Origin of the sequence: Streptomyces sp. NPDC101237, from assembly GCF_044767465.1 — a bacterium.
Taxonomy (GTDB): Bacteria; Actinomycetota; Actinomycetes; order Streptomycetales; family Streptomycetaceae; genus Streptomyces; species Streptomyces gramineus.
Map to the genome: position 1 here is coordinate 1 of NZ_JBIWNY010000027.1, position 54,790 is coordinate 54,790.

The window sequence follows — 54,790 nt, forward strand, 5'->3', positions numbered from 1 at the left end:
CAGGAGAACTGCTCGACCTGGGAGACCCCGAAGACGTCGTCGTCACCGGGATCGGTGAAGTCGATGGGCTCACCGCCCGACGTCATCGGCAGCAGACCGCCCAGAGAGGTCCCGCCGGTGGCGTTCCGCTTGAACCAGATGTTCGGGAACGCCAGGAAGCGGTGCCAGGCCACACCCATGTCGGTCTTGAGGGCGACCACGATCATCCAGACGAAGGAAGTCGCGATCTTGATCATCGCGGTGAGGTAGATCAGGTTCCGCAGCGTGTCGCCATCCGCGTCCCGGAAGGCCGCGACCAGCGGGTACGAGGCGAAGTGGGCAGCCTCGTACCCATGCACGCCGGCCAGTGCCCCTTCAAGACCCCGCAACACCAGCACGGCACATCCGATGACAAGGATGGCGATCTCCACGAAGTACGCCTGGCCGAAGTTCGAACCCGCGAACCGCGACTTGCGCGTCGGCCTCCGCGGGTGACTGAGCTGCCTGACCACGCTCAGGGTGATGATGCCCAGCACGGTCGCGGCGCCGAGGAACTCGACGCACACCTCGTAGGGGACCCACTGACCGAGGACGGGCAATGTCCAGTCACTCTCGAAGAGCTGGCCGACCGCGTTCACGAGTGCGAGGACGAGACCGAAGAAGCCCATCGCGACGAACCAGTGCGCCACACCGACGATGCCCCAGCGGTTCATCCGGGTGTGGCCGAGGAACTCCCTCACCACCGTCACGGTCCGCTGGACGGGCTCGTCGGTACGGGTGCCGGCGGGCATGTCCTGACCGAGCCGCATGAAGCTGTAGATCTGCAGGACGGCACGGGCAAAAAGGAACATTCCGACGACGATGAGAACGAGCGACACGACGATCGCGATGGCTTGCAACGTAACTCCCCGGGAGGGTCCCACGGCATTGGCGGGACATTTGACTGTGGACGAATCGCAGCCCGCCAGCACGTGGACGCGAGCACCGGCAGAGCACTGAGCAGGTGCGGGCCTATGAAGAAGACCGGGCCCGTGCTGCCGGGCGGTCCGGGGCGGATCAGTCGCTGCTGAGCGGCAGCGCCGGCCGTAGATCCGTGGCGGGTACGGCGAGCGCTCCCAGGGCCACGTGTCCGGTCGGCGGTCCGGGCAGCCTGACCTGTGCCGCGAACAGCGCGTGGCCGCGACGGTGTCCCGCCAGGCCGCGGAGGGCGGGGATCACCGTGACCTCGGCGGCGACGGCCATCGCAACCGTCAACGAGACGGCCACTCGCGCGAAGGTGACGAAGGGGACAGGTACAACGGCGCGCCCCGACATGGCGACCACCGTCGTCAGACCCGCGAAGACCACGGCGTTTCCCGGGATGCCGGTAGCCCGTCCGCTCACGTGGCGCGCGTCACTGCTTTCGGTCGGCTGACCGCGGTGACGGGAGATGACGAGCAGCGCATGGCCGATACCCACCACCAGTCCCGGCATCAGGGAGAGGGTGAGCGCGGTTGAGGAGACGACGACGAGGCCGGTGGCACTGAGCAACGCCGCCAGTCCGACGCCCGCGGCGACGACGGCAGAGACAAGGCACAGTCCGGCGGCGAGGAGCGCCCCGAAGTGGGCAAAGGCTTCGCCGTCCGCAGGCAATCTGTCGGCGAGCCCATCGAGGGTGCCGTGGGACTTCGGTCCGGGGATAGTGACCCCTTCATCGATCTTGCCGCCTGCAGTCGCCGCGCCTGCTGCGGCGAGCAGGAGGAGCAGGCGCCAGGAGAGAAGTGCGGACCTGTGGCACCGGACACCGAAGCGCCCCAGCCGGTACAGCGTTGTCGCCATGGAATCGATCTTTCGAGCCGCACGGCGAGACCGTACGGGGACGGGAACGTTCCCGTAACTTAAAATGAAGCCTCATTTTATGCAAGTGCCGCAGCTGAGGGGTCGATGGATGGAAACAGGGGTGCCGATCAGCGGGTAGGGCGCGGCAGCCGGGGCGAGGGCCCGCCTGCACGGCGGTCACAGGGCGCCGGCGGATCCGCCCTCGGCCAGGAGTGCGGCAAATCCGCGGCTCTGCTGGGCCGCCGAAGTGTCTCCGAGGATCGCCTGCTGAGCGGCGAACCCCATGAGCAGCGACAGCAGGGCGGCGGCCACGTCGTCGGGGTCGGCGTCCGGGCGCAGGTCGCCGTTGGCCTTCCAGGCGACGGCCGCGTCACACAGCAGGTCACGGAAGGTTCGGTACAGCGGAGCGATGCGGTCCAGCAACGCGGGGCTGCTGAGGGCCGCGCTCCAGCCGTGCATGGCCACGCGCAACAGGGAGTACTTCTCGTGCTGCGCGAACGTCTCCACGACGTCCGTCAACTGGCTCACGACGACCGACGGGGCGGGCAGCGGGTCGGCAGTGAGGAACGGGACGAGCTTCGCGGTCAGGCCGTCGAGGGCACCGGCCATCGCGGCTTCGACACCTTCCTCCTTGCCGCGGATGTACTTGTACACCGTGCCGGTCGACAGGCCGCTCAGCTCGATGATGCCCTCCATCGTGGCGCCCTGAAGGCCGTCCCGGTCCACGCACGCGCGCACGGCGTCGAGGACCTGATTGCGGCGGGCTGCGAGGTAGGCATCGGTCACGCGGGGCATGACGAAAAAGTAGAGAAGATCCTCTTGTTTGGCAAGCAGGACCCGTGAGGAACGCCCCCCGGCAACCAGGAGGCGCCACCGCTCCCGAGGACATCGCAGAGGCGCAGCGGCCCTACTCGCACTTCCGCCGAGGCCTCACTCACGCCTCCGACGCCTCCGACGCCTCCTGAAGGATGAGCAGGGCAGCATCGTCGCGCAGCTCGCCTCCCACATGACGCAGCAGTCGCTGCTGCAGGCAGTCGAGCGTGGCGGCGGGAGTCGGCCGCAGGCTGGCCGCGAACTGAGGGACGAGCGGGAAGAAGTCACCGGAGGCATTCCTGGCCTCGCTGATACCGTCCGTGTAGAGAAACAACAGGTCACCAGGGTGAAAGGGAACCGTCTGCAGGACGGGGGAACTGCCGCTGAAACCGAGCAGTCCCAGCGGCGGCACGGTCACGACGGGCGACAACTGCGTCACCGCGTCGTCCCGCACGAGCAGCGGCGGCTCATGTCCGCAATTGGCGACCTGGAGCCGGCCGGGCTCAGGGAAGCCGATCAGTACGGCCGTAACGAAGTCGTCGTCGGAAAGATCGCGGCTCACACTCCGCTCCAGCCGGCCGGCCACATCCAGAAGGCAGGCCTCCTCGTGCGCGGCCTCCCGGAAGACCGCGAGCGTCAGGGCGGCGGTGCCGACGGCGGCCAGGCCCTTGCCCCGTACGTCGGCCAGCGCGTGCCGAAGCGGGTCGCGACGGCTCCGTAGACGTCTCCCCCGACGCTGGCCTCGGCCGCCGCGGCGTTGTAGTGCGCTGCAGTGCGCAGGGTGCCGACCCTCGCGGGCACCGGGGTCAGGACAGCCCGCTGGGCGACCTCAGCGACGGACCGCACCGCGATGAGGCGCCGTTCGTGGTGCAGGCGCAACCGGCTCAGCACGGCACTTGCCACCGAAACGGCTATGAGTTCAGCAATTATGGCGATCTCATCGTCCCCACCCGGCGCTCCCGGGCGCAGCCCCAACAGAGCGCAGGCGATCGTGGCGACCGCTCCGCAGACCGGGCCGAACCGCGCGGCCGTGAGAGCGGGCGCGACCGCCAGCATGGACATCCAGCGCAGCCCTGGCGTGACCAGCGCCACGACGATGTCCACGAACATGAATATCGCTGGCGCACCGGCAGTGAGGAGCCGCGCGGCGACCAGGTGCCCGCCACGCGACCGCCACCCCGGGAACGAATAGCCAGGTGCGCGTCGCCGAAGGCGGAGCCTCGCGATTCCGACCCGGCCGGCCCTCACGCCCAGCATGAGCCGGCGGGCCAGCAGAGAGGCACCCGCTCCCAGTCGCCCCCTGGGGAAAAGTTGCCGCCACAACACGTGTACCGCTTTCGGAGCTGCCGAAGGCCGTCGCCCTCAGGCGTCGGTTACAAACTATCATGATGGTTCATTTTACTTTAGAGACCGCGATTCGCTGTCAAGAAATGCCCCCACCGACACGTTCCGCAACACGGCGATCACAGATCGCTGGAATCGCGGCGCGCCCTTGCAGCCCTCGTATCTGGGGCCGCCTCCACGAGGCCGTGCTACACCGGCTTGAGGACGCGGGCCTCATCGACGTCACCCGCGTCGTCCTGACCTCCGTGGGGCGGGGGCAGCGGAGGCCGACCGGGGGTCCGGCTGGTGGTGTCGTCGGGGCGGAATGCTGGAGAGCCCCGATGCCATGGTCTGGGGGCATGGCCTGGCCGTGAGCTTGGCCGACCATGGGGTCAGCGATTGCGTGTCAGAAGGCGTATGGGCCGAAGCGTCCCCAGGCCAGGGTCGCGGCGATGAGGAGCAGTCCGGCGCTGGGTACCAGGGCCGGGATCTCACGGCGTCGCAGGTGCATTGCGACGGCGCCTGCCATCACGAGAGCGAGGCCGGTCGCGGCGAGCGGGACCAGGACCGGCGCGATGTCGACCATGGCCGGCAGGACCACGCCGATCGCGCCGAGTACCTCGATGGTGCCGATGGCTCCAGGGGCCCAGCGTGGTGCGCTCGCGGCCCAGTCCTGAGCGGCAACGTACTTCTCGTGCGGCAGGACCAGCTTGAAGAGGCCGGAGAAGAGGAAGGCCGCAGCCAGGAGGGCAGCAATGATCCACAGGCCGGTATTCATGATGATCCAATCAGGTAAAGGGGTTGTGTACGGGGGCCAGCCGGGCGCTGCGTGAAGAACGCGGCGGTCAGGCGAGGAGCGCGGTCACCGTCTGGGTGAACCAGGCAGGGTCTTCCTCGGCGACGAAGTGACCGGTCGGTGCGACTGCGCCCTGGATGTTCTCGGCATGCGGTGTCAGGGCCTGGGCGGTGGCGGTTCCCGAGGCGGTAGAGCCGATGGCCAGGACGGGCATGGACAGTTTCCGCCGGGCGTGCGGGGTGCGGTTTACGCCTCCGTCGTCCAGGAGGGTGCGGGTAGTGCGCGAAGCCTCCGCACAGTCGTTCGCGGCCGGGGTAGGCGTTTCATCACCTCCTCCAGGCCGAGGCCGGGAAGAATCGCGCCGACGAGGATCGGGTGGGAGATTTCCTCGGGGTGGGTGGCGGCCCAGGCGAAGGCGACCATGGAGCCGACGGCGTGTCCGACCACGGCCACCGGACCGGGCAAGGTCAAGGTCAAGGTCAAGGGAGGCGAGGATGCCCCGTATATCTCCCTGGCGGGTCTCGGCGTAGCCGCTTTCGGGGCGGTCGTTGTCGCCGGTGCCCCGCAGGTCGGGCACGACGACGGTGTGGGTCTGCGCGCGGGCGGGCACGACGCGGGCCCAGGCACGTGAGGTCTGGGGCCAGCCCTGCAAGGGGACCAGCAGCGGACCGTGGCCTCCGACGGCTACGGAAAGGCGGGTGCCGTCGGTGTCGATGTGCTGTCGAGTGAAGCCGTCGGGAAGCCAGGGGCTGGCGAAGCTCGCGGCACCGGTCGCCGCCGCCGGGGTGAGCTCGTACAGGCCCGCGTTGCTGACCAGGGTGTCCACCGCTCAGGCCTCGGCGGCCAGGCGCAGCGTGCCGTCGGCATCGGTGAGGTCCGCGGCGACGAAGCGTGCCGAGCCGCCCTCCGCCGCGATCTCCCTGGCCGGGGCTTCACCGCGGGCCTGATCGCGGCCGTGCAGGACAACGTCCGCACCCTGGCGGGCCGGGTTCCGGGCGATGGCCCTGCCCATGCCGAACGTGGCTCCGGTGACCAGTGCGGTGCAGCCCTCTAGGCCGGTGCCGGCACTCATGATGCTCTCCCTGCTTCGGGGTGTCAGCGCCTGATGGGGATCACGTGAGGCGCCCTTCTGCAATCCACTATGCATTGAAGATGTTCTGTTGACAAGAAGATCTGCAAGGAAGCGCATGAGGTGCGGTGCAGGGGTGAGTGGGGTGCGTCCGGGAAGAAGACGTCGCGTGAGGAGCCGGAAGCCCGAGGCCGTTTGGGTGGGCGCGTATCGAGCCTTTACTTCCCGACCGGGCGCCGAAGCCAGGTGGCCGATGGCGGGACCACCGTGAGGTGATCGACGCGATCGCCTTCAAGTTCCAGACCGGAACGCAGTGGGTCCAGTTGCCGGAAAAGTACGGCAACTGGCGGGGCGTCTATAACCGGCCGCAGAGGTGGGCCGCCGACGGCACCTGGGAGCGCGTGTTCATCGCTCTAATGGCCTAGGCCGACGCCGAGGAGGACCTGGCCTGGGCTGTGTCGGTGGACTCGGGCAGCTCAGTCACCTCCCCTACAAGGGACGCTCCGAGGGCCGTTCGCTTGCCTTCGCCCAGTAATTCGGTTCGAGCATCTCGCCAGGCCATGCGGGCTGACGGATCGGGCCCTGAGGCCCCATCTGTTCGAAGTACGGTGCCAGGTCGATCACGGGCGTCCCGTCGACGGCGTCGAGATCGGTGACCAGCAGGTCCCTGCCTTCGACCTTGAGCAACCGTGGGTAACTGAGCGCCAGTTGGTTGGGGCGCCGGTGGTTGCGGTGGACGAACGTACCGGTCGCCGGCCAGTTCTGGTTTCCCCTTGGACTCCGTGCGTGGAGCTGGACGTCCTCGGGTCGGGCCAGATGGAAGCGCCAGGTCACGGTCAGGTGGGAGAACTCCTCGATTCCCTGCAGGGTTTCGAGAGGGTACGCCTCGTCGAGCCGGATGATCGATTCGACCCCGCCTTGGTAGTCGTCCTGTACGCGCGCGTGGCCGCCGAGGACCGTTGCGATCGACTTGACCTCGTAAGTCGGCATCAGCGCTCGTTCCTCTCGCTGGGCGTACCGTGCGCGGCGGCCTCCAGTCGCCGCCGCGACACCGTTCTGTGGTCAGCCTATGGCGCGCAACATGCCTCAGGCGCGACGGTCCAGTTCGCCGACGTGGAAACCACCGCGCTGCCGGACGGGCGAGATGTCGATCTGCATGCGGACGATGACGTCGCGGGCCCGCCCGGACTGGATATTGGCCATGGCGTCGAGTGCTTCGTTCCAGATTGCGCATGCCTCGTCGGGGCGTCCCTGCTGGACGTGGGGCTGGGACCACCCCGCTTCCCGAATGAGTGCGGCGAGGGCGACGCACCTGTCTCCGCCCACGTGGGAAAACCGTCTACCTTCACGGCGAGAACCACCTGCGTCGTAGCAGATGAGGGTGCAGGCGATGCTGGTGCCGCCGGATCGTGCTCGGTCAGTATCTTGGCTTCGCCGCGATCCTCGCCGTGGCCGTGGCCGCCGCTTTCGGCGCCACCTTCCTGCCCGAGTCGGCCGTCCCCTACCTCGGTCTGCTGCCCCTCGCGCTCGGCCTCGAGGCCGCCTGGCAAGCGTGGAGGGACCACCGAAACGGCGGTGAGGACGCCAAGGCGGGCGGCCCCGGTCCGCTGGACGTCGCGGCAGTCACCTTCGCCGACGGCGGCGACAACATCGGCGTCTACGTGCCCGTCTTCGCCACCGCCGGCAGCGGCGGGATGACCGTCTACGCCGTGGTGTTCCTAGTCCTGGTGGCGGTGTGGGGTGGAGCCCGGCTGTCCGGCTCCCTGGGAGGGGAACAGTGCCAGGATCAGAATGTCGTCGATGTCGGTGACGGCGAACCGCCCGGCGGCCCGCCCGATGATGCCCAGGTCCACGAGTGGGTGCCCTCTCCTTTGCCACGTGTGACTCCGGTGACGCTCCCCGGAGGCGGCACCGCCCCCTCCACAGGGTTGGGTTCGAGCGGGCCAGCAGGCTCCGCTTCTGCCCGATCCGGCCGCGGTTCACAGGAGCAGGGCGAACATCACCGCCATGCCGAGTGCCATGGCTCCGTGGCAGGCCGGGGACACGGCATCGGCTCGGACGCCCACCACCGGTTCCGGCCCGCCCGCGGGCATGGCACGGGCTGCGTCGAAGGCGCGGGCGAGCCAGCGCAGCGCGAATGCCAGCAGAACCAGAGCCAGCAGGCCCGCCGCCAATTTCCTTCCGGCACCGGCGAGGCTCATGGTGGACAGGCCCGAGCCTCCCGACATGTCCATTCCCGCCATGGAGGAGTGCCCGGCTCCCCCACCTCCCTGCCCCGCGGTCATGCCGCTGGGGTCCATCACGGCGACCATCCACGCCATGGCCACCATCATCACGGCGTGGAACAGCGTGTCCGGCAGCTTCCGAGGGGGGAATCCGCCCTCGGCACGGAACGGGGCGGAGGACACGAACCACACCGCTCCCGCCGTGAACACGACGACCTGGGGGAGGGCCGGCACGTCCATGCCCCACGGCCAGACCATCGCGATCATGAACAGTCCCATGACGGCGTGCAGCGCGTGGTCCACCCGTTCGGGCAGCCCGAGGCCGGGTCTCGCGCCGCGCAGGATCCCGTGGGCTGCCGTGAGGGCGAAGACCAGGGTGAGGATCCAGCGCAGACCGCTCGCGGCGATCACGAGGCCGCGGTGGTCGTACGGCCGCGGCGGACGGCTCCGATGACAAAGTCAACAACCAGGAAGGCGGCCAGCGGGATGCCGAACAGCGGCAGTGCCCAGCCGACCGCGACCAGGACCACGACACCGGTGGCCAGGGCCCAGGAGGGTATGCCGCGCCAGGCACTGCGGGCCGGGGGCGTGCCGAGCGGGGCGCGGCGGTCGGCGCGGGTGGGACGTCGCTGCCACCACATGCGGTAGCCCCAGACGATCACGCAGATCAGACCGGTGGCGAGCGCGGCCAGGACGAGCTGGTTGGCAAGGCCGAACAGGGTGCCCATGTGCGCGTTGACGCCCCAGCGGGTCAGCTTGGCCAGCAGCGGCCAGTCGGCGAAGTCGACTCGGTCGACCACGGTGTCGGTGGTCGCGTCGACGGCGAGGCTGTCGCGTCCGACCGGCCACAGGTTGCGGGTCTGGGAAACGGTCCAGGCCGTGGCGGCGTCCGCTGGGACGGCGATCTCCACGGGACCGGACAGTCCGTCGGCGCGGGCCGCCTTCAGGACGCCGTCGATCGCGTTCGGGTCGACGGTCTTTCCGGTGCCCGAGCCGGCCGTCTTGGCACCGGAGGCCGTGCTCAGCGAGGTCGAGACCGAGGGCGTGTGGGAGCTGAACGCGTCGAGGGCCTCACCGAAGTGGGCGCCCGCGTAGCGTGACCAGGTCATGCCGGTCGCGGACAGGACGAGCAGGCCGGCCGCGAGCCACAGTCCGGTGACCGCGTGCCAGCTCCGGGTGCGCCGTACCCCCTTCTGGGCCGCCCGGTCGGGCAGTAGGAGGCGGCGGGCGGTCCGCGTCCCGCGCTGCCTGCGCCACCACAGCGCGACCCCGCCCAGGACCAGCACCCACAGCCAGCTGGCCGCGAACTCCGAGTAGTACCGGCCGGGCACTCCCAGGTTCAGGTTGCGGTGCAGCGCGTCCAGCCATGTCGTCAGCGGGGTCTCGGCGTACCAGGTGGTCAGCTGGCCCTTCACCTTGCCGGTGTACGGGTCGACGTACACCGTGTGCGCCTTCTCACCGAGTGAGGGCAACGAGAAGTCGACCTGGGTCGTCGTATCACCGCTGCCCGGGCGTACGGCTATCAGCGTGCCCTTCGGATGTTCGGCACGGGCGGCGGCCACCTGCTGGGCCAGAGGGCGCGTGCTGTCACCGGTGTGCGAGACCGTGAGTTCCTTGCCGTAGACCAACTGGTCCAGCTGCGGCGTGAACGTGTAGAGGAGACCGGTGACCGCGGCGACGAGCAGGAAGGGCGCCACCAGGACACCGGCGTAGAAGTGCAGCCGGACCAGCAGCGCGCCGAAGCCTGCCGGGCGCCGCGCCGGTGCGGCGTCGGCTGGGCGGGAAGCGGGCTGGGGTTTCTCGGCGCTCGAAGTGGTGGTTGCCGCCGTGGTGCCCGAAGAGCCTGGGTCGGGTGCTTCGGGTGCTTCGGGCGCGTCGGGGACGTCGGAACTGACGGACATGGGCGGACCTCACGCTGTCTCGGCGGCGCATCGAGTCGGGCGCCGTCACTGTGCAGGGCGGGCGGCGCCCGGCCGGTGTCCGCCCGTGAAGTCGCCCCGCGCCCGGCCGAGTTCGGCCGCTGCCCTCAATCAGTCGGACCGAGGAGGGGCAGAGTTCCCGGTTTGTTCGAGGTTTCTGCGGCCCCCACCCGGGGCGCCCGCGACCTGCGCTTGCAGTCGCGGGCGCCCCGAACCTGCCTCGGTCACCCGGTCACCCGGTCACGGCGTCACCGCCGCCCACGGCCGTACCGCCTCGCCGCCTCCTGCGTACTACAGCGAGCGCTCCGACTGCCGCTGCCAGTACGGCGGTTACGACTGAGGCGCCTACTAGGACGGCCCCTTGCCGCTCAAGGAAGCCGCTCGCCTGAACCACCGGTGGACTCGGCAGCCGTCGCCCTCGGCACGCGGCGGGCACCGGTGCCGCCCTCGCGCTCTTCGTCACCTGGAACAGGAAGCGGTTGGTCTGAGCGTCGCCGTCGACGGCCAGCACGGTGTACGTGATGGAGTCGACGCCGGCCGGCAGGCCGCTCACGGCCGCGCACACGGTGGAGCCCGGGACCACGACGGGCTCGCCGACGGGCAGTGGCCTGCCGTCCGGCCCGGCTACGGAGACCTTGGGCACGGTGCCCTTCAGCAGCCCGCCGAAGGTCAGCGCGATGACCCGGGTGTCGGTGCCGACATTGGCTCCGGGGGCCGGTGACGCCGTCTGGAGCGCGGCGTGGGCGTAGGCAGGTGCACCGGCGGCGGACAACAGCGCACACACGGCCGCGCAGATCACGGCCGGTGCCCTCAGAAGGCGAAGTCCGCGCATGCGATGCGGTTGTCGAGAGCGTCGCTGGGGTGGACCACGATGGCGACCGCGCCCTTGCCCGTCTTACGGGTGTTGTTCACCGTGGTCATCCCGACACCCTTCGAGTCAGCGTCGAACATGAGGTGCACCTCGTTGGGCGGCTTGGCGGGGCCGCCCTTGACGAACTGGAAGTGCTCGCCGCCGTTGTCGGCCGAGCAGTGCCGGGCGTGCAGATGCGCCATGTAGGAGGCCCCGGGCTGGAGCCCCGTCAGCTTCACGGTGACGGTCGTGCCTTTCGGCCCCTGCGCGAGCCAGGCCGTGCCCTTGACGTGGTCAAGGCCGGGCGGCCGGGTGTCCAGCAGCTTGAACGTACCTTCCACCACTGCGGCGTCGGGCATCTTGTAGGCGGCCGTGGCCGACGGGTCCCCCATCGCCATGCCGGACATGTCGTCCATGTTGTGGGCGGGGGCGGTCGTCTTCGGTTTGGCGGCGGCATGGTCGGACGATTCGCCTCCGCAGCCGACGAGGAGGGCGGCCACGGCGGTCACAAGAGCGGTGCCAAGGACGAGCCGGGGGGTGTGGCGAAGGGGTCCGGGGGCCGACGGAGTGCCGGACGGGGAGGGGGAGGCGGGCGTGCGGTGGTACATGGAACTCCCGATCGATGGGCAGGAGGGCACACGCCGCCGTCCGCGCACAGGCGGACGGGGGCATACCGAGCCGGGTGCAGGGGCCGGGGCGCGCAGGAGCGCACACCCGACCCGGGAAGGCACCGGCCCATCGCCCAACCCCGGTGAATCGCAGGGGACTTCAGAGGGGTACGGCGGACAGCGGGCCGGTCGTCGACGGACGGAGCAGTGCCGAACCGGCCCATGGCGGGCCCCTGCGGACAACGGCGTGCCGCAGTACCACCGAGAGGACGGAAGGCGCCTGCGCAGCGGCCTCAGCCGGGCGGGCGACATGAGCGGGCCGAACCGGTATCCGGCCCGCGAGCATACGGCGAACGCGGCGAAGGGGCGCCAGCAGCGTGACGGCGAGGGCCCGGCCCAGGCGGTGGACCGCTGCCTCGCCGCGCCACAGCCACAGGCCGCACACCACGGCTGCCAGCAGATGCGCGAGGAACATCCCGGCTGAACCCTGCTGCATCAGCACGGACCCCGCCGACAGGGCGGACGCGGTGCCGGTGGGCGCCGTCGCCATGTCCGCGTGCCCCATGTGCATGGCCATTCCGGAACCGGACAACGCCATCGCATGGTTCATGCCGGAGGATGCCGCCCGCCCGGACGCACCGGACGTCATCTGGACGAGCATGTGGGCCACGTCGAACCACAGGTGCAGCAGAGTCTGCAGGGCCGTGGTGACCCCGACCACCGTGAGGGCGCCGCGTTCACGGGCCGTCAGCCGCCAAGCGGCCGTGGCCGTCCCGGTGTACGCCGCCCCCAGGGCCCACCAGGGCAGCAGGTCGCCGGACATCAGAGCATGCCCGAGGGCCGTCGTCAGCACGCAGACGGCGGCGAAGACGCCGGCCCGCAGCGGACGCAGGCCAACGCGCCGCGCTGAGGTCAACGTCGGAGACACGGACAACTCCTGTTAAGAAAGGGCTTGTTGGCTCATACGGACGGGAACGTCCTGGCGTTCAGGGGGCCGGCGATCAGAGGTTTCGCCAGACAGCCCCGCGCCGCTCGTACGCCATGACGGACTCGACGCCGCGCGCGACGGATGCTCCGCACTCGCGGGTGTGCGGCCAGAGCGCCAGATCGATTGCACGGCATGCCCGAACACGGCACGCGGTCCGATGGCGTCCTGCTCCTCGACCCCGTCGGGCATGAGGATCTGACCACGCGGCGACATCAGCTGTTCTCCTTGGCTGAGAGGGCGTCCTGGTCCGCGAGCGGCTGGGCCGCGTAGGTGATCCGGACGACGCCGTCGGCGTGCCGTTCGGTGCGGGCGCGGACGCCGAAAACGGCGGCGAGGATCTGCGGGGTCAGGACATCGAGGACCGGTCCCGCCGCCACCACCGTGCCCTCGTGCAGGACGACCAGGTGGTCGCAGAGGCGGGCGGCGAGGTCGAGGTCGTGCAGGACGGCGAGGGTGGTGACGCCGGTGACGCGGATGAGGTCGAGGAGTTCGAACCGGGCCCGGATGTCGAGGTGGTTGGTGAGTTCGTCCAGGACGAGGAGTTGCGGGTTCTGGGCCAACGCACGGGCCAGCAGGACGCGTTGGCGCTCACCGCCGGACAGGGAGGCGTAGTCGCGGTCCGCGAAGGGCCGTACGCCGCAGCGGTCGACGGCGTCGACCACGGCCTGGTGGTCGTCGGCTCCGTCGCGGCCCAGCAGGCCGTGGTGGGGGGCGCGGCCGAGAGCGACGATCTCGGCGACGGTCAGGCCGGTGGTATTGCCGCCCGCGTCCTGGAGGACGGCGGCGGTACGGCGGGCAGCGGCCCGGGGCGACAGGGCCCAGACGTCGTCCTCGCCGACCCGGACGGCGCCGTCCGCCGGGCGCAGTGAGCGGTAGACGGCGCGCAGCAGGGTGGACTTGCCGCTGCCGTTGGGGCCGACGAGGCCGACGATGTCGCCCTTGCGGGCTTCGAGGCTCACGTCGCGCAGGATCGGGGTGCGGTCCAGGGTGATGTGGAGCTGGTCGACGGTCAGTTTCACGCGGTCAGTCCAGACCCTTGGTGCGGCGCAGCAGCCACAGGAAGAACGGGGCGCCGAGGAGGGCGGTGAGGATGCCGAGAGGCAGTTCGTTGGGGCGGTCGAGGGTGCGGGAGAGCAGGTCGACGACGACCAGGTAGAGGGCGCCCAGCAGGGCGGTCAGGGGCAGCAGGCGGCGGTGGTCGGCGCCGGTGGTGAGGCGCACCAGATGCGGGATCATCAGGCCGACGAAGCCGATACTGCCGGCGACGGCGATGACGGTTCCGGTGAGCAGCGCGCTGAGGACAAGGAGGACGGCCCGCAGCCGGTTGACGTCGACGCCGAGGGCGGTGGCGGACTCGTCGCCGGCCAGCAGGACGTTGAGGCGCCGGCCGAAGAGGGCGAGGAGTGTGGTCGTGACGAGCACCACCGCGGCGACGGTGGGGACCTGGTCCCACTGTGCGCCCGCGACACTGCCCAGCATCCAGAACATCACCGTCCGCAACTCGTCGGGCGTCGCCTGGAGTTGGACGTAGCTGGTGGCGGAGAGGAAGACGTACCCGACGGCGACGCCCGCCAGGACCAGCCGGGTCGGGGCCAGCCGCCCCCGCCGCTGCCCGAGCGCGAAGACCAGTGCCCCGGCGACGACCGCGCCGAGGAAGGCCGCCGCCGACACCCCTAGCCCGGCCGGCGCGACGCCTCCGCTCAGGGTGATGACGAGGACCGCGCCGAGGGTGGCGCCGTAGGAGAAACCCAGCACGACGGGGTCGGCGAGCGGGTTGGACACCACCGTCTGCAGCACCGCGCCGGACACCGCCAGGCCCGCGCCGACCAGGGCCGCCAGCACCACCCGCGGGGTGCGGAAGGTCCAGACGATCTGGTCGAGCGCGAGGTCGGAGGGGGCCGACCCGGCGCCGGTGACGTGGTGCAGGACGATCGCCCACACGTCGCCGACCGGCACGCCGACGGCGCCGATACTGATCGCCACGATCATGGTGGCGGCCAGCGCGACCGGCAGGAGCGTGAACGCCAGCGGGGTCCCGAGGCGGCTCAGAGGGCGTCGGGGTGCAGCATCTTCGCGACCTTTGCCACGGCCAGGTCGTTGCTGGGGCCGAGGTACATCGAGTCGGACAGCGTCACGTACGTGGTGCTCTTGGCGGCCGGCCACTGGGGGAACTCCTTGAGCAGTTTCTTGGCGTAAGCCGCCGGATCGGGGTCGTTGTAGCTGATGACGACGACGGCGTCGACGTCGGTGGCGGCCACCTTCTCCTTGCTCAGGTCGGCAAAGGCGGCCTTGGTGGTGTGCGAGAAGGCGTTGGTGCCGCCGGATTTGGCGAGAATGTCGTTGACGATGCCGTTGGCGAGGACCGAGCTGAAGTCGTTGCTGCCCATGGACATGGTGGAGAACAGCACCATCACCTTGGGCTTCTTCTGTGCGGCGACCTTCTTGGAGACCGCCGCGATGCTCTTCTCGGAGGCGGCGATCAGCTTCTCGGCCCGGTCGCTGACGTGGAAGATCTTTCCCATGTCGCGCAGCAGCCGGTAGCTGTCGGCGACGGTCATCCGGGACGGGTCGTCATCACAGCCCTGCGGGGAGACGTAGCTGTGGGCGCCGACCTGCGCCAGCTGTTCGCGGGTGGCGAAGCCGTTCTTCTGGTCGAAGCCGTACGTGGTGACGGACAGGACGAGATCGGGTCGCAGGCCGAGCATCGCCTCGCGCGGGATGTCGTAGGCGTCGTTGAGCTTGACGTTCCCGGTGGGCAGCTTCTTGACGGCGGCGGCCCGGCCGGGCACCTCGGACATGCCGTAGCCCTGCTGGTTGGCGACGATCCTGTCGCCGAGTCCGAGAGCGAGGAGCGTGGAGACCTCCGCGACCGAGGCGCCGTTCATGACGACGACCCGACTGGGCGCCTTCCTGAAGGTCTCCTTCTGGCCGCAGTTGTCGAGGGTCACCGGGTAGCCGGACTTCGAGGCCGCAGCCCCGGCTGTGTCGGCGCTCGCCTTGTCGTCGGACGAGGAGCCGCATGCCGCCGTGAGCAGGCAGAGGGTGGCGGCCAGGGCGGTGGCGGCCGGCCGGTTGATCGGCATGCGGGCTCCTATGCGTGCGGGGTGCGCTGACGGTCTTCTGCGTGGTTCTGGTGCAGTAGTCGGGGCGCGCTGGCCGTGAGTTCCCGCGCTCTTCCGGCATTTGACCAACCCGGCGGCGGAGTTGATGCCCCCGGGCAGCGGAGTTGGTGCTCCCCGCCGGAGAGCACCAACCGGTCGCGTCAGGCCGCCGGGGCGGGCGGTGCCTCGGCCTCCAGGAGTTGCCGTTCCAGGGCCGCCCGGGCGCGGGACACCCGGGAGCGGACGGTGCCGACGGGGCAGCCGGTGAAGCCGGCCGCCTCCTCGTAGGACAGGCCGACCACCTGGGTGAGGACGAACGCCTCCCGGCGTTCGTCGGGCAGCGCGGCCAGCAGGTCGAGCAGGGCCACGCCTTCGTCGAAGCCCGGCAGGTCGCGCGACTGGGTTCGTTCGACGGCCGCCTGCCAGTCCGGGGTGTCGGCGAGCCTCGGCCGAGCGCCGGCGTACCGGAAACTGTCGGCCACCGCGCGACGGGCGATGGACAGCAGCCAGGTACGGGCAGAGGCCCGGCCCTCGAAGCGGTGCAGGCTGGCGAACGCCCGGGCGAAGGTGTCCTGGGTGAGGTCGTGAGCGGTCTGGGGATCGCCGCTGAGGTGGACGACGTAGCACAGCACGTCATTGTGAAGGGCGCGAACGAAGTGCTCGGCCGCGCGGGGGTCGCCACCGCGGGCGGCCAGGGCCCAGGCGGTCGCCGCCGCGTCCGCCGAGGCGCGGGTCGTCCGAGTCGTCCGGGGGGCCTGGGGAGCGGGCAGGACGGAAACAGTCACGTGAGGTCCCTATCGGGTCGTCCGGGGCCTGCCGCTGGAAGCGGCGGCGCACCGGGACTTGGGGTGCGGCCGTACGCGGTGGGTACGGCGATGCCCGGGGCCCGTCAGGAAGTGTCGACGCACGGCGGCACGCGGACGTGCCGGGGTGAAGCGTCACCACAGGAAGGGACTGCGCGCGATCGCGGCAGGACGGATGGCCAGACGTGAGGCCCCGGTGGTTCCGGCTGTCTCAGGCGACAGCGGCACCCGTGGGCGGGGCCCGAGAGGTGAGGGAGCAGCACAGGAGGAGGCGTGCCGGAACCGGCACGTCGGTGGCGCGGCGCCTGCCGGTGAGCGGGCGGGGCAGCGGCGCGGGCCCGGCCAGCAGTATCCGCAGCGGTGCCACCAGCCGGGTGGCCGCGGCCCGCAGAACGCGGAAGACCGCGCGCTCGCCGTACGCGAGCCACAGGCCGCACAGGATCGCGGCCAGGAGGTGCGCGGCGAACATGCCGTACGAGGCGCTCCCGCTCATGCCGGCCATGCCGTGCGCGTGCTGGACGCCGGACATGGCATGCGTCATGGATCCCATGTCCATCGGGTCCCTGTGCATGGAGCCCATGTCCATGGAGCCCATGTCCACGGAGCCCGGGGCGTGAGCCGAGGCGTCGTGTCCCGGAGTCGCCGCGGAGGTGAGCGTCTGCGCCAGGGAGAACGCCTCGTGGAGCACCGCCTGCGCCACGGTCACGACCGTGACGATCAGGATGCGTCCGCGTTCACGGCCGGCCAGCAGTCAGCCGGCCGTTCCAGTCCCGGCCGCACCGGCGGCCATGGCCCACCAGGGGACGGAGGTACCCGACATGAGCACGTGGCCGAGGGCGGCGAGCAGCACGCAGACGGCGGCGAACACACCGGCCCGCAGCGCACGGCACCACCCTCGGACAGTCATGGCCCGCCCATCCTCGCACCCGGCGTCCGCTCGTCGTCAGGGGGTACGTATGCGACCCCACCCGCCGACTCACCGCGCAGACAGTGACGCGCATCACGCCCATCAGGCGGGAACTCGGCGGGCATCCGGCACGACTACTGGAGCGGGACAGTGCCCGGGCGCACCACCACCGCCAGCACCTTCACCCGCCCACTGTGCCGGAACTCCAGGGTGAAGGGCACCAGATCACCCGAAGTCCAACTCCGCTCCCCGGCCGGAGCGGTCACCGTCAGGTCCACTCCCCGGGGCGACATCGCGAGGCTGTCGCCCGCCAGTATCGCCACGGAGTCGACGGCGGCACGGTAGGCCCCGTTCCCGTCGTTCATGCGGTGCCGGGCGAGCGTGATGCCGTCGGAGACGTCGCGCGAGGTCACTCGTATCAGGCTGTCGGCCGAGCCGCCCCGGTTGGCTATGCGGAAGAACGCCGCCGTCTCCGCCACCCCGGCGGACGGCAGCAGGACGCGTCCCTCGGTGACGCTCATGAGCGCCGGGCTGCCCGCCCCGCCGGTGCCGGTCCAGGCGGTCAGGCCCGCCAGGGCCACGCTGCACGCGGCGACGGGCACGAGAGCGGCGAGCGCGCCGTCCCGCAACCGCCGCCGGTCCCCCAGCGCCGGAATCGTCCACTTCATCGGAAAGCCACCTTCCCGGAGCGCGCCCCGCGCCCCCGCCCGCCACCGGACACAAGCCGCCAGCCGCGCAACCGCAGACTGTTGGCCACCACCAGCACCGAACTCACCGACATCGCGGCGGCGGCCGGCATCGGGTTGAGCAGCCCCACCATGGCGAGCGGCACGGTGACGACGTTGTAGCCGAAGGCCCACAGCAGGTTGGCGCGGATCGTGCCGAGGGTGCGCCGGGCCAGCCGGACGGCGTCGACGAGCGCCTCGATGTCACCGCGCACCAGGGTCAGGTCGGCGGCCCCGATGGCCACGTCCGTGCCGCTGCCCATGGCGATGCCCAGGTCGGCACTCGCGAGCGCCGCGGCGTCGTTCACGCCGTCGCCGACGACGGCGACCCGGCAGCCCTCCTCCTGCAGCCGCCGGACCAGGCCGGCCTTGTCCTCCGGGGAGCAGCGGGCGTGCACTTCGTCGATCCCGAGCGCCGACGCCACCGCCCGCGCGGGAGCCTCGCGGTCACCGGTGGCCAGGACCGGGCGGATACCGAGGCGCCGCAGCCGCTCCACGGCACGGTAGCCGCCGGGCCGTACGAGGTCACCGACGGCGATCAGCGCCACTTCCCTGCCGTCCACCCGGACGACCACGGACGTGTACGCCTCGTCCTCCGCCAAGGCCAGAGCCTCGGCCAGCACCGGCGGCAACTCGCCTTCCGGCACGGCCACCTCGACCGTACGACCGTCCACACGTCCCGTGACGCCCCGCCCCGCCGTGGCGGTGAAGTCGCTCACCTCGGGCAGCGGCTCACGCTCCGCCGAGCGGCGCGCGTACGCCGTGATCGCCCGCCCGATCGGATGCTCGGAGCCCCGCTCCACCGCTCCCGCCAGACGAACCAATTCCTCCTGCCCCGGCCCGCCGGGCACCGCGGTCACCCGGGCGACGGTCATGTGGCCGGAGGTCAGGGTGCCGGTCTTGTCCAGGACCACCGTGTCCACGTGCTGGAGCGCCTCCAGCGTCTGCGGCCCGCTCACCAGCACGCCCAGCTGCGCCCCGCGCCCGGTGGCGGCCATCAGCGCGGTCGGGGTGGCGAGTCCCAGCGCACACGGGCAGGCCACGACGAGAACGGTCACGCAGGCGGTGATCGCCGCCTGCGGATCGGCACCGGCGCCCAGCCAGAACCCGAGGACGGTCACCGCGATCGTCAGCACGACCGGTACGAACACCCCGGCCACCGCGTCGGCCAGCCGTTGCGCCCGCGCCTTGCCCGCCTGGGCCTCGGTGACCAGCCGGGTGATCCGGGCCAGCTGCGTGTCCGCGCCGATCGCCGTCGCCCGTACGAGGAGAAGCCCGCCGGCGTTGACGGCCCCGCCGACCAGCGCCGAGCCGGGGCCCACCTCCACGGGCTCGCTCTCGCCGGTGACCAGGGACAGGTCCACGGCCGAACTGCCCTCCGCCACCCGCCCGTCGGTGGCGACGCGCTCGCCCGGGCGTACGACGAAGACCTGCCCCACCCGCAACCGCTCCATGGGGACGGACCGTTCGCCGTGCGCGTCGCGGACCGACACCTCCTTGGCCGCCAGGCCCGCGAGAGCCCGCAGGCCCGCCCCGGTCCCCCGGCGTGCCCGCGCCTCCAGGTACCGTCCGGTCAGCACGAACAGCGGCACGCTCACCGCGGCTTCGAGGTAGACGTGGGCCACACCGTCGGACGCCGACGGCAGCAGACTGAACGGCATCCGCATCCCGGGGTCGCCCGCTCCCCCGAGGAACAGGGCATAGGCCGACCAGGAGAAGGACGCGACCACGCCCAGCGAGACCAGGGTGTCCATGGTGGCCGTGGAGTGCCGCAGCCCGCGCAGCGCGCGCTCGTGGAAGGGCCACGCGCTCCACACCGCCACCGGCGCGGCCAGCGCGAAGCACAGCCATTGCCAGTTGCGGAACTGAAGGGCGGGCACCATCGACAGCACCAGGACCGGGACGGCGAGCAGCGCGGTGCCGAGGAGCCGCTCGCGCTCCTGCCGGGCGGCGGAGGCGGACCCGTCTTCCGCGCTGTTCTCCGCCGTCTCCTTCTCCTCGGGCACGGGCAGAGCTGCCTGGTAGCCGGCCTGTTCGACCGCGGTGACGAGTTCCTCCGGCGCGATGTCGGCCGGGTGGCTGACCCGGGCCATCCCGGTGGCCAGGTTCACGGTGGCGGTGACGCCGTCCAGCTTGGCGAGCTTCTTCTCCACCCGCCGCACACAGGCCGCGCAGGTCATCCCGTCGACGGTGAGATCCGTGACCACGAGACCGGCCGCCGCTTCACCCGCCGTCACTGACCGCTCCCGTCCGACATCCCCTGCATCCCCGACATTCCACGCATGTCTTCCATGCCGCCCCCGCTGCCCCCGCTGCCACCGTCGCCTCCGCCGCTTCCTCCACTGCCGGTCCCGTGCATGCCGGTCCCGTGCATGCCGGGCGCCACAGGTCCGGCGGCCGAGCCGACGGCGTACGACACCGAGAACACCAGGGCGAGCAGCAGCAGGAAGCCCCAGAGCGCGGGGGACGGCAACAGCCTGCGGGCCGGTACACCGGCGGGGAGGGACGGTTGTCGGAACTCGGCCATGCCCGACCTTCCTGGTCGCATCGAACCGTCATACGAGGAACGGCGGTCGAAGCCGTGCCGTTCCAATGGTCGGCTCGCCGGAGCATCAAGTTCCCGCGGTCAAACGTGACGCGCGCCACTTGGGCCGTGGGAGCCCAAGGGACTTCTCACACCTGCCCGGACACCGGGCGCGGTCACCGTGCCGGGCGTCGTAGGGCCTTTCGGGTACGGCGATGGCGTATTGGTCTGCCCAAGACGGCCGAGTCCACCAGGAGATACAGCAGAGCGCCGGTGACCAGACCCGCCCCGCTCCCGACCAGAGCACCGAGCGCACCGCCCGCGACGGAACCCAGCCAGCCATAGCCGCCGGCGAGAACCACGACGGTGACCACGAGCAGCGGCCAGGCTCCCCCGGCGACACGCGCCGGACGGCCCCGGCCCTCGCCGGGCTCGGACTCCCGGGGCCACTCGGGGTGCACGGTGTCACGGTGGTCGTCGCGCCGACGGTCCGCCACCCGGCTCCCCCCTCCCGCACCAGGCCCAGTGCCGCGGAGGGTTCCTTCCCCCGCGCCCGGCGCGGGAATCGGCGCACGCGCCCCGGAACTTCCGCCTCCGTCCAACGGCGCACTGGCCGAGGTGAGCAGGGGCGCACCCGAAGCGGCGGGCCAGGGAGCGGCACCGCTTCCCGGCCCGCGGGCGATCCTGAGGTGTCAGCCGCTCTCCCCCAGGCGGGCCGCCCACTTCTGCTCCACCTTGGCCAGCTTCCAGTACGCCAGCGCAGCGGCCCACACCACGACGAACAGGGCGACGATCACGTAGCCGACGTGGTCCAGGTCGAGGCCGGCGATCCAGTCGGTCACGGCGTCGCGCAGATCGAGCTTCTCGTGCAGTACGCCGACAAGTTCGATGGTGCCGATCAGAAACGCGACGGCGATGGAGAGTCCGGTGATGGTGAGGTTGTAGAACACCTTGCGGACCGGGTTCGAGAAGGCCCACTGGTAGGCGAAGTTCATGAAGGTGCCGTCGAGCGTGTCGAACAGGCTCATGCCCGCGGCGAAGAGGAGGGGGAGGCAGAGGACCGCGTACCAGGGCAGGCCGGCAGCCGCGCCCGATCCGGCCATCACCATCAACGTGACCTCGGTCGCCGTGTCGAAGCCCAGGCCGAAGAGAAAGCCGATCGGGTACATCTGGCCAGGCCGGGTGATGGACTTGGTGAGACGGCCGAGGATCCGGTTCATGAACCCGCGCGAATCCAGGTGCCGTTCGAGTTCCTTCTCGTCGAACTTCCCGGCCCGCATGGCCCGGAACACCTTCAGGATGCCCATCAGGGCGACGAGATTGAGCGCGGCGATGATGTAGAGGAAGGACCCGGACACGGTCGTACCGATGACGCCCAGCGTCCGGTGGGTGCTTGAGTCGTCGTTCATCAGCGTGCCGGCGATGGCGGCGCCACCGGCCACCAGAGCGGCCATCGCGACCACCACGCTGGAGTGCCCGAGCGCGAACCAGAAGCCCACCGACACCGGCCGCTTGCCGTCGGCCATCAGCTTGCGGGTGGTGTTGTCGATCGCGGCGATGTGGTCGGCGTCGAAGGCGTGCCGCATGCCGAGGGTGTACGCCGTGACGCCGAGCCCGATGCCGAACGCCTTGGAGCCGATCTCGTAGTGCCCAGGTACGACGAGAAGGAACAGCACCCCGAAGGCGACGACGTGCAGGGCGGCGATCACCGCCATCAGCCCGACCGTCTTGACGGTGTCCTCTCGCCGCCAGCGAAAGGAAACAGAATCGGACTCGGTACCGCTCCCGGTCCCGGTTTCGGGCAGGGTCATCAGGTCACGCTCCAGCACCTCGTGGATCACTTCGTGAGATGCCGTGGCCGGTCTCCTGGCTTACGGGTGCCGCGTGCCCGTCCCGGCCTTCCCGTCCGCCGGCGGGCGAACAGTGACCGTACAACCCGTGGGACGGAAACTCCCCGATCACAGTGGCGAGGGCCGCTCCGGCCTGAGCCCCCGAACCACGCGGGGCCGTCACCGGTCTTCCCGAGCACCACGGCTCCCCAACGGTACGAGGACCGAACACGCCCTGCATACCTGCGCAGGTATGCAGGTATGCAAGATCACATCGGGGCACCTGGGAGGATGCCCCTCATGCATCTCGTCCCCGCCGACCGTGCGGACCGCCCCACCATCGACGGCCACCGGGTCTGCGACGCGATCGCCGCCATCGGCGAGCCCGACCACGTCCGCGCCTGGGCCGAGCGGTTCTCCCTGCCGGCCGACCCCGGACGCCTCTCCCTCCTCCTGGCCCTGCACCGCACGGGCCCGCTCGCTGTCTCCGACCTCGCCGTCGCGACCGGCATGAACGACCCCGCCGTCTCCCAGGCCCTGCGCCTGCTGCGCGCCGCCGGCGTCGTGGCGGGCGAGAAAGCGGGACGCGTGGTGCGCTACCGGGTCGTCGATCCCGTCACCAGCGGGTTGCTGGACCAATGCACCACCGCCGAGACCGGCTGAACGACGAACCCCGGCGAATACCGGCGCGGAGTTCCTCCGCAAGGCTTGGACGCCCGTGTTCAGGTCGGCGCCCTGCCGCGGTTTCCGGTGCCGGCAGGGGTGTCCCGTTCCTGTCGACCGCCAGATCGCACCGGGTTGAGCCAGTCCGTGGCGTCCAGGCCCGCGGCGGGTCCCGGTGCCGGACGCGGGGTGATGTCGCCGCCGGAGGCGTGGACGAGGTGCCGGACGAATCATCGCGGGCCCAGAGGACCGCGCAATTCCAGCAGAGGGCCGACACCGGGCGGTGGCTGACCACCACGTCGACGATGTCCGCGGTGATGAGCGGGAGCAGCCGGACGGGGGCGTGCTTCAGCAGGAACCCGGCGTCGCGAGCGCGACCCGGCCCCGCTCGGGCCGGAACAGGTAAAGCAGCGTCCGGACCGGGTGTTCGCCCCGGTAGCGGTGGCTCAGCGGTCCCCGGTGCAGCACCACGGTTACTCCTGTGGACGGACGGTTCAGGAGGGGCACACGGCCGGGACGGCGAGACCAAGGGAGGGCCGCCGCCCCGACGGGAGGCGGACCTCAGTCCGGGAGGGTCCGGGCGTGCGGGTCCCAGCCGACCGGCAGTGGTTCGGGGACGGCGCACCGACTGTGCACCGGGACCGGGAGTTTGGAGTCGGCGGCAGTGTTGATCGCCGTCATCACCTCCAGGACGTGGAAGGCGAGGTCGCCGGTGGCGCGGTGCGCCGTCCCGGAGCGGATGGCCCGAGCCAGGTCGAGCACGCCCGTGCCGCGTCCCGCGCGCGTGCCCTCGACCGGCAGGTGCCGCCGTGGGCCGCCGTCCTCGACGGCCGTCGTGCCGTCGAAGTGGTTCGGGTCGGGCAGCACCAAGGTGGCGTCGAGGCCGGTGACCTCGACGAAACCGAGACGCAGCAGCGGCGAGTCGAAGCTGAACACCGCTGTCGCGGAGCCGCCGCCGGAGAACTCCAGCAGCGCCGAGACATGGGTCGGCACGGTGACGTCGAACTCGGTACCGGCCCGCTCGCCGGAGCCGATCACCCGTCGGTCCCGCGAGCGGCCGCCGACCGCGCTCACCCGCTCGACCGGTCCGAAGACGTTCACCAGCGCGGTCAGGTAGTAGGGGCCCATGTCGAAGAGCGGGCCGCCGCCGGGCCGGTAGAGGAACTCCGGGCCGGGGTGCCAGGACTCCGGGCCGGGGATCTGCATCAGGCTCAGCGCGGTGAGCGGGGTGCCGATCGTGCCCGAGTGGAGGGCCCGCAGCGCGCTCTGCAGGCCGGCGCCGAGGAACGTGTCCGGGGCACCGCCCACCCGCAGCCCGGATTTCTCGGCGAGTTCCAGCAATTCCGCCGCACTGTCGGTGTCGGCGGTGAGCGGCTTCTCGTTCCAGAGGTGCTTGCCCGCACGCAGCGCGGCCGTTCCCACCGCGGCGTGGGCCGACGGTACCGTGAGGTTGACCACGATCTCGACCTCGGGGTGGGCGAGCGCCTGCTCGACGGTCCCGGCCGCGGGGACGGCGTGGGCCTCGGCCTGGGTGCGGGCGCGGTCCTGGTCCAGGTCGGCGCAGAAGAGGACCCTCAGGTCGGGGAAGGATGTCAGGTTGGCCAGGTACTGGTCGCTGATGGTGCCGCAGCCGATGACGGCGACGCCCACCGGTCCGGTGCGGTGCGGGTGCGGCCCGGTCATCGCGCGCCCTCCGTGGTGAGGTAGGTGTGGCTCTGCGCCATGGCGTCGAACACGTCCCCGGCGCACTGGTCGAGTTCGACGATGTGCCACTCGGCGGCGGGTGCGGCGGCGAGCACCGCGGGGACGGGCATCCGGCCGGCGCCGACGGCGGTGTTGGGCTGTCCGCGGTCGATGGTGATCGGACCGTCCTTGACGTGCAGGAGGCGGACCCGGTCGCCGAGCCGGCCCAGCAGGGCGGGGACGTCCTGTCCCCCGGCGGCGGCCCAGTAGGTGTCGACCTCCAGGATCGCGGCCGGGTCCAGAAGGTCGGCGAGTACTTCCAGGGCGGGGATGCCGTCGAGCAGCGTGGACAGTTCGAACTCGTGGTTGTGGTAGCCGACCCGGATGCCGTGCTCGGCCGCGGCGCGGACGGCGGTGTTGAGTTCGGCGGCGAGGGCGGCGACCGCGTCGCGGTCGGCGAACCGGTCGGGGGCGGCGTAGGGCAGGACCACGGTGTCGGCGCCGACCACGGGAAGCGCCTGGAGGATCTCGGTCTGCTGCTCGCCGGTGATCCAGGCGTGCGCGCTGCACGCCCGCAGGCCGAACTCGTCGAGGTCGGCGCGCAGTCGGTGCGGGTCGGTGAGCACGTCGTACGGTTCGACGCCGGAGTAACCCATGGCGGCGAGCCGCCGCAGGGTGTCGCGCCGGTCGGCGGTTAGGGCCCGGTCGAGGCCGTAAAGCTGGACGGCCAGCGGGGTGGTTGCGGTCACGGTGGTCAGTTCCTCCGGTGCGGTGGCAGGGGTGGCCGTCCCGCTCGCCCGGGGAGGTGCCGGCGGGACTGCGGTGCGGGACAGTTCAGCGCGGGGCGTCGCCGTGGTCCGGTACCTCCAGCTGGACGCCGCCGGCCAGCGCCGAGCGGTGGGCGACCAGTCCGGGCAGGGTGTAGCGGGCGGCGGTCCAGGCGTCGACGGGCGGCAGGTCGCCGGTGAGGCAGGCGGTGACGAAGTCGTCGGCGAGGAACTGATGGGAGCCTTCGTGGCCGTTGGGCTGCCCGGCGAATTCGGCAGGCAGCCGGCTCAGGTCGTGCGCGGGGGCAAAGCCGCTGACGAACGCGTCACGCAGCGAGGGGTCGATGTCGGCGAGCGCCTCGTCGTCGAGCCGGGTGGTCGGGACGGTCCGCATCAGCTCCTCGATGTCCTCGGCCTTCTCGCGGTCCTGCCACAGCGTGGTGGTGGCGAGCTGCTCGAAGCTGGCCTCGGTGCCGAAGAACCGGAACCGGGACTCACGCAGCGGCGACGGGTAGCCGACGCGGCGCATCTCGTTGGTGCGCACCACGCCGCCGTCGTGGGTGCGGAACAGCGCGGTGGCGTTGGAGAAGTCGTTGCCCCAGCGGCTGACCTCGCGGTCGAAGACCCCGTCGCCGCGGGTGTCGGTGACACCCAGACAGGAGACGTGGGTGACGTGGGAGCCGGTGACGGCGAGCACCCCGCCGAGGGCATGAGTGGGGTAGTGCATGGGCGGGAAGCTGGCGTCGGCCTTCCACCCGTCGCCGCCGCTGAACTTGTAGGCGTCGTAGAAGCCCAGGTCCATGTCGTGGACGTAGTCGCCCTCGGCGTAGAAGATCTCGCCGAACGCGCCTTCCCGCCGCCGCTTGCGGCAGTACACGGCGGCCGGGTTGTAGTAGCTGGTCTCGCCCATCATGTAGGTGAGCCCGGTACGGCCGACCGCCTCGACGATGGAGGCTGTTTCCTCCTCGGTCACGGCCATCGGGACGGAGGAGTAGACGTGTTTGCCGGCCGCCAGGGCCTGGACGACGAGCGGGCCGTGGGTCCAGCGCTGGGTGAAGATCGCGACGGCGTCGATGTCGGAGGCGAGCATTTCCTCGAAGGACGCGTAGGTGGTGGCGATGCGGTGCCGGGCGGCCTCGCGCTCCAGCCGCTCGGGGACGGCCTCGGTCAGACGCACGTCGTGCACGCCGGGGTGGGCCTGGAAGAGAGGGATGAACGCGCGGGCGAACTGCCCGGCACCGACGATGCCGATGCTGATGGTCACGATGGCTCCAGAATCGGTGTGCGGACGGTCAGTTCTTCTTCGCCAGGGCCTTCTCGTACTCCGCCCGCATCTGGTCGCCGCCCTGGCTCTTCCACGCCCTGCGGGCTTCGGCCAGGGCGCTGATCGGCTTGCGGCCGGTGACAACGGCGACCATCAGATCGTCGATGAGCTGCTTGAGCACCGGCGTCTTGGAGATCGCGGTCTCCGAGTACAGGTTGACGACCGGATTGGGCTCGCTGACGGGCATCGCATCGTGGAGGAAGGTCTGCGCGTCCTTGGCGACCTGGGCGGGCCGGCCGGCGAAGAAGAAGTTCAGCTCGGAGGGCTGGCACATGTACGCCATGCTGAGCTCGGAGAGCCGGGCCGCGTCGGTGGTGGGCACCGGGGCGCCGTCCTTGCCGTAGGTGAAGTGGTGGTCGGCGATGCCGTAGTTGACGAAGGTGTACTCGCTGCTGCCGAACGGCGCTGCGAAGTAGTCGCAGACCCGCAGTACTTCGCGGATCTTGTCCTTGTTGCCGCGCAGCTTGGCGGGAATGCTGTAGTACCCCCAGTAGCCGGTGTCCTGGGCGACGAGCGGCTTGCCGCCGTCGAAGCCGGGCGGCAGCATCGGCTGGAGGTCGGCGCCGGGACTGTTGCGCTGGATGACGCCGAGGTCGCCGCCTACCGAGACCATTCCGTTGAAGCCCTCGGCGTGCATGCCGATCGAGCCGTTCAGGAAGAGCTGTCGCTGCTGGTCCCAGGGCATGGTGGGGGCGTCGGGGTGGAAGGCGCCGCCGACCCACAGCTTGCGCATGTAGACGAGCATTGCCTCCCACTCGTCGGTCTCGTGGTCCTTGGTGAGAGTGCCGTCGTCGTTGAGGCGCCACGTGGACGGGACGCGGTGCATCGCGGCGAAGAAGCCGCTGTTGAGGTCGGACAGGCCCCAGGTCTTGACGCCGCCGCCGGCCGGCGAGGCCTTGGTGAACGCGGTGAGCAGCGCGTACACGTCGTCGGCGTTGCGCGGCATGTCCATACCGAGCTTCTTGCACCAGTCCTGGCGGTAGAAGGCCACGTTGTTGACCAGGGGGGTCGGCCGGGGCACGCCGAAGATGCCGCCGTCGATGGAGCTGTTGCGCCACGCCCAGTCGGGCAGCTGGGCCAGGTTCGGGTAGTCCAGGATCGCCGATCCGCCGACGTGGTCGGAGAGTTCGGTGAAGGCGCCCTGCTTGACGCTGCGGTCGATGGCGGGTGAGAAGTAGTGGTTGACGTTGAACAGGTCGGGCATGTCGCCGCTGGCGATAATGGTCTGGGCGCGGTCGCCGATGTCGGAGCCGCCGACGAGGGTGGGCTTCCAGGTCAGGTTGAGGCGCTTCTCCAGCTCCTGCCACCAGCGGTTGGAGCCGCGGCCGGGGGCCGGGGTGGTGGCCAGCTGCATCAGGGCAGTCATGGTGCCTCCGTTGCCGGGGGCCTTGGCGACGGAGGTGAACTGCTCGGCGACGGACGGGTAGCGGTCGTAGGCCGCGGGGACGCCGTGGATGGGGTCGCGGTGCTCACCGGGTATCGGGGAGGGGACCGGGCCGGCCTTGGGGGTACGGAAAGCGGCGCCGGGGGTGTGACCGCCACTTCCGCTGCCACCGCTTCCGCAGGCGGCGAGGGCGAGTCCGGCGCCGAGGCCGAGCACCCCGCCGAGCAGGGTGCGGCGGGAGGTCAGGGGGGAGGAGGTCGGCTGTCTCATGACGGGGCCTTTCCGGTGCGTCCGGGTGAGGGTGGGGTGTGGCCTGGGACGGGTCTGCCCAGGGCTGACCGCGCCGCGGCGTGCGACGTCGGTGGTGGAGGGGAAGGGGTGGATCGGCGGGTTTCAGCCCTTGATGGCGCCGACCAGGATGCCCTTGGTGAAGAACCGCTGGACGAAGGGGTAGACGATCAGGATCGGCAGGGTGGCGACCACGGTGACGGCCATCTGGAGGGTCTGCGGCTGCGGGAGCGGGCGGTTGGGATTGGGCGCGAGTTGCGTCATCGACTGCCCTTCGAGGACGTACTGCCGCAGGACCAGCTGGATCGGCCACTTCGTGGTGTCGTTGAGGTAGATCATCGCGCTGAAGAAGTCGCTCCACAGGGCGACGGCGTAGAACAGCGAGACCACCGCGAGGACCGCCTTGGAGAGAGGCAGCACGATCCGCCAGAGGATCTGCCATTCACCGGCGCCGTCGATGCGCGCCGAGTCGAGGAGCTCGGCGGGCAGTTCCATGAAGGCGTTTCGGACGACGACAAGGTTGAAGGCGTTGATGGCGCCGGGGATGATCAGCGCCCAGTAGCTGTTGAGCAGCCCGGTCTGTTTGACCATCAGGAAGTTCGGGATGATGCCCGCGCTGAACAGCATGGTGCCGAGGACGAGCCACAGCACGAAGCGCGCGCCCGGTACGTCGCGGGTACGGGTGAGGGAGTAGGCCGTGAGGACGGTCAGCACCATGGACAGCACGGTGCCGACGACGGTGACGAGGATGCTGACCACCAGCGCCCGAGTGACCAGGCCGCCCTCCAGGATGGTCTGGTAGGACTGCAACGACCAGTGCTTGGGCCACAGCAGGAGGCCGTCGCCGGCCAGGTCGTTCTGGTCACTGAGGCTGACGGCAAGGATGTAGACCATCGGGTAGAGGACGACCAGACAGATCACCGTGAGAACGAGTCCCTTGGCCGCGGCGCCGGCCCGGGAGGGACGCTCGGCCCATACGGGCCGTGCGGAAGAGTGGCGGGCCGGACGCGGCCGGTTGCCGGGGGTCGGGGCCGCCGCGCTGCGGGACCGCGGCCGGGTGGTGGTGTCGACCATCAGAAGGCCCCTTCCGATCCGGTCCGCTTGACGAGCTTGTTGGCGGCGACCACGAGTGTGGTGGCGATCACGCCCTTGAGAAGGCCCGCCGCGGTGGCGAGGCCCCAGTCCCCGCCCACCACGCCGCGGGTGTAGACGAAGGTGTCCAGGACCTGCGCGGTCTCCGCGCCGACGGTGTGCTGCTGGAGCAGGATCTGCTCGAACCCGACGGTCAGGACGTTGCCCAGTCGCAGGATCAGCATCAGCACCAGGACGCCGCGCATGCCGGGGAGGGTGACGTGCCAGATCCGGCGCCACGGCCCGGCACCGTCCGCCGCGGCCGACTCGTACAGCTGGGAGTCGATGCGGGTGATGGCGGCGAGGAAGATGATGGTGTTCCAGCCGGTGTCCTTCCAGATCACCTGGGCGGTGATCAGGGACTTGAACCAGTGCGGGTCGCTCATGATGGCCACCGACTGGGTGCCGTGATCGGCGATCAGGTTGGTCAGCAGCCCGTCGCCGCCGAGCAGTTGCTGCCAGATGGCGATGACGATCACCCAGCTGACGAAGTGCGGCAGATAGACGACGGCCTGCACCCAGCGCTTGATCCGTTCGCTCATCACGCTGTTCAGCAGTACGGCGAGCGCGATCGGTGCCGGGAAGACGAACACGATCTGGAGGAAGCTCAGCACCACCGTGTTCCTCGCCGCGGTGACCAACTGCGGATCGTCGAACATCACGGCGAAGTTGTGGAACCCGACCCACTGGCTTCCCGAAAAGCCAAGGAAGGGGGAGTAGTCCTCGAAGGCGGCGACGTTGCCCAGCAGCGGCACGTAGCAGAAGACCACGAAGTACAGCAGGCCGGGCAGCATCATCAGGTACATCGAGCGGGCCCGCCACATACGGGTGCGCAGCGACCGGGCGGGGTGGGCCTTCGGTGCGGGGCGGGCCGGGGTGCGTTCCCTCGCGACCGGTTCTACGGACATCGTCGTTCCTTCCCTGCCGGCGGCGACGGGCGCTGCCGTGCCTCGACGTGGGTGCGCAGTGCCGGTGCCCGGCGGTGCGGGCGGGGCGGGCCGGGCGGTGCGGCGGGGCGCCGGCCTGGTTTCGGCGTGGTGGCGAAACCGGTCTGCGGGTGGGTGAGGGCCGAGCGGACAGCTCCGGAAGCGGGTCCGTAGGCTATCCGCCGGTCAGGGCGGTGATCCTGACCGCAGTGAGGCTCCGCCCCAGCGACCCTGCATGTCAAGGCATCCCACAGGCTTTTCGCTGGGTTTCCGAAAATCCGATGGGCAGAGCGGCCCGGATCCCGGCTGATCGGCGCATGGAGAGCACGAACGTCCATGCCGCGCGGCCGGCGCAACGGGTCAGCGGGAGGGTGGCGCGGTGCTCCCGCGGACGATCAGGGTGGTCGCCATCTCGAGGCGCTGCGGCTCTTCGGGGGCCCGGTCGCGCTGCTGCATGAGGATGCGCACGGCCGTGCTCGCCATCGCCGCCAGCGGCTGGCGCACGGTGGTGAGCGGCGGGGCGGTCCACTGGGTGAAGGGCACGTCGTCGAAGCCGACCACGCTGAGGCCACCCGGCACGGTCAGCCCGCGTTCGGTCGCGGCCTTGATGGCACCCATGGCGAGCACGTCGTCGCAGGCGAAGACCGCTGTCGGGGGCTCGGGCAGTTCCAGCAGTTCGCTCATCAGGCGGTGGCCGGACTCCTCCTGAAAGAGCCCCGTGCGCACCAGATCGGGCTGGATGGGCAGGCCGTTGCGGGCCAGCGCCGCGTAATACCCGTCGAGCCGGGCGCGGGCGCACCAGTGCTCCGGCGGCCCGCCGAGGCAGGCGATGCGCCGGTGGCCCAGCTCGACCAGGTGCAGCGTCGCGTCGAGGCCACCCTGCCAGTTGGTCGCCCCCACCATGTGGAAGCCGGGCTGCGGCTCGCCGACCGGGTCGAGCAGGACGCACGGCACACCCGCGTCGAGCAGTTCGCGCTCGGTGGCCGTCAGCGAGTCGAGCACCACGATCAGGCCGTCGGTCCCGCGTCGAAGCACCTGGTCGATCCAGCGCGACTCGGCGACACCACGCACCTGGCGCGTGGTGATGGCCACGCTGACCCCGTGCTCGGCCGCCGCTTCGACGGCGCCTCGTGCCAGCTCCGCCGACCAGGAGCTGGACATGTTGTCGATGAGCATGTCGACGATGCCCACCTGGCGTCGCCCCTGCGACAGTTGATACCCGTGGCGGACCAACAGGCTCTGCACCTTGCTCCGGGTGAGGGCCGAGATGTCCCCCCGGCCGTTGAGCACCTTGGAGACGGTGGCCACCGAGACCCCGGCGTCCGCGGCGACGGCTGCCAGCGTGACCCGTCCGCCCCGGCCGCCGCCGGTCGTTTCCTCTGTCATGTGATCCGCAGTTCCTCTCGTGTGGCCGTGCCGGAGGCGTTCGCCGTCGGCGGGGCCGTCCTGCGGCCCTGCGGTGGCAGCCAGAGTAGCCACGGGCGATTCCCGGGCGACGTCCGGCCGTGCGCGGCTGTTGACCGCCGCTAACGGCACTTCTAGACTTCCGGCACGGAAATCTTACCGAAACTTTTCCGCGACGGTCGGGCCGGGACGGCTCGAATCCGTCCGCCGTACGTCGTTCCGGCAGCACCGGGTTCACCCGGCCGCACAGCGCCGGGACCTGGTTCCCGCACACAGCCGCGCAGCCCGGTGACGGGCCCCTGGGAGGTTCCGCGTGTTCACGCTCCCCGCAGCCACCCCTGCCCGCTACGCCGCCGCCGTCCAGGCGGTGGCGCTCCCGGTGCTCCGGTCCGCCCCGACCGTCCGGCCCGCCCGGGGCCGGGGTGCGATCCCGCCTCAGGCCCGCAGCGACCGCACCGGCATGCGCTCCCTCCCTGACCACGTCCGCGCGGATACGCGCACACCCGGCCCGCCCGGTGCGCTCCGGTCACGGGCGGCCTCGGAATTCGCGCACCAGGCAGCCGCGGTGCAGCACCCCGCCTCCGAGCGGGTCTGGCGGCTGGTCTGGTCGCTCGGCGCCCCGCCTCCGGCACGAGCCGGCGGGGGCCGGGCAGGGGTGGGCCGGCGGCCACTCCTCCCGCCGGGGGCGATCGCCCTGGTACCGCCGCACCGGTTCGACTGGATCGAGGCGGCGGCGGCGTCCACCGCACTCGGCGAGGCGGAGTTCTGCTGGCCCGGCGACCCGCCGGAGCAGGCCCAGCCCTGGGTGCGGACGCCGCGCTCCCCCGACCCGTCGCCGGTGCTGCTGGAGTACCTGCTCTGGCTGGGCACCGCGCGCCCGAACCGCTGGCGGGAGCTGGCCGCGCAGTCCCTGTGGATGGTGCTGTCCGTCCTGCTGGAGGGCTGCCCGTCGGCCGCACCGCCGGTGGGGAGCAGCGCCGGGCAGCCCGGCGCTCCCGCACCGCGAACCACCGGTCAGCCGCCGATGCGCACCGACGGGCGCCGGCCCGAGGAACAGGTCGGGCCCGCGCGGCCGGAGCTGGCCGCCGCCCTTCGCTACGTCCGGGACGCCTGGCAGGAGGGCCCGCGCCCGCTGACCCTGGTGGAGCTGGCCGACGCCGCCGCGGTCTCGCGGGGGCACTTCGCCCGGATGTTCCAGGCGCACTTCGGCATCGGCGCGATCACGGCGCTCGAGCAGGTACGGCTCGCGCACGCTGAAAGACTCCTGGCGGCAGGGGAGTTGAACGTCTCCCAGGTCGCCCGCGCCTGCGGCTTCGCAGATCCGCTGCACTTCTCACGCCGTTTCCGGGCCACCCACGGGCTGGCCCCGCAGGTCTTCCGCCGTACGCCGGAGGCCGCCGTCCGGCGCTGCGACAGTCCGGCGGTACGGGCGCTGGTGCGGCTGACCGGCATCTGAGCGCCGCGCGTACGGCGGAAACCACGAGGCCGCCGTCCTCCCAGGACATCCGGGAGGGACGGCGGCCAGTGGCGTTGCGCAGGTGCGTCAGGAGACGTCGACGCTGTAGTTCCAGGTGTGCGTGGTGCCCGAGCCGTGCCAGATCTCGTGACCGGCCTGGACGCTGACCAGGTAGAGGTTGGGGTCGAGCCAGCCGGCGTTCTGGGAGTGGTCCATGAACTCGCGCAGGTTCAGGTTGGACACGCTCCATGTCTGGTTGGTGCGTACGTAGCTGATGACCTGCCAGGAGCCCTGGCTGCGGTAGACGTCCCAGCTCGCGCCGCCGATCGACACGTTGCCGACCTTGTCCGCGGAGTTCGGGATGGCGCCGTCGCTGTAGTTGAGGAAGATCATCACCTCGTTCTGCGGCTGGCTGCTCGGGTTCTGCGAGGGGTCGACCCACAGGTCGTAGATCGAGTCGCCCTTCCAGTCGCTGGCGTTGACCTCGAAGTCCCAGTTGGTGACGATCTGGTGCTCGTCGCCGAGGCGCACGGGGAAGCCGCCGTGGTCGGGGTTGGCGTATCCCCACTGCCAGCCGCTGACGACGGACGGCCACGCCTTGATGTGCCATTCGTCGTCGGCGATGTTGCTGTTGTTGTACCAGTTGAAGCTGGAGTACCAGTTGTTGCCGAGTTCGGTGTCCGAGTGCGAGACGCACTGGTTGCCGTACCCCCAGCCGTTGTAGGTGTTGCCCCACTCGCTGTTGTGGGCGTAGTACTTGCCGTACATGATCGTGCCCTCGACGTCGCAGTTCTGCACGGTGGCGGCCTGGGCGGGGGCGGCGGCGACGCCGATCAGCAGGGCGGCGGCCAGCACGGCCGTGGCGGCGCCGCGGCGGGTTCGGACGAAGCGGTGCAGGAGGTTCACGGTGGCTCCCTGGGTCCGTGGAGTGGGTGGGACCGGGCGGGGTGCGGCGGTGGTGGGGTTCCGCGGCTGCGGCTCGCCCCGCTCGATCGGCCATCAGGATGGCCCGATCCCGGACGCGTTCCCATGACGAATGGGCACGCCCACATGGACGATGGTGTGTTCCTGAGGCCGTCTCAGCGGGCGCGGTCCTCCAGCAGCCAGGTGACGGCGGTGACGCCGCGCGGGTAGTAGCGGCTGCCCGCGGCGACGCCGGAGATCATCTGGTCGCTCCAGGACCAGCGTGACTCTGTGGGGTGGCGAAGCCAGTCGGCGTGGGCGCGGTCGGCGGCGGTCATGTCGGCGTCGTCGGGAAGGCCCAGCAGCTCCCGGGCGGCGTACTGGCACAGGTAGATCTTCGAGAGCCAGGAGTTGTCGCTGGTCTCGGAGAGCTTCCAGCCCCCGTCCGGGAAACGGCACCGGCCGGGGCCGAGGACGGCCAGCAGATGGCGGCGGAGCGCGGCGGTGAGCTCCGGTTCGCTGCGCACGTCGGTGCCGGTGAGGTGGGCTAGGGCCAGTCCCTCGACGACCGGGATGATACGGGCGCCGTCCGGTTCGTCGAGCAGCGCCGGCACCGTGCCGTCCGGGCCCACGGAGGCCAACAGGGCCTTGACCGCGCGTCCGGCACGGAAAGCGGCCTCGGCGGCCGCCTCCGTGTCGCCGAGGGCGTGCAGGGTGCGCTCCAGCCAGCGGTAGGCGGCCCAGCCCTTGACGGCCAGGTAGGCGCTGGAGCGGGCCTGGCCGAGCGAGGTGTCGAGGCTGTCGTAGGTGGTGATCTCCGCTCCCCCGGCCACCAGGTCGGAATCCACGGTCTGGACGCCGTTCGCGCCCGGGTCCCGGGCCAGCATGCTGTCCAGGCAGGCGCGCAGGGTCGGGGCGTGGGCGGCGCACCAGCCGGTGTCGCCGGTGGCGGTGTAGACGGCGGCGGCCAGCACCCAGTTGAGCAGTTGTTCGCCGGTCATGTAGGAGAAGCAGTCGGACAGGCCCGGACGCTCGTAGGAAGAGCGGCCGTGCGGGGACCAGACGTTGGCGACGCCCATGTCGTGGGTGAAGCTGATCCCGTAGCGGTCGGTGTAGCTGTAGTGGGCGAGGTGGCGCTCCAGCACGTTGCGCAGCGTCCACGGGTGCTGGCGGGCTTCGAAGAAGGAGTGGTCCACGGTGAGGTCGAGGGTGTTCATCATCCGGAACTCGCCCTCGTTGACAACCCAGACGGGCCGGCCCTCGGCATCCTCCAGCAATTCGGTGCTGCCGTAGTAGCTGCGGATCGCGAGCGCCAGCATGAACGCGCGGTCCTCGCTCAGCGCGGCCGCGCCGAGCGCGTCGCATGCCCGGCGCCACTCGTCCCGCAGGGTGTCGAACTCGGTCAGGGCGGTGGCGGCGACTGCCTCCAGGCCCGGGTAGTAGCGGTTGTAGAGGTATCGGCAGCGCTCGGGGGCGGTCAGGTACTCGGCGGTGTGGAAGCACAGCGCGAGCCGGTGGGTGCGGCGCTCGCCCGGCGGTACTTCGAAGACCAGCAGCCCGGTCTGGCCGAGACCGAAGCCGTCGCCCGGGTGGCGGCCGTCACTGAGGATGAACGGGATGTCGAAGCCGATCGCGGTGCGGGCGCCGGGGGCGTCGGTGGCGATCGCGGTCCTGGTGCCCTCGCCGATCCCGGTGAAGCCGGGGCCCTCGACGACGCGCATCCCCGCGTACGGGTCGGAGCCCGCGTAACCGACGAAGGCGCGCAGCGGCCTGCTGCCGCCGGTGTTGTCGACGGTGAACTCGGCCAGCACGGCGGGCAGCACGGCGCGGCGCAGTGCCTCGTCAGGGGCGGTCCCGGGTTCGGGCAGCGTGCCGAGCGGCGAGTGGACGGCGAAGTCCAGCGGGCCGGCCGTCCAGCGGTCGGTCACCGGGTCGAGGACCCGCCGGACCTGGTCGGCAGCCAGTGCGCTCAGCGGTCCGGCGGGCGCCGGGGGGCGGCCCTCCTCGCCGCCCTGGAAGCGGGCGAGTTGGTCGTCCTGGTCGACCGCGTAGAACGGCAGCGCGCGGTAGGTGCCGCTGCCGGGGGCGTCCTCGACGGCGACGTAGACGTTCTGTCCGGCCGGTCCGGCCAGGCCGAGGCCGAGACCGCCGTGCGGGCCGGGGTGTCCGAGGGTGAAGGAGGCGTGTGCTCCCATCGGGCTGTGCTGGACGTTGGTGATGTCCACGGTGGTGCGCTCCTGGGGAGGCGGGCCGGCCGGTGCGGGCGGGCGCCCCGGCCGACGGCTGAGGTAGGGGGCGGTTTTCGCGTGAGGAGGGCGGTTCAGCCGGCCAGCAGCGGGGCGCGTGTGCGACGGGCGATCTCCAGACCGGTCTCGGTGCGGTGGCGGTCGCCGGACCAGACGGGGTCCTCGTGCTCGACGGAGAGCACCCCGTCGTAGCCGCCCTCGTCCAGGGTGTCGACGATGCGGCGCAGGTGGGCGTGGACCCGGACGCGTTCCTCGGGGTCGGGGTGCAGCGGATTGTCGTGGTGGGCGAGCGAGGAAGGCGTGATGCCGTGCCGGTGGAGGAGTTCCGCGACCTGTTCGGCTTCGGCCCGGTCGAAGGATTCGGCGGCCAGGTGGGAGGCGGTGAACGGGCGGTTGCCGGTGGCGGGCCAGGCGGCTGCCTCCAGGGCCCGGTAGCCGTGGTCGGCGGCACAGGCGGCGAGCTCTGGCAGTGGCACGTCGGGTAGGCAGGCGGTCAGGAAGCCGAGCTTCATGCGGGGACCTCCGTGAAGGTGCCGTGCACTGCGGACGCGGTGACGGCGGCACTGATGCGGGCGGCGCGCAGGCCGTCCGCGAAGGTGGGGAGTCCGACGGCGGGGCGGCCGTCGAGGGCGGCGCACACGTCGGTGACGAAGTCCTCGAAGCAGGTGCGGTAGCCCTGCGGGTGGCCCGCGGGCAGCGGGTCGAAGCGGCTGGCGTGCGCGCTGTGCAGCGCGGGGTCGCGCCGCAGCACGGTGGTGGCGTCGCGGCCTCCGATCCACAGCTGTTCGGGGTCCTCCTGGTCGAACGCGGAGGAGCGGTCGGGGCCGTCGAAACTCACTGGGACGGAGGGTTTGCCTGCGCGGCGATGGCGGCGAGCTCTTCCTCGGTGAAGGCCAGGTTCCGGACCGCCGCCACGTTGTCCTCGAGCTGGGCGGCGCTGCTCGCACCGACCAGCGCGGAGGTGACGCGGGCTCCGCGCAGCACCCAGGCGATGGCCATCTGGGCGAGGCTCTGCCCCCGGGAGCGGGCGATGTCGTCCAGCGCGCCGATTCTGGCCCGGGTCTCGTCCTTGATGTTCGACACGGACAGAAAGGGGCTGGGGCCTGCGGCCCGGGAGCCGGCCGGGACGCCCGTCAGGTAACGGTCCGTCAGCAGGCCCTGGGCGAGTGGGGAGAACGCGACCGAGCCGACGGCCAACTCGTCCAGGGTGTCGAGCAGCCCGTCCTCCACCCACTGGTTGAAGATCGAGTACGAGGGCTGGTGGAGCAGCAGCGGCACGCCGAGGTCGGCCAGCGCCCGGGCGGCCGTGCGGGTCTGCTCGGGCGAGTAGTTGGAGACGCCGACGTACAGGGCCTTGCCCTGCTGGACGGCCGTGGCAAGGGCACCCATGGTCTCCTCGATCGGGGTGTCCGGGTCCGGCCGGTGCGAGTAGAACACGTCGACCCGGTCGGTCCCCAGGCGGCGCAGACTCTGGTCGAGGCCGGTGAGCACGTGTTTGCGCGAACCCCACTCGCCGTACGGGCCGGGCCACATGTGGTAGCCGGCCTTGGTGGAGACGAGGAGTTCGTCGCGGTGGTGGCGCAGGTCGTCGGCGAGAATGCGGCCGAGGTTCTCCTCGGCGGCGCCTGCGGGCGGCCCGTAGTTGTCGGCGAGGTCGAAGTGCGTGATGCCGAGGTCGAAGGCCCGCCGGATCACCGAGCGTTGGGTCTCGAAGGGGGTGTTCGCCCCGAAGTTGTGCCACAGGCCGAGCGAGATGGCCGGCAGCAGCAGGCCGCTGCGTCCGGCCCGGCGGTAGGGCATGGAGTGGTAACGGGCGGGATCGGGGGTGTGGAACACGGGTTTCCCTCGGTCGGTTACGGAAGGCGGAGGGGTGGGTGGCCGGCCCGCGTGTGCATGCTGGTCTTCGCGGAGGAAACGGCACCCTACGGCCGGAACAGGGCGGCGTAGTCGGTGAGTTCGGTGCCGTCCGCACGCACGGCGGACCACAGCGCGCGATCGGTGAGCAGCCGGCGGTCGGCGTCGCGGACAGTGCCCACGCCGCCGTCCGGGAAGCCGGTACCGCGCAGCGCTTGCAGGGAGGCGTCGTCGTGGCCGGGATGGGTGATCAGCACGTGCAGGCCGGGTCGGGTCCGCCGGAGCACGGCCCGCAGATCGGCGCCGGCCGGAACGGGGAGCGCCGGGACCAGACGGTCGGCGTCGATCAGGCCCTGCTCGGCGGCGACCGCGCGGACGGCCTCGCCGGCGCCCGCGACCCAGCCGACACCCATGTGCTGGTCGAGGTAGCGCACCGGCAGACCCCACTCGCGGGCCCGGTCGAGTTGGGCGGTGATCTCGGCGGCGGCTTCGCGCGGGTCGACGCCGCCGCGCGCGTGCAACTCGTCCGCGGTGCGCGGCAGGAAGCCGTCGCGGTCCAGCAGCGAGGGGACGGCACGGGCCGGGAGCACCGGCCGCCAGCGCGGCCGCTCCCATTCACTGGTCAGGGTGACGTGCAGGCCGTGGACGACGCCGGGCAGCGGGGCGATCAGGGCGGCGGCGTGGACGGCGGCCGGCCCGGGGACCATCAGCGAGACGCTGCGGGCCGCCGGGCCGCGCAGGGCCTGGACGACGGCCTGGTTCACGCTCTCGCTCAGCCCGGCGTCGTCCACTCGCACCACCAGCCGGATCCGCTGCCCGGTCCCGTCCACCCGCTGCTCCGTCCCGCGGCCCGTCGGCGGGCCGCTCCCTCCAGCCTGGGCGCTCCGGCGGGCGATCGTCCATGACGGATGGGCACTGGGTCATGGACGACCGTCACGTGTGGGGTGTCCGGTGGCGGGGCAGGCCCGGTCGCCTTGGACGAAGCCATTGCCGCCGGTGTGGTGCCGGTCTCCTGAGCGGGCGAATGAGCATGTGCGCCTCCGTGTCCGTGGTGCGGCGGTGTGCCCGGGTCTCTCGGCAGTCGAAACCCGCGGCGTAGGAACGGGCCGGTTCGGTCGACGCGGTCTGGGACGCCCGCCCCATGGACGGCCGTGACCGGCCCGGCCCGTGCGGCGCTCGGCGGCCGCGGAATATGGACGACCGTGCGCAGTCGGGTTCCGCGCCTCCTGCTGTGCACGGCCCCCGACTACGGTGAGCGCACGTCACCGCACCCCGCAGCCCCACCCGGGCTCCCCCGTCGCCGACGCCGCGGGCACCCGGTGCTGGCACCGGCTGCGGGCTCCCCCGCCTTCGCGCCCAGCACCCTCGAGGTCCCCGTGTTCACCGACCTTCCCCTGGCAAAACTGCACGGCTACCGCTTCGACGGCGCCGAGCCCGACGACTTCGACGCCTTCTGGGCGAAGACACTGGCGGAGTCCCGCGCCGCGGCCGCTCCGCCCGTGTTGCGGCGCGTCGACAACGGCCTGGTCCACGTCGACACCTTCGACGTCACCTTCTCCGGTTTCGCCGGCCAGCCCGTCCGCGCCTGGCTCTGGCTGCCGCGCGGGGTGCGGCGGCCGCTTCCGGCCGTCGTGGAGTACCTCGGCTACGGCTGCGCCCGGGGCTCCGCCCTGCGCCCCACCCTGTGGTCCTCGCTCGGCTACGCCCACCTGCTCATGGACAGCCGCGGCCAGTCCAGCGCCTACGGAGCGGCCGACACCCCGGACGGGGACGTTGAGCCGCAGACCGGCGGGGTGCTCACCCGAGGTCTGGCCGGCCCCGAGTACCACTACTACCGGCGCCTGTTCACCGACGCTGTCCGGGCCGTCGACTCTGTCGCCGCCCTGGACGAAGTGGACCCCGACCGGATCGCGGTCGTCGGCGGCAGCCAGGGCGGCGGGATCGCGATCGCCGTCGCCGGGCTGCGCTCCGGCCTGGCCGGGGCCTGCGTCGACGTGCCGTTCCTGTGCCACTTCCGGCGCGCCACCCAGATCACCGACTCTCACCCCTACCGGGAGATCACCGACTACCTCCAGGGCCGACCCGCTGAGGTGGAGCGGGTCTTCGACACGCTTTCCTACCTGGACGGCGCCAACCACGCCGCTCGAGCCACCGCCCCGGTGCGGTTCTCCGTCGCCCTGATGGACCCGGTCTGTCCGCCGTCCACCGTCTTCGCCGCCTACCACCGCTGGGGAGAGCGCACCGGCGGCGCCGACAAGGACATCAGGGTCTGGGAGTACGCCGCCCACGAGGGCGGTGGCGACCACCAACTCGCCGAGCACGTCGTATTCATGGCGGCCGTCACCGGACACCGCACGCCCTGAGGGCCGCCCCGCACCGACCCACCCAGGAGCACCACATGACCACCAAGTCGACCATTGGCACGGGATGGCGCCTCACCCTCACCGGCCCGCACCCCGACGCGCCCGCCGACATGCACGGACGCATCGTGCCCGCCACCGTCCCGGGCTGCGTTCACACCGACCTGCTCACCGCGGGCCTGCTCGCCGACCCGTACGTCGGCCTGAACGAGGCCGAACAGCACTGGATCGGCCGCTCGGACTGGACGTGGAGCACCTCGTTCGACCTCCCGCACGCGGGTGGCGCGACCCGGCACGAACTGGTCTTCCACGGCCTGGACACTGTCGCCGAGGTCAGCGTGAACGGGCACGTGGTGGGCCGCACCGCGAACATGCACCGTACCTATGGCTTCGACGTCTCCGAGTGGGTGCGCCCGACCGGCAACGAACTGGAGGTGCGGATCAGTTCGGTGTACGCCTACACGGACGCCCGCCGGGCCGAGTCAGGCGAACTGCCGACCACCTACGACGAGCCCTTCAACCACGTCCGCAAGATGGCCGCCAACTTCGGCTGGGACTGGGGGCCGACCCTTGTCACCGCGGGCATCTGGAAGCCGGTCGAGCTGCTCAGCTGGAGCGGCGCACGGCTGGAGTCCGTCCGGCCCGCCGTCGCCGTCGCACGCCCCGGCCAGGACGGTCCCGTGACGGTCACCGCGCAGGTCGCCGTCCGCCGCGCCCCCGACGCACCGTCGGACGAGTTGTTGCTGACCGCGACCGTAGCCGGTCAGCGCGCCGCCGTCCGGGTCCCCGTCGGCGCCGACACCGCCGAACTCACCGTCGACGTACCCGACGCCCGCCTGTGGTGGCCGATTGGCCTGGGCGGACAGCCTCTCTACGACCTCACGGTGGAACTGAACGACAGCCAGGGTCCTGCCGACCGCTGGTCTCGCCGAATAGGCATGCGCACCACCTCCCTGCACACCGCACCGGACCGGGCGGGAACGCCGTTCGAGATCCTCGTCAACGGCGTTCACGTACCAGTCCGTGGCGTCAACTGGATCCCCGACGACTGCTTCGTCTCCCGACTTGGCCGGGACGACTACGCAGCCGCGCTCGACCACGCCGTGGAGGCGAACGTCAACCTGCTGCGGGTGTGGGGCGGCGGCATCTACGAGAAGGACGAGTTCTACGACCTGTGCGACGAGCGTGGCCTGCTGGTGTGGCAGGACTTCCTGTTCGCCTGCGCGACCTACAGCGAGGAGGAGCCGCTGCGCGGCGAGGTGCTTGCCGAGGCCCGCGACAACGTCACCCGGCTCGCCCCGCACCCCAGCCTGGTGCTGTGGAACGGCAACAACGAGAACCTGTGGGGGTTCCGCGACTGGGGCTGGCCCGAGATCGTCGGCGACCGCTCGTGGGGGCACGGCTACTACACCGACCTGCTGCCCGGGGTCGTCGCCGAACTCGACCCGACCCGACCGTACTGGCCCGGCAGCCCGTACTCCGGTGCACCGGACCTGCACCCGAACGACCCGCTGCACGGGCCGATCCACATCTGGGACGTATGGAACGAACGCGACTGGACCGCCTACGCCGAGTACCAGCCGCGCTTCGTCGCCGAGTTCGGCTTCCAGGGGCCAGCCTGCTGGCCCACCGTGCGGCGCGCGATCAACGACGGACCCCCGGCCCCGACCGGACCGGTCGCGGACGCGCACCAGAAGGCGAAGGACGGGGTGGCGAAACTGCAGCGCGGTGTCCTGCCGCACCTGCCCGGCCGTCGCCGCAAGGACCCCGAGCAGGAGATGGCCGACTGGATCTACCTCGCTCAGCTCAACCAGGCACGGGCCGTCCGCTTCGGCGTCGACCACCTTCGCGGCCAGTGGCCGAGGTGCTCCGGCACCATACTGTGGCAGCTCAACGACTGCTGGCCGGTCGCCTCGTGGGCGACCGTCGACGGCGACGGCCACCGCAAGCTCGCGTGGTATGCGCTGCGCGCCGCCTACCGGCCCCGGCATGGCGCCGTGTCGCAGGCCGCCGGCCGCCGGCCCTTCGTGCGGCTCACCAACAACGGCGGCAATCCGTGGCGGACCAAGATCACCGTCCAGGTCCACACGGTGGCCGGCGAGCCGCTCTCCCAGGACGTCCACCCGGTGGCCCTGCCGGTCGGCGCGACCGCCTCCCTGCCGGTCGAACTGCCGGTCGGCGACGCCGCGCTGGTGGTGACGGTCCGGGACGGCGCGCAGGTCCTCGACCGACTCCTCACCGCGGAGGACATCACCGCCGACCTGCCCGCCGCGCGCCTCTCCGTGATCACCGAGGCGGCCCCGGACGGCGTCCGTGTTCGCGTCACGGCCCACACCTTCCTGCGAGACGTGGTGCTGCACGCGGACCGGCTCGACGACGATGCGTACGTCGACGAGCAGATGGTCACCCTGCTCCCCGGCGAGGAGCACGTCTTCCACGTAGACACCACGGCGCCGGCCGACGACCCCCGCTGGCAGCACCCGCTGACCGTGCGCTGCGTCAACGACCTGCTCGGGTCCTGATTCACGACCGCATCGGGTCCGCCCCCGACGGAGTCATGGCGCTCCATACCCCGAACGCGGAGGAGACCCGCGCAACGGACTTCCGCCAGGGGCTCCAGGACCTCCTGGAGCCCGTGGACCTGCACGGTGTGCCCACTGACGCGTACCCGCACGCCCTGAACCTGTTCCGCGACCTCGGCGCCTGCCACGCCTACGGCATTCCCGGGCCCGGTGACACCGCCCCACCGGGCGGCCTCAGCGGCCCTCTGCACCTCGCCGAAGAGTTCCCCTCGTACCTCAGCCGGTCGATCAGCGTCTGCGATGTGTCAGTTTGGGTTGCCGCCGGGAGGCGGGGCGGCGAGGTGGCCGATGAGCCGGCGGATCTGCTCGGCAAAGTCCTCGGGGAGGGCAGTCGTGTCGGTGTCGGGGCCGAAGATCTGCCGGGCGACCTGGGGAAGCAGGACGGGTGCGCTGGTCATGGCGAACAAAGCGAGCAGGAGGTGGCGGGGGTCGAGGTCGGCGGGGAACTCTCCGCGGGCCTGGCGTTCGCGCAACTGCTCGACGATGCCATGGGTGAACGCGGTGCGGTCCTGGCCGTAGCGCTCGATGCCGTCGTGCTCGCCCCGTTCGGGGGCGTTGCCCAGGCCCTCCCAGGCCAGCAGACGGGTGGTGTCGGCGTTGCGGGCGGTGGTGCGCACGTAGTCGGCAGCTACCTCGCTCAGCGGCCGGTCTGGCGCGGGCAGGAAGTCCAGGTCGCCGGTGCCGCGTTCCAGGACGGCCTGGTAGAGGCCGGCCTTGCCGTCGAAGTGGTAGGAGATGAGCTGCGCGTTGACCCCGGCGGCCTGGGCGATGCGGGTGACGCGGGCGCCGGAGTAGCCGTGCGCGCCGAACTCGCCGACCGCGGCGTTGATGATCCGCTCGCGGGTCCGACCGGAGTCGCGCCGCCGCTCGTCATCGCGGGGGGCCCGACGTGGGCTTCTCTCGGTTGCCATGGCCAAGAGCGTAGCCGCGCCACCAGATTTCATCCACTCACATGACTTGTCACTCGACTGTTTGACTTTGTCATCTGAACGAATGACATTGAGGGGAGGGAACAACCCAACCGAGGAGTGGACATGAAGGTCTTGGTCATCGGCGCGGGCCTGGGCGGTCTGGCGCTGGCGCAGGGGCTCAACCGCGACGGGGTGCGGGTGCGGGTCTTCGAGCGGCGCTCGGACCGTACCGTCGGACTCCAGGGCTACGGGCTGCATCTGAACGAGGCCGGGTGCGCGGCGCTGCGCGAGTGCCTGCCCCCGGAGAACTGGGCCATGATCGACCAGGCCGCGGGATTCGCCGGCAGCACGTCCGGGTTCTACGACGATCAGCTGCGACGGCTGACCCGGGTGGGCAACGGGCACCGGGGAAGCCGCCGCTCGGTCAGCCGCCTGGGCCTGCGCGAGATGCTGCTGCACGGCCTGCCGGAGCAGTGCGTGGCGTGGGGAAAGGAGTTCACCCACTACGAGCAGCTGCCTGGCGGGCGGATACGGGCCCACTTCGCGGATGGCAGCAGCGAGGACGGCGACCTGCTGGTGGGTGCGGATGCCAGCGACTCCCGGGTCCGCTCCCAGTACCTGCCCGACATCCAGCGGCAGGACATCGGCGTGCTGACCATCGCCGGGCGCACCGCGCTGACCGAGGCGGCGACCTCGCAGCTGCCGCCGGAAATCCTCGACGGCACGCCCAACAGCATCGTGCCCGCGGGGCCGGGCTGGATGTTCGTGTGCGCGTGGCGCACCGGGACCCACCTGACCGCCGCGGACACCGCCGCTGCCGCCGCGGGAACGGACGGCTCCTACGTGGTGTGGGCCTACATCGACGGCCGCCCGCACCTGCCCGCCGACGTCGAGCAGTACACCCCGAAGGCACTGCGGGAGCTGGTGCTTTCGCGCATCACCGCCTGGTCTCCCGCCCTGACGACGCTCGTGCGCCGCTGCGAGATCGGCTCCGTCGCCCCGGTCGCGCTGCGCAGCATGCCGCCCCTGACCTCCTGCCCTCCAGCAACGTGACGCTGGTCGGCGACGCGATCCACAACATGACCCCGATGGCGGGGGTCGGCGCCAACACCGCGCTGCGCGACGCCGCCGCGCTGCGCCGCGCGCTGGCCCGCGGCGACTGGCACCGCCTGGAGCAGGCGGTCGCCGGCTACGAGGAGGAGATGCGCAGCTACGCGAACCCGGCGGTCGCCGCCTCGCTGCGCAACGCCCGCAACGCGGGCAAGGGCGCCCGCCTGCCGCGCACGGCGTTCCGCACCGTGCTGCGCGTCGCCGACCGCGTCCCGCCGGTCAAGCGCGCCGTCTTCCCCAGCTGACCGGACCACCCCGGGCCGCCCACCCTCCCGTGTCCTGAAAGGACGGCTCCACCGTGCCCCCCCCACCGACGCTTCCCCCGCCGACGACGGCATCGTGACCATCGTGTCCACCTTCCCGAGCACACCCGAGCGCGCGCAGGAGCTCCTGGACCTGCTCGCCGCCGTGGCCGAGCGAGTGCTGCGCCAGCGGACCGGGTTCATCGACGCCCGGCTCCTGGTCAGCGAGGACCGCACCCGCGTGGTCAACCTCGCCCGCCGGCAGCATGCCGGCGACGTGCGGGCGATGATGGGCGACCCCGCGGTGCGCGAGGTGATGGCCCCGGTCTGGGCCCTGTCACACCCCGAGCCGGTGCGCTACCGCACCGCGGGCGAGTTCCGCCCGGCCACCTGAGCCCACCCGAGCCGGCGGGGCTGCGTGTCGCAGGCCGGCCGGCTCTGCTCTCCGCCTGCTCTGTGCGCGGAACGGCGGCCGGGGACCCTCGCCGGCCGGCCTACGGCCGCCGTGCCGTCCCCAGCCAGGACCGGCCTTCGGCCTGCGCCCCCGCACCGTAGGCGGCAGGAACCGGCCGCCCGAATCCCGCTGCGACCTCGGCCAGTTGACGCACGGCCGGATCCCAGCCGTTCCCCGCCGGCCACGCCTCGGGGGCGGGCGGGCCGCCACGCCACAGCGCGGTCAGGGCCGGGTCGATGGCGTCGGTGGCCGCACGCAACCCTCGGATGGGCGAACGCCCGCCCGTCGGCCAAGCCGCGCCCCGCGCCGGGTGGGTTCAGGCGGGCCGCGCCGCGCCGCGCGGTTCATCGGCAAGGCGTTCACGCAGGCCGCCGGCCATGGCGGCCACCGTCAGCACGTCGATCAGCTCGCCGCCGCTCCTGGCCAGCCAGCGCCGCTTGACCGGCGCCATCCGCAGGCGCAGCAGCACCCGCGTCCGCGCCGGACCGCCGGCTGTCGGTTCGGCGCGCAGGACCAGCGACCACGACAGGTACACCGTGCCTCGCAGGGAGGTGTAGACCAGGATGTGGGGCGCTTGGAGGAGGGCGACGGTGAACTTCTCGTGCGGTCCGCCATAGTCGGGGATGTCGTCACCGACGACCAGGTGCTGCCAGCGGGGTTCGACCGTCCGGGCCGCCCGTCGGCCTCGCGGCACCAGGCGCTCCAGGCGGCGGCTGAGGTACCAGCCCGCGCGCTGCTTGCCCAGCTGCTGAAGCCAGGGCCACACCTGCGCCGGCGTCCCCGGGACGGAGAACGCGCGGTCCATGACCACCTCCGCCGGGGCCACCAGATCGTCACCGGCACGGGGCTCCTCCCGCTCGGCCTGCGTCGCCGCGACGCTCGCGCCGGCCGTGCGCAGCGCGTGCGCGCCGAGCGCCAGCGATGCGGCCAAGAGGGCGGTGGCCTTGCGAGGCGGCACGTTCACTGGTTGTCCTGACCTTCCGCGGGAGGGGGAGAGCGGTTGCGGTCCTGCCGCTGCGGCGGCGGGATCAGTCAGCGCGGCCCGGATACGCGATCCGGGACAGCATGTCCATCAGCAGTGCGGCCTCGCCCGGTTCGAAGTCCACGGTCAGCTCGTCGGCCAGGGGCGCGGCGGCCACGTGCGCGGCGTCGAACAGTTCCCGTCCGGCAGCGGTGATCTCCACGGCCCGGACCCGGCGGTTGCCCGGCACCGCCTTGCGCACGGCCAGGCCGCGGGCCTCCAGGTAGGTCGTCCACGATCCGCATCACCGCGGCCTTGTCGAAACCCGTGGCCTCGGTCAGCTCCCGCTGCGCCACCCGCCCCCGGTCGGCCAACTGAATCAGCACCGCGAAGTGCCGCAGCTCCACGCCCAGCGGACGCAGCGCCCCGCTCATCACCGAAGCGGCCTGGGCGTGGGCCCGGCGCAGCAGCAGCCCCCGGGGCGAAGGGCGATCTGTCCCTAGGACGGTCTATTGCGTGTGCGTCGACGCCGGGACCGGCGGGCTGGTTGGTCATGCCGGGACGCTAACAACATCTGAGCCCGATCGAGACGGTAGCAGTCGACACGGTCGATGCAGGTCCAGCGCCGGGGCGGGCCTGACTCCCGGGGCCACGCCAGCCGTGCCGCGCCCGGGCACCGACAGGTACTCAGTGCTTGGGCATGGCGCGGCGGGCGCACGCGATGGTCACGGCGACGATCACCGCGAAGACGGGGCCGGTGGCGATGTGCAGCACCCCCAGCACGACCGGGTCGTTCGCCCGGTAGAAGGCGACCTGGAACACGCCGTTGACGACGTTGACCGCGATGCATGCCCAGGTGGAGTAGGTGTAGACACGGCGCAGTCTGGGGATCCCCCGCCACTGGGCCGGACCGCCGCTCACCTTGTTCAGGACCAGCCCGGTCAACGGGCGCCCGGCGGCGATGGTCGCCAGGCACACCGCGATGACCGCGAACGGGATCAGCGTCGGCACCAGGAAGAAGCCCCGGGTCTGCCCGGTGATGGCGGCCGCGCCCGCACACACCGCCACCATCGCCAGCCCGATCACGGCCTGCCGCATCCGCTCGCCCCGCACGGCCCGCCAGCAGAACACGGCCAGGGCCGTCGCCGCAGCAGCGACCAGGCCCACGGTGAGCGAGGCCCCGCTGCCCACGAGGAACGCCACCGTCGGCGCGGCCGTGGTCACCACCGTCATCGCCTGGCTCCACCGGCCCGGTGCGGGCCGGCCGCGTCCGCCGCGCTCCACGCGTGGCGGCGGGGACGCGGCGGGAGTCAGGCGCGTCGAGGTGTTCGGTTCCTGGAAGTCCATAGCGTGGCCTCGTTCGACGTGTGGTGTTCCAGGCGGCCCGCCGTGGCGAAGCGCCGCTGATGGCGCGGGGCGCCCCGCATCCGATAGTCATTCAACTAGATGACAAAGTCAAATGAACGAGTGACAATGCTCGACGAGACTCCTGCAGACCAGCCGAACGAAGAGGCGCACACCCATGGAAACCAGCACCAGCCCGGACGAACCGACGGCGAGCGAGGCCCGCAGCTTCTGGCGCGAGCGACACCTGTGCGTCCTCGCCACCACACGTCCCGACGGGTCGGTCCACCTCACGCCGGTCGGGGCGACCTACGACCCCGCGACCGCCACTGCCCGCGTGATCACCAGCGCGGGCAGCGTCAAGGCCCGCAACGTCGAGGCGGCGGGCCGGGCGGCCCGCGTCGCCCTCACCCAGGTGGACGGGCGACGCTGGACCACCCTCGAAGGCACCGCCGCCGTCACCGCGGACCCCGCCGCCGTCGCGGACGCCGAACGTCGCTACACGGAGCGATACCGGACGCCTCGGCCGAACCCGCGGCGCGTGGTCATCGAAATCGCGGTCGACCGCATGATGGGCACGCAACAACCCCGATGAAGCCCACGCGAGTCCTCCGCCTTGGCCCTGTCGGACCCGGATCCGCATGCGAGTCCATGAGCAGGCGCATGCCGGCCACCAGGTCCGGTTCCGCCCGCCACCTCCACCTTTCTTACTGACCAGGCCCGCCCAGCGGGAAGCGGCAGCGAAGCGCAGAGGCTTCGCCGCCGAGCAGATCACAGCAGGTCAGGTGCGGTATTGCCGGTGGGTCGACGCGTCGGCCCACCGGCGACTCTGCAGGCTGGTTCTGATCATCGGCTGCTCCCGAGCCGGCGGAATGGACCACGTCCTCCGCCGACGTCGCTACTGTTCCTCTCGGCAGGCGCGCCCGCCACTCCGAGCCTGTCGTGTCCCCTAGCGGCACCGAGCAGGCATGATCGACTGCCTCACCGACGCGCCGTCCAACAGAAAGCCCGCCATGCACTTGACCACTCCGTTCGTGGGCGCCTGCGGAGGTCTGTTGCCAGTAGGCCCGCTGATGTGATCAAGAACGTGCTGGGCGCTCTGCCCGCGCTCGCCCTGACCGTCCTCCCGCTGGCTGCGCCTGTGGCTGCGGCCCCGGCCGGAGCTCGTCCGGCCGTACCGCTCCCGTCCGCCGTGGTGTCCGCTGCGGCTGCCCGGGTCGCCCCGCCGTCGGCGGAAGGGGTGCCGCTTTTCGAGGCTCTGTCGTGGATCGAGGAGGCGGAGGAGGGCTCCCGGGACAGTGACAACCGGGATCAGTTCAGGCACTGGAACCGGGGTGAGAACCCGACCGACGCCTGCGACACCCGCAGGGAGGTCATCCTGTCCGAGGCGCTGGAGGCACCCGAGGTCGGCCCGAAGTGCGCGCTGAGCGGGGGCCGGTGGTTCTCAGAGTATGACCAGAAGTAGGTGACCCTCAGCGAAGGAACTCGATGTCGATCACATGGTTCCGCTCGCCGAAGCCTGGGACTCCGGCGCGGCGAAACCAGTCCAGTTCCCCGCGGGCGCCGAGTTCATCGAGGACCAGACGGTGAAGTTTCGCCCACACCCGGGCGTTCGACCACTCGGTAAAGCGCCGGTGGGCCGTCGCTGCCGACGGCCCGAACGACGCGGACGACACGGACGGCAGTTGCTGCCACGTGCAGCCCGATGTGGCCACGAACACGATCGCAGCCAGCACTTCCCGGTCACCATGCCGAGGCCGACCGCCGCCCTGAGTCCGCGACGGAGCCTCCGGAACCAGCCGCTCGGAACAGCTCCCCCAACTCGTCCGGCACCAGCCGCTCAACGATCGAACCCACGACCGACAGCCCAGCGATTCACATGAGATGACGTCTTAGTTAGTCGCCCTGCCTCCGTAAGACTGCGGTCCCCGTGCCGTCGGCGCCAGGGCACAGGCCGGGTCAGAATAACTCTGGGTCGGTGCTGATCCAGATGAGGTCGCAGATGCGTATCTGCCGTTCGCTGGTGTAGATGCTGTAGCTGAAGAAAATTCCCTCTCGGGGCACGGCGACGCTGTACCAGATGACGTCGTCGATCTTCATTGGTAGCCCCGGCGGGACTTTGCCCGACTCGACGGAGTCGCCCACTTCGAGGGCCAATGCGCGAAAGAAGTGGATCATCTGGTCGTGAAGTTCCGTGGATCCCGACGTACCCATGGCATGGAGGACTTCGGCTGCTCTGAGTTCGGTGACGGCCTGCCAGCCGCGAGCTACGGATGTCATGAGTGATCAGCCGCCAGCAGGTCAGGCAGGCGCACCAGGTCACGACCGGCGACCGTCCTGGCCAGACGGTTTCTGCGATCGGGGACCGCATCGAACATTGCTTCCATCCACCACACGTTCATCACGTCGTTGAGTTCCGGGCCCAGCGGCGCCCGCCAGAGCGCCGTATGAAACGCCTGTCGCTTCTCCTCCCCGAGCGCCGCACTTATCGCTTCGATCGTGCGGGGAACGGGGTGTGTCCTGCTGCTTTGTTCGGGAAGAGCGGGGAATTCCTGCACGTGCGTCTCCGGGTGCGGCCGTCGCTGCGGTTCGTCTTCAACCTCAGCGTAGCCATTCGTGTGGCGAAGCGGAGTTGATATCACCATTCCGACAGGGGCTCAGACTCGGACGTGCCCATGCCGGAGACGGCCCTGAAGAAAGAATGAGCGTGCTCATAGGTGACGGTGGCGGTCGGGCGCCGTGGTGGGTGGCCGCCGTGGCTGAACGGGTGAGGGTGCGGGAGATCGACGACGACGAGGGCCAGAGGTTGCTGCGGATCATCCGCCGGGGCACCGGTTCGGTGGTGACCTGGCGCCGGGCCCAGATGGTGCTGCTGTCAGCGCAGGGCATGCCCGTCGAAAAGATAGCGATGGTGACGTTCACCAGCCCGGACCGCGTCCGCGATGTCCTGCACAACTTCAATGCCGACGGCTTCGACTCGCACTACCCGAAGTACAGGGGCGGCCCCCCAGGACGTTCACGCTGCCCGAGCGTCGCGAGATCAAGAAGATCGCCAGGTCCAAGCCGGCCGAGCACGGCCTGCTCTTCTCGACCCCGAGCCTGGTCAAGCCGGCCGACTTCCTGGTCGCCGAGGGGGTGGGCGACGAGATCAGCCACGAGGGCCCGCGGGTTCTGCTCCGCGAGGAGGGCGTCTCCTTTCAACGCGTGAAGACTTGGAAATACTCGAACGACCCCGACTACGCGGCCAAGAAGGCCCGGGTCGAGCACCTCTACGCGATCGCCGACGGCGAGGTCGTCCCTGAGAACAGCGCTGACCCAGGGGGTTCCTCCCGCAGAGGTCAGCGTCCGTAAGTCAGGAAGCGGACGTCGACTCCGGCCTCGTGAGCCCGGTCCTCACCCCAGGCGACGGCCACCGGGGAGAGGTCGACGGCGTACACCTCGAAGCCGCGTGCAGCGAGGAACACGGCATTGCGGCCCGGCCCGCATCCCAGGTCCAGGGCCCGGCCGGGGGCGATCAGGCCCTGGTCGAGGTAGGCAGCCAGGTTCTCGTCCGGCTTCGACACGAAGAAGGGGACCGGCCTTGACCGGTCGGCATAGCAGCGGTCCTGGGTCGCCGCGCAGGGCAAGAACGTCACCACGATCTTCGTCACGCACGCGCACGGCGACCACTTCTTCGGGGCGCCCGCAGTACTCGACCGCTTCCCGAGCGCCCGGATTGGGTTGACGGGCAGTCAAGGAGCCACCGAATTGGGCGCGGAGTCGGCCGTTTCGGGCGGCGAGCGGCTCCCTGTTCACGATGTGCGGCGCCGTTCACGATCAGCGCCTGCGTTGCCACCCTTGTCTACGTGAGGCGTTCGTGATGGTCGGCTTGCGGCTGGTTCTGGGTGGCGGCCCAGGTGGCCAGGAGGCGGAGCGCATCGGCGCTGGGGCTGTGGGGGACGGCGGTGTAGATCACGAGGGTGAGGGTGGGGTCGGAGTCCAGGGACATGGTCTCGAAGTTCAGCTCCAGGTCTCCGACGGCCGGATGATGAATTTTCTTGGGTCCGGTGCGGTGCTGCCGGACGTTGTGGTCTGCCCAGCGTTTCCGGAACGTCTCGCTGCGGGTGGACAGCTCCCCGATGAGGTCGGTGAGGTCCTTGCTGTAGGGGTTTCGGCCGGCCTCCCCACGGAGCATCGCGGCGACGTCGTTGGCGGCCCTGTCCCAGTCGGGGAGGAAGTCGCGGGCGGCCGGGTCGAGGTAGATGAACCTGGCGATGTTGGCGGGGCGGCGCGGGTCGGCGAGGAGCGGGGCGTACAGGGCCTGTGCCAGGTCGTTGGCGGCCAGCAGGTCTTGGCGGTCGTTGTGGATCCACGCGGGCGCGTCCGTGACGGCGTCCAACATGTACTGCAGGGCGGGCCGCAGGCGCTTCGCCGCGGTGCGGCGGCGGGCCGTAGTGGGTGGGGAGGCGTGCCGGGCGAGGTCGAACAGGTACCGGCGTTCGGCGTCGTCGAGGTGGAGGGCGCGGGCCACGCCGTCCAGGACGCTGTCGGAGGCGCCCGAGAGGTTGCCTCGCTCCAGTCGCACGTAGTAGTCGACCGACACACCGGCCAGCATCGCGACCTCTTCACGGCGCAGCCCCTTGACCCGGCGGCGGCCGCCGTAGGAGGGCAGTCCCGCCTGCTCGGGGGTGATGCGGGCCCGGCGGGAGGCCAGGAACTCCCTGATCTCGGCTCGGTCGTCCATCTCCCCACGGTAAGCGAGCGTCCTGGGGCGAGACAGGTACTGCCATTACCTGCAACACCAGGCACTGCCACCCGTAGGGGGAGCAGGGTTTGCTGGAGGTGGCTGTTCAGCGCGGCCGGCGCCGACGCATCGGTGATACCGCCGGCCGCCAGTCACCGGCGGCGGCGACGCCCCCCGACCCGGGAAAGAGATCATGAAGCAGACTGCTCTTGGACATTCCGAAGCATCCGGCATCGGCCTGCGCACGGTGGAAACGTCTGTCCGCCCCGACGGCGGCGGCAGCGGCAGCGGCACGCGCTACATCGTCATCGGAGCGGGAGCGATCGGCGGAACCATCGGGGCGCGGATGGCTGAGGCCGGGCACGAAGTGGTCCTGGTCGCCAGGGGCGCCCAGTACGCGGCGCTGAAATCGGGCGGCCTGCGCTTCCGTGCCCCCGACGGCGAGCGCGTGCACCGGCTCCCCGTCGTCGACGCTCCGCAGACGTTGGGCGCGTTGCGCGCCACGGACGTGCTCGTGCTGACCGTCAAGACACAGGACTCCGAGGACGCCCTGGACACCTGGGGCCGGACACCGGTGGAAGGCGGCGGCACGGCCGCGGAACGGCTTCCCGTGGTGTGCGCGCAGAACGGCGTCGAGAGCCAGCGGATCGCCCTGCGCCGCTTCCGCCACGTGTACGGCGTCTGCGTCTGGCTGCCGGCCACCTTCGTCGAACCGGGGGTCGTCTCCGCGTCGGGCGCTCCGCTCAGCGGCATCCTGCACCTCGGGCGGTACCCCCATGGCACCGATGACACCGTCCGCCGGATCGCCGCCGACCTGGAGACAGCGCGCTTCGAAGCCCCCGTGGTGCCCGACGTGGCGCGCTGGCAGTACGCCAAACTGCTGGGCAACCTCGCCAACGCGATCGACGCCTTGAGCGGGCCGGCCCCAGGTGACGCAGGCCGGGGCCTGTACGCGCGGGTGCGTATCGAGGGCGAGACAGTGCTCCAAGCCGCCGGCATCCCGTACGCGAGCGCGCAGGAACAGCACGCCGCACGCGGCGCCAAGGTCCAGTGGGCCCAGGGCGGCGGTGGCTCCTCCTGGCAGTCCCTGGCTCGCGGCACGGGCACGATCGAGGCCGACTTCCTCAACGGTGAGATCGTCCTGCTGGGCCGGCTGTACGGCGTCCCGACCCCCGTGAACGAGCTCCTGCAACGTCTGGCCACCGAGTTCGCACGGGACAAGCGCCCCGCCCGGTCACTACCGGCCACCGATCTGCTCCGTCTGGCCGACGAGGTGGTGGACGCGGCCCGGATCCGCGGTGGAACACATTCCCCACAGGACCGCCCGGCGCGCGCCTGACGTCGGCGCTCCGCACGGCTCGGCACAGCGGCGCGCCGAGGGCCGTCACAACGAAAGCGGGTCCCGGTTGCGAGGCAGGTACTGGCGTCACCCGGAAAGCCAGGCACTGCCACGAGGCAGCGGAACGAGATTCCCTGGAGATGGCTGTTCACCCCGTGACATCTGGTGCGAACCGTGACATGAGGTGTCCGAGCAGCAAGGCCGCCCGCAGCGTGTCGCACTCTGCGGCAGGCGGCCGTATCCGCCCACTCAAAGAAAGACATCATGAAGCACACCACTTTGGGACACCTGACGGTCGCCCGTATCGGCCTGGGCACGATGGGCATGTCCTCCTACTACACCGGCGCCGGCAGCGACGACGCCGAATCCGTCCGCACCATCGCGCGGGCCGTCGACCGGGGCGTCACCCTGATCGACACCGCCGAGGTCTACGGCCCCTACGTCAACGAGGAACTCGT

General features: G+C 71.2%; 57 protein-coding genes, 9 pseudogenes and 1 riboswitch (1 of these 67 cut by a window edge). Of the genes and pseudogenes, 15 read left to right on the top strand and 51 right to left on the bottom strand.

The genetic code is table 11. From position 1 onward, the window contains the following. From ACIRQ9_RS32055 to ACIRQ9_RS32095, 9 genes and pseudogenes are all read right to left on the bottom strand, one after another. Window positions 1–878, bottom strand: a pseudogene (locus ACIRQ9_RS32055) (Fe-S oxidoreductase); the annotation flags it as partial. A 157-nt stretch (window positions 879–1,035) separates the two neighbouring features. Further along, window positions 1,036–1,797: an MMPL family transporter gene (locus ACIRQ9_RS32060; protein WP_404181348.1), complete on the bottom strand. Its 762-nt coding sequence runs from the start codon at window positions 1,795–1,797 to the stop codon at window positions 1,036–1,038. Between the two features lie 177 nt (window positions 1,798–1,974). Further along, a complete protein-coding gene (locus ACIRQ9_RS32065; RefSeq protein ID WP_404181351.1) occupies window positions 1,975–2,592 on the bottom strand; it encodes a TetR/AcrR family transcriptional regulator in 618 nt (205 codons plus the stop codon). Between the two features lie 139 nt (window positions 2,593–2,731). Then, complete coding sequence (locus ACIRQ9_RS32070; protein WP_404181647.1) at window positions 2,732–3,298, bottom strand: PP2C family protein-serine/threonine phosphatase; 567 nt, start codon at window positions 3,296–3,298, stop codon at window positions 2,732–2,734. Continuing rightward, complete coding sequence (locus tag ACIRQ9_RS32075) at window positions 3,247–3,714, bottom strand: hypothetical protein (RefSeq protein WP_404181355.1); 468 nt, start codon at window positions 3,712–3,714, stop codon at window positions 3,247–3,249. The genes ACIRQ9_RS32070 and ACIRQ9_RS32075 overlap by 52 nt, the downstream gene beginning before the upstream one ends. A 625-nt stretch (window positions 3,715–4,339) precedes the next feature. Continuing rightward, entirely contained in the window at window positions 4,340–4,711 is a 372-nt protein-coding gene (locus ACIRQ9_RS32080; RefSeq protein ID WP_404181358.1) for a DoxX family protein, read from the bottom strand. Window positions 4,712–4,778: 67 nt separating this feature from the next. Next, entirely contained in the window at window positions 4,779–4,943 is a 165-nt protein-coding gene (locus tag ACIRQ9_RS32085) for a hypothetical protein (protein WP_404181360.1), read from the bottom strand. A 32-nt stretch (window positions 4,944–4,975) separates the two neighbouring features. Then, window positions 4,976–5,152, bottom strand: coding sequence for a hypothetical protein (locus ACIRQ9_RS32090; RefSeq protein WP_404181650.1), 177 nt, complete (start codon window positions 5,150–5,152; stop codon window positions 4,976–4,978). 406 nt (window positions 5,153–5,558) lie between these two features. Beyond that, window positions 5,559–5,801, bottom strand: a complete 243-nt coding sequence (locus ACIRQ9_RS32095; RefSeq protein WP_404181363.1) for an SDR family NAD(P)-dependent oxidoreductase — start codon at window positions 5,799–5,801, stop codon at window positions 5,559–5,561. A 206-nt stretch (window positions 5,802–6,007) separates the two neighbouring features. On the opposite strand from ACIRQ9_RS32095, the gene ACIRQ9_RS32100 reads away from it, so the two are divergent. Next, a complete protein-coding gene (locus tag ACIRQ9_RS32100) occupies window positions 6,008–6,223 on the top strand; it encodes a transposase (RefSeq protein WP_404181653.1) in 216 nt (71 codons plus the stop codon). Window positions 6,224–6,287: 64 nt separating this feature from the next. On the opposite strand, the gene ACIRQ9_RS32105 is transcribed toward ACIRQ9_RS32100, so the two are convergent. Next, window positions 6,288–6,788 carry an SAM-dependent methyltransferase gene (locus ACIRQ9_RS32105; protein ID WP_404181366.1) on the bottom strand — a complete coding sequence of 167 codons (501 nt, stop codon included), beginning with the start codon at window positions 6,786–6,788 and terminating at the stop codon, window positions 6,288–6,290. 96 nt (window positions 6,789–6,884) lie between these two features. Next, window positions 6,885–7,058 (bottom strand): annotated as a pseudogene (locus tag ACIRQ9_RS32110) (Tat pathway signal protein); the annotation flags it as partial. A gap of 140 nt (window positions 7,059–7,198) precedes the next feature. On the opposite strand from ACIRQ9_RS32110, the pseudogene ACIRQ9_RS32115 reads away from it, so the two are divergent. Continuing rightward, window positions 7,199–7,537, top strand: a pseudogene (locus ACIRQ9_RS32115) (cadmium resistance transporter); the annotation flags it as partial. On the opposite strand, the gene ACIRQ9_RS32120 reads toward ACIRQ9_RS32115, so the two are convergent. The 15 genes and pseudogenes from ACIRQ9_RS32120 to ACIRQ9_RS32190 all read right to left on the bottom strand — a co-directional run bounded on the left by ACIRQ9_RS32120 (window position 7,517) and on the right by ACIRQ9_RS32190 (window position 22,259). Continuing rightward, window positions 7,517–7,651 carry a hypothetical protein gene (locus tag ACIRQ9_RS32120; protein ID WP_404181369.1) on the bottom strand — a complete coding sequence of 45 codons (135 nt, stop codon included), beginning with the start codon at window positions 7,649–7,651 and terminating at the stop codon, window positions 7,517–7,519. The pseudogene ACIRQ9_RS32115 and the gene ACIRQ9_RS32120 sit on opposite strands and share 21 nt — an antisense overlap. A 126-nt stretch (window positions 7,652–7,777) precedes the next feature. Then, complete coding sequence (locus ACIRQ9_RS32125; RefSeq protein WP_404181372.1) at window positions 7,778–8,434, bottom strand: DUF5134 domain-containing protein; 657 nt, start codon at window positions 8,432–8,434, stop codon at window positions 7,778–7,780. Next, window positions 8,431–9,924 carry a PepSY-associated TM helix domain-containing protein gene (locus tag ACIRQ9_RS32130; RefSeq protein WP_404181375.1) on the bottom strand — a complete coding sequence of 498 codons (1,494 nt, stop codon included), beginning with the start codon at window positions 9,922–9,924 and terminating at the stop codon, window positions 8,431–8,433. The genes ACIRQ9_RS32125 and ACIRQ9_RS32130 overlap by 4 nt, the downstream gene beginning before the upstream one ends. A gap of 250 nt (window positions 9,925–10,174) precedes the next feature. Then, window positions 10,175–10,774: a copper resistance protein CopC gene (locus ACIRQ9_RS32135; RefSeq protein ID WP_404181378.1), complete on the bottom strand. Its 600-nt coding sequence runs from the start codon at window positions 10,772–10,774 to the stop codon at window positions 10,175–10,177. Then, window positions 10,753–11,292, bottom strand: a complete 540-nt coding sequence (locus ACIRQ9_RS32140; RefSeq protein WP_404181380.1) for a superoxide dismutase family protein — start codon at window positions 11,290–11,292, stop codon at window positions 10,753–10,755. The genes ACIRQ9_RS32135 and ACIRQ9_RS32140 overlap by 22 nt, the downstream gene beginning before the upstream one ends. A gap of 268 nt (window positions 11,293–11,560) precedes the next feature. Beyond that, a complete protein-coding gene (locus tag ACIRQ9_RS32145; RefSeq protein WP_404181383.1) occupies window positions 11,561–12,328 on the bottom strand; it encodes a hypothetical protein in 768 nt (255 codons plus the stop codon). A 272-nt stretch (window positions 12,329–12,600) separates the two neighbouring features. Then, complete coding sequence (locus ACIRQ9_RS32150; protein ID WP_404181386.1) at window positions 12,601–13,407, bottom strand: ABC transporter ATP-binding protein; 807 nt, start codon at window positions 13,405–13,407, stop codon at window positions 12,601–12,603. 4 nt (window positions 13,408–13,411) lie between these two features. Next, window positions 13,412–14,377, bottom strand: coding sequence for a FecCD family ABC transporter permease (locus ACIRQ9_RS32155; RefSeq protein ID WP_404181388.1), 966 nt, complete (start codon window positions 14,375–14,377; stop codon window positions 13,412–13,414). A 56-nt stretch (window positions 14,378–14,433) separates the two neighbouring features. Then, entirely contained in the window at window positions 14,434–15,471 is a 1,038-nt protein-coding gene (locus ACIRQ9_RS32160; protein ID WP_404181391.1) for an ABC transporter substrate-binding protein, read from the bottom strand. A 179-nt stretch (window positions 15,472–15,650) separates the two neighbouring features. Continuing rightward, window positions 15,651–16,274, bottom strand: coding sequence for a sigma-70 family RNA polymerase sigma factor (locus ACIRQ9_RS32165; protein WP_404181393.1), 624 nt, complete (start codon window positions 16,272–16,274; stop codon window positions 15,651–15,653). Window positions 16,275–16,503: 229 nt separating this feature from the next. Beyond that, a pseudogene (locus ACIRQ9_RS32170) lies at window positions 16,504–17,199 on the bottom strand (hypothetical protein). A gap of 134 nt (window positions 17,200–17,333) precedes the next feature. Next, window positions 17,334–17,867 (bottom strand): copper chaperone PCu(A)C, encoded by a 534-nt coding sequence (locus ACIRQ9_RS32175; RefSeq protein ID WP_404181396.1) that lies wholly within the window; start codon window positions 17,865–17,867, stop codon window positions 17,334–17,336. Continuing rightward, window positions 17,864–20,161, bottom strand: a complete 2,298-nt coding sequence (locus ACIRQ9_RS32180) for a heavy metal translocating P-type ATPase (RefSeq protein WP_404181399.1) — start codon at window positions 20,159–20,161, stop codon at window positions 17,864–17,866. The genes ACIRQ9_RS32175 and ACIRQ9_RS32180 overlap by 4 nt, the downstream gene beginning before the upstream one ends. Then, on the bottom strand, window positions 20,158–20,451 hold the full coding sequence (locus ACIRQ9_RS32185; protein WP_404181402.1) for a hypothetical protein: 294 nt from the start codon (window positions 20,449–20,451) through the stop codon (window positions 20,158–20,160). Before ACIRQ9_RS32185 ends, ACIRQ9_RS32180 begins: the two co-directional genes overlap by 4 nt. Window positions 20,452–21,140: 689 nt before the next feature. Beyond that, the gene (locus tag ACIRQ9_RS32190) at window positions 21,141–22,259 is read right to left on the bottom strand and encodes a HoxN/HupN/NixA family nickel/cobalt transporter (RefSeq protein WP_404181405.1); all 1,119 of its coding nucleotides are present in this window, start codon (window positions 22,257–22,259) and stop codon (window positions 21,141–21,143) included. A 27-nt stretch (window positions 22,260–22,286) separates the two neighbouring features. After that, window positions 22,287–22,496: riboswitch (cobalamin riboswitch) on the bottom strand. 81 nt (window positions 22,497–22,577) lie between these two features. Here ACIRQ9_RS32190 and ACIRQ9_RS32195 point away from each other — a divergent pair. After that, window positions 22,578–22,940 (top strand): ArsR/SmtB family transcription factor, encoded by a 363-nt coding sequence (locus ACIRQ9_RS32195; protein ID WP_404181408.1) that lies wholly within the window; start codon window positions 22,578–22,580, stop codon window positions 22,938–22,940. Between the two features lie 244 nt (window positions 22,941–23,184). Here ACIRQ9_RS32195 and ACIRQ9_RS32200 read toward each other — a convergent pair. The 8 genes and pseudogenes from ACIRQ9_RS32200 to ACIRQ9_RS32235 all read right to left on the bottom strand — a co-directional run. After that, window positions 23,185–23,411, bottom strand: a pseudogene (locus ACIRQ9_RS32200) (ABC transporter ATP-binding protein); the annotation flags it as partial. A 90-nt stretch (window positions 23,412–23,501) separates the two neighbouring features. Continuing rightward, entirely contained in the window at window positions 23,502–24,623 is a 1,122-nt protein-coding gene (locus tag ACIRQ9_RS32205; RefSeq protein ID WP_404181411.1) for a Gfo/Idh/MocA family protein, read from the bottom strand. Then, window positions 24,620–25,372, bottom strand: a complete 753-nt coding sequence (locus tag ACIRQ9_RS32210) for a sugar phosphate isomerase/epimerase family protein (protein WP_404181414.1) — start codon at window positions 25,370–25,372, stop codon at window positions 24,620–24,622. The genes ACIRQ9_RS32205 and ACIRQ9_RS32210 overlap by 4 nt, the downstream gene beginning before the upstream one ends. Window positions 25,373–25,457: 85 nt before the next feature. Next, entirely contained in the window at window positions 25,458–26,654 is a 1,197-nt protein-coding gene (locus ACIRQ9_RS32215) for a Gfo/Idh/MocA family protein (protein WP_404181417.1), read from the bottom strand. Between the two features lie 28 nt (window positions 26,655–26,682). Further along, window positions 26,683–28,368, bottom strand: coding sequence for an extracellular solute-binding protein (locus ACIRQ9_RS32220; RefSeq protein WP_404181420.1), 1,686 nt, complete (start codon window positions 28,366–28,368; stop codon window positions 26,683–26,685). A 123-nt stretch (window positions 28,369–28,491) separates the two neighbouring features. After that, complete coding sequence (locus ACIRQ9_RS32225) at window positions 28,492–29,460, bottom strand: carbohydrate ABC transporter permease (protein WP_404181423.1); 969 nt, start codon at window positions 29,458–29,460, stop codon at window positions 28,492–28,494. Beyond that, window positions 29,460–30,425, bottom strand: a complete 966-nt coding sequence (locus tag ACIRQ9_RS32230; RefSeq protein WP_404181426.1) for an ABC transporter permease — start codon at window positions 30,423–30,425, stop codon at window positions 29,460–29,462. The genes ACIRQ9_RS32225 and ACIRQ9_RS32230 overlap by 1 nt, the downstream gene beginning before the upstream one ends. A gap of 378 nt (window positions 30,426–30,803) precedes the next feature. Further along, complete coding sequence (locus tag ACIRQ9_RS32235; RefSeq protein WP_404181429.1) at window positions 30,804–31,829, bottom strand: LacI family DNA-binding transcriptional regulator; 1,026 nt, start codon at window positions 31,827–31,829, stop codon at window positions 30,804–30,806. Window positions 31,830–32,160: 331 nt separating this feature from the next. Here ACIRQ9_RS32235 and ACIRQ9_RS32240 point away from each other — a divergent pair, with 331 nt between their 5' ends. Beyond that, window positions 32,161–33,303: a helix-turn-helix transcriptional regulator gene (locus ACIRQ9_RS32240; protein WP_404181433.1), complete on the top strand. Its 1,143-nt coding sequence runs from the start codon at window positions 32,161–32,163 to the stop codon at window positions 33,301–33,303. Window positions 33,304–33,390: 87 nt separating this feature from the next. Here the strand turns inward: ACIRQ9_RS32240 and ACIRQ9_RS32245 are convergent, their stop codons facing one another. From ACIRQ9_RS32245 to ACIRQ9_RS32270, 6 genes are all read right to left on the bottom strand, one after another. Continuing rightward, window positions 33,391–34,209 (bottom strand): hypothetical protein, encoded by an 819-nt coding sequence (locus tag ACIRQ9_RS32245; protein WP_404181436.1) that lies wholly within the window; start codon window positions 34,207–34,209, stop codon window positions 33,391–33,393. 173 nt (window positions 34,210–34,382) lie between these two features. After that, a complete protein-coding gene (locus tag ACIRQ9_RS32250; protein WP_404181439.1) occupies window positions 34,383–36,431 on the bottom strand; it encodes a glycoside hydrolase family 52 protein in 2,049 nt (682 codons plus the stop codon). Window positions 36,432–36,526: 95 nt separating this feature from the next. After that, window positions 36,527–36,964, bottom strand: coding sequence for a sugar phosphate isomerase/epimerase family protein (locus ACIRQ9_RS32255; RefSeq protein WP_404181442.1), 438 nt, complete (start codon window positions 36,962–36,964; stop codon window positions 36,527–36,529). Beyond that, a complete protein-coding gene (locus ACIRQ9_RS32260; protein ID WP_404181445.1) occupies window positions 36,961–37,290 on the bottom strand; it encodes a hypothetical protein in 330 nt (109 codons plus the stop codon). Before ACIRQ9_RS32260 ends, ACIRQ9_RS32255 begins: the two co-directional genes overlap by 4 nt. Next, a complete protein-coding gene (locus ACIRQ9_RS32265; protein ID WP_404181656.1) occupies window positions 37,287–38,252 on the bottom strand; it encodes an aldo/keto reductase in 966 nt (321 codons plus the stop codon). Before ACIRQ9_RS32265 ends, ACIRQ9_RS32260 begins: the two co-directional genes overlap by 4 nt. Before the next feature lie 122 nt (window positions 38,253–38,374). Next, complete coding sequence (locus tag ACIRQ9_RS32270) at window positions 38,375–39,136, bottom strand: ChbG/HpnK family deacetylase (protein WP_404181448.1); 762 nt, start codon at window positions 39,134–39,136, stop codon at window positions 38,375–38,377. A gap of 546 nt (window positions 39,137–39,682) precedes the next feature. Here ACIRQ9_RS32270 and ACIRQ9_RS32275 point away from each other — a divergent pair. Further along, window positions 39,683–40,669, top strand: a complete 987-nt coding sequence (locus ACIRQ9_RS32275; protein WP_404181451.1) for an acetylxylan esterase — start codon at window positions 39,683–39,685, stop codon at window positions 40,667–40,669. A gap of 35 nt (window positions 40,670–40,704) precedes the next feature. Continuing rightward, window positions 40,705–43,188 carry a glycosyl hydrolase 2 galactose-binding domain-containing protein gene (locus ACIRQ9_RS32280; RefSeq protein ID WP_404181454.1) on the top strand — a complete coding sequence of 828 codons (2,484 nt, stop codon included), beginning with the start codon at window positions 40,705–40,707 and terminating at the stop codon, window positions 43,186–43,188. Between the two features lie 305 nt (window positions 43,189–43,493). Here the strand turns inward: ACIRQ9_RS32280 and ACIRQ9_RS32285 are convergent, their stop codons facing one another. Further along, window positions 43,494–44,159 carry a TetR/AcrR family transcriptional regulator gene (locus ACIRQ9_RS32285; protein ID WP_404181457.1) on the bottom strand — a complete coding sequence of 222 codons (666 nt, stop codon included), beginning with the start codon at window positions 44,157–44,159 and terminating at the stop codon, window positions 43,494–43,496. Between the two features lie 123 nt (window positions 44,160–44,282). Between ACIRQ9_RS32285 and ACIRQ9_RS32290 the strand changes: the two genes are divergently transcribed. The 3 genes from ACIRQ9_RS32290 to ACIRQ9_RS32300 all read left to right on the top strand — a co-directional run bounded on the left by ACIRQ9_RS32290 (window position 44,283) and on the right by ACIRQ9_RS32300 (window position 45,905). Further along, the gene (locus ACIRQ9_RS32290) at window positions 44,283–45,212 is read left to right on the top strand and encodes an FAD-dependent monooxygenase (protein ID WP_404181460.1); all 930 of its coding nucleotides are present in this window, start codon (window positions 44,283–44,285) and stop codon (window positions 45,210–45,212) included. After that, complete coding sequence (locus ACIRQ9_RS32295) at window positions 45,209–45,514, top strand: FAD-dependent monooxygenase (RefSeq protein WP_404181463.1); 306 nt, start codon at window positions 45,209–45,211, stop codon at window positions 45,512–45,514. The genes ACIRQ9_RS32290 and ACIRQ9_RS32295 overlap by 4 nt, the downstream gene beginning before the upstream one ends. A 94-nt stretch (window positions 45,515–45,608) precedes the next feature. Continuing rightward, a complete protein-coding gene (locus tag ACIRQ9_RS32300) occupies window positions 45,609–45,905 on the top strand; it encodes an antibiotic biosynthesis monooxygenase (protein WP_404181466.1) in 297 nt (98 codons plus the stop codon). 100 nt (window positions 45,906–46,005) lie between these two features. On the opposite strand, the gene ACIRQ9_RS32305 is transcribed toward ACIRQ9_RS32300, so the two are convergent. The 5 genes and pseudogenes from ACIRQ9_RS32305 to ACIRQ9_RS32325 all read right to left on the bottom strand — a co-directional run bounded on the left by ACIRQ9_RS32305 (window position 46,006) and on the right by ACIRQ9_RS32325 (window position 48,159). After that, window positions 46,006–46,224 (bottom strand): hypothetical protein, encoded by a 219-nt coding sequence (locus ACIRQ9_RS32305; protein WP_404181469.1) that lies wholly within the window; start codon window positions 46,222–46,224, stop codon window positions 46,006–46,008. Between the two features lie 57 nt (window positions 46,225–46,281). Continuing rightward, window positions 46,282–46,929 (bottom strand): hypothetical protein, encoded by a 648-nt coding sequence (locus ACIRQ9_RS32310; protein WP_404181472.1) that lies wholly within the window; start codon window positions 46,927–46,929, stop codon window positions 46,282–46,284. Window positions 46,930–46,993: 64 nt separating this feature from the next. Further along, complete coding sequence (locus ACIRQ9_RS32315) at window positions 46,994–47,188, bottom strand: hypothetical protein (RefSeq protein WP_404181675.1); 195 nt, start codon at window positions 47,186–47,188, stop codon at window positions 46,994–46,996. Between the two features lie 82 nt (window positions 47,189–47,270). Further along, window positions 47,271–47,360 (bottom strand): annotated as a pseudogene (locus ACIRQ9_RS32320) (MarR family transcriptional regulator); the annotation flags it as partial. Window positions 47,361–47,613: 253 nt separating this feature from the next. After that, the gene (locus ACIRQ9_RS32325) at window positions 47,614–48,159 is read right to left on the bottom strand and encodes a DUF3159 domain-containing protein (RefSeq protein ID WP_404181475.1); all 546 of its coding nucleotides are present in this window, start codon (window positions 48,157–48,159) and stop codon (window positions 47,614–47,616) included. Between the two features lie 289 nt (window positions 48,160–48,448). Between ACIRQ9_RS32325 and ACIRQ9_RS32330 the strand changes: the two genes are divergently transcribed. Further along, a complete protein-coding gene (locus tag ACIRQ9_RS32330) occupies window positions 48,449–48,865 on the top strand; it encodes a TIGR03618 family F420-dependent PPOX class oxidoreductase (RefSeq protein WP_404181477.1) in 417 nt (138 codons plus the stop codon). Between the two features lie 480 nt (window positions 48,866–49,345). Next, a complete protein-coding gene (locus ACIRQ9_RS32335; RefSeq protein ID WP_404181480.1) occupies window positions 49,346–49,735 on the top strand; it encodes a hypothetical protein in 390 nt (129 codons plus the stop codon). Window positions 49,736–49,799: 64 nt separating this feature from the next. Here ACIRQ9_RS32335 and ACIRQ9_RS32340 read toward each other — a convergent pair. The 3 genes and pseudogenes from ACIRQ9_RS32340 to ACIRQ9_RS32350 all read right to left on the bottom strand — a co-directional run. Next, window positions 49,800–50,127: pseudogene (locus ACIRQ9_RS32340) on the bottom strand (transposase); the annotation flags it as partial. Window positions 50,128–50,229: 102 nt separating this feature from the next. Further along, on the bottom strand, window positions 50,230–50,550 hold the full coding sequence (locus ACIRQ9_RS32345) for a hypothetical protein (protein WP_404181483.1): 321 nt from the start codon (window positions 50,548–50,550) through the stop codon (window positions 50,230–50,232). After that, window positions 50,547–50,828, bottom strand: a complete 282-nt coding sequence (locus ACIRQ9_RS32350) for a hypothetical protein (protein ID WP_404181486.1) — start codon at window positions 50,826–50,828, stop codon at window positions 50,547–50,549. The genes ACIRQ9_RS32345 and ACIRQ9_RS32350 overlap by 4 nt, the downstream gene beginning before the upstream one ends. Before the next feature lie 197 nt (window positions 50,829–51,025). Between ACIRQ9_RS32350 and ACIRQ9_RS32355 the strand changes: the two are divergent. After that, window positions 51,026–51,573, top strand: a pseudogene (locus tag ACIRQ9_RS32355) (transposase); the annotation flags it as partial. A gap of 53 nt (window positions 51,574–51,626) precedes the next feature. Here the strand turns inward: ACIRQ9_RS32355 and ACIRQ9_RS32360 are convergent. Beyond that, window positions 51,627–51,920, bottom strand: a pseudogene (locus tag ACIRQ9_RS32360) (class I SAM-dependent methyltransferase); the annotation flags it as partial. Here ACIRQ9_RS32360 and ACIRQ9_RS32365 point away from each other — a divergent pair. Beyond that, window positions 51,910–52,119 (top strand): hypothetical protein, encoded by a 210-nt coding sequence (locus ACIRQ9_RS32365; protein ID WP_404181659.1) that lies wholly within the window; start codon window positions 51,910–51,912, stop codon window positions 52,117–52,119. The pseudogene ACIRQ9_RS32360 and the gene ACIRQ9_RS32365 overlap by 11 nt on opposite strands. Here ACIRQ9_RS32365 and ACIRQ9_RS32370 read toward each other — a convergent pair. Further along, entirely contained in the window at window positions 52,112–52,993 is an 882-nt protein-coding gene (locus ACIRQ9_RS32370) for a helix-turn-helix domain-containing protein (protein WP_404181489.1), read from the bottom strand. The genes ACIRQ9_RS32365 and ACIRQ9_RS32370 overlap by 8 nt on opposite strands. 346 nt (window positions 52,994–53,339) lie before the next feature. On the opposite strand from ACIRQ9_RS32370, the gene ACIRQ9_RS32375 reads away from it, so the two are divergent. Both ACIRQ9_RS32375 and ACIRQ9_RS32380 read left to right on the top strand, forming a co-directional pair. Further along, the gene (locus ACIRQ9_RS32375) at window positions 53,340–54,332 is read left to right on the top strand and encodes a ketopantoate reductase family protein (protein ID WP_404181662.1); all 993 of its coding nucleotides are present in this window, start codon (window positions 53,340–53,342) and stop codon (window positions 54,330–54,332) included. A gap of 264 nt (window positions 54,333–54,596) precedes the next feature. Then, window positions 54,597–54,790: the 5' end (the start) of an aldo/keto reductase gene (locus ACIRQ9_RS32380; protein ID WP_404181492.1), read on the top strand. 790 nt of this gene lie beyond the right edge of the window; 194 of the gene's 984 nt are visible here — the first part of the coding sequence; its start codon is at window positions 54,597–54,599; its stop codon lies beyond the right edge, outside the window.

Excerpts from the sequence above, each read along its gene's own strand:
- ACIRQ9_RS32060 (WP_404181348.1), bottom strand. The coding sequence starts at position 1,797 with ATGGCGACAACGCTGTACCGGCTGGGGCGCTTCGGTGTCCGGTGCCAC.
- ACIRQ9_RS32065 (WP_404181351.1), bottom strand. The coding sequence starts at position 2,592 with ATGCCCCGCGTGACCGATGCCTACCTCGCAGCCCGCCGCAATCAGGTC.
- ACIRQ9_RS32080 (WP_404181358.1), bottom strand. The coding sequence starts at position 4,711 with ATGAATACCGGCCTGTGGATCATTGCTGCCCTCCTGGCTGCGGCCTTC.
- ACIRQ9_RS32085 (WP_404181360.1), bottom strand. The coding sequence starts at position 4,943 with ATGCCCGTCCTGGCCATCGGCTCTACCGCCTCGGGAACCGCCACCGCC.
- ACIRQ9_RS32090 (WP_404181650.1), bottom strand. The coding sequence starts at position 5,152 with ATGGTCGCCTTCGCCTGGGCCGCCACCCACCCCGAGGAAATCTCCCAC.
- ACIRQ9_RS32095 (WP_404181363.1), bottom strand. The coding sequence starts at position 5,801 with ATGAGTGCCGGCACCGGCCTAGAGGGCTGCACCGCACTGGTCACCGGA.
- ACIRQ9_RS32105 (WP_404181366.1), bottom strand. The coding sequence starts at position 6,788 with ATGCCGACTTACGAGGTCAAGTCGATCGCAACGGTCCTCGGCGGCCAC.
- ACIRQ9_RS32130 (WP_404181375.1), bottom strand. The coding sequence starts at position 9,924 with ATGTCCGTCAGTTCCGACGTCCCCGACGCGCCCGAAGCACCCGAAGCA.
- ACIRQ9_RS32135 (WP_404181378.1), bottom strand. The coding sequence starts at position 10,774 with ATGCGCGGACTTCGCCTTCTGAGGGCACCGGCCGTGATCTGCGCGGCC.
- ACIRQ9_RS32155 (WP_404181388.1), bottom strand. The coding sequence starts at position 14,377 with ATGATCGTGGCGATCAGTATCGGCGCCGTCGGCGTGCCGGTCGGCGAC.
- ACIRQ9_RS32160 (WP_404181391.1), bottom strand. The coding sequence starts at position 15,471 with ATGCCGATCAACCGGCCGGCCGCCACCGCCCTGGCCGCCACCCTCTGC.
- ACIRQ9_RS32175 (WP_404181396.1), bottom strand. The coding sequence starts at position 17,867 with ATGAAGTGGACGATTCCGGCGCTGGGGGACCGGCGGCGGTTGCGGGAC.
- ACIRQ9_RS32185 (WP_404181402.1), bottom strand. The coding sequence starts at position 20,451 with ATGGCCGAGTTCCGACAACCGTCCCTCCCCGCCGGTGTACCGGCCCGC.
- ACIRQ9_RS32190 (WP_404181405.1), bottom strand. The coding sequence starts at position 22,259 with ATGACCCTGCCCGAAACCGGGACCGGGAGCGGTACCGAGTCCGATTCT.
- ACIRQ9_RS32195 (WP_404181408.1), top strand. The coding sequence starts at position 22,578 with ATGCATCTCGTCCCCGCCGACCGTGCGGACCGCCCCACCATCGACGGC.
- ACIRQ9_RS32205 (WP_404181411.1), bottom strand. The coding sequence starts at position 24,623 with ATGACCGGGCCGCACCCGCACCGCACCGGACCGGTGGGCGTCGCCGTC.
- ACIRQ9_RS32220 (WP_404181420.1), bottom strand. The coding sequence starts at position 28,368 with ATGAGACAGCCGACCTCCTCCCCCCTGACCTCCCGCCGCACCCTGCTC.
- ACIRQ9_RS32225 (WP_404181423.1), bottom strand. The coding sequence starts at position 29,460 with ATGGTCGACACCACCACCCGGCCGCGGTCCCGCAGCGCGGCGGCCCCG.
- ACIRQ9_RS32230 (WP_404181426.1), bottom strand. The coding sequence starts at position 30,425 with ATGTCCGTAGAACCGGTCGCGAGGGAACGCACCCCGGCCCGCCCCGCA.
- ACIRQ9_RS32235 (WP_404181429.1), bottom strand. The coding sequence starts at position 31,829 with ATGACAGAGGAAACGACCGGCGGCGGCCGGGGCGGACGGGTCACGCTG.
- ACIRQ9_RS32255 (WP_404181442.1), bottom strand. The coding sequence starts at position 36,964 with ATGAAGCTCGGCTTCCTGACCGCCTGCCTACCCGACGTGCCACTGCCA.
- ACIRQ9_RS32265 (WP_404181656.1), bottom strand. The coding sequence starts at position 38,252 with ATGCCCTACCGCCGGGCCGGACGCAGCGGCCTGCTGCTGCCGGCCATC.
- ACIRQ9_RS32280 (WP_404181454.1), top strand. The coding sequence starts at position 40,705 with ATGACCACCAAGTCGACCATTGGCACGGGATGGCGCCTCACCCTCACC.
- ACIRQ9_RS32285 (WP_404181457.1), bottom strand. The coding sequence starts at position 44,159 with ATGGCAACCGAGAGAAGCCCACGTCGGGCCCCCCGCGATGACGAGCGG.
- ACIRQ9_RS32290 (WP_404181460.1), top strand. The coding sequence starts at position 44,283 with ATGAAGGTCTTGGTCATCGGCGCGGGCCTGGGCGGTCTGGCGCTGGCG.
- ACIRQ9_RS32325 (WP_404181475.1), bottom strand. The coding sequence starts at position 48,159 with ATGACGGTGGTGACCACGGCCGCGCCGACGGTGGCGTTCCTCGTGGGC.
- ACIRQ9_RS32330 (WP_404181477.1), top strand. The coding sequence starts at position 48,449 with ATGGAAACCAGCACCAGCCCGGACGAACCGACGGCGAGCGAGGCCCGC.
- ACIRQ9_RS32345 (WP_404181483.1), bottom strand. The coding sequence starts at position 50,550 with ATGACATCCGTAGCTCGCGGCTGGCAGGCCGTCACCGAACTCAGAGCA.
- ACIRQ9_RS32370 (WP_404181489.1), bottom strand. The coding sequence starts at position 52,993 with ATGGACGACCGAGCCGAGATCAGGGAGTTCCTGGCCTCCCGCCGGGCC.
- ACIRQ9_RS32375 (WP_404181662.1), top strand. The coding sequence starts at position 53,340 with ATGGCTGAGGCCGGGCACGAAGTGGTCCTGGTCGCCAGGGGCGCCCAG.